At 65.1% G+C, this 51,953-nt stretch carries 56 protein-coding genes and 3 pseudogenes (1 of these 59 cut by a window edge); 34 read left to right on the forward strand and 25 right to left on the reverse strand.

The features are described 5' to 3' along the window. On the forward strand, positions 1 to 739 hold the 3' portion of the coding sequence (locus tag QP996_RS02650) for a DUF2189 domain-containing protein (protein WP_284871080.1). Its footprint begins 257 nt before the window's first position; the window shows 739 of its 996 coding nt (coding positions 258–996); its start codon lies beyond the left edge, outside the window; the stop codon is at positions 737 to 739. Here the strand turns inward: QP996_RS02650 and QP996_RS02655 are convergent. Further along, the gene (locus QP996_RS02655; protein ID WP_284871081.1) at positions 729 to 1,667 is read right to left on the reverse strand and encodes an acrylyl-CoA reductase family protein; all 939 of its coding nucleotides are present in this window, start codon (positions 1,665 to 1,667) and stop codon (positions 729 to 731) included. The genes QP996_RS02650 and QP996_RS02655 overlap by 11 nt on opposite strands. Positions 1,668 to 1,702: 35 nt before the next feature. On the opposite strand from QP996_RS02655, the gene QP996_RS02660 reads away from it, so the two are divergent. From QP996_RS02660 to QP996_RS02670, 3 genes are read left to right on the forward strand one after another with little or no spacing between them, the layout of a single operon-like run. Continuing rightward, positions 1,703 to 2,209: a VanZ family protein gene (locus QP996_RS02660; protein WP_284871082.1), complete on the forward strand. Its 507-nt coding sequence runs from the start codon at positions 1,703 to 1,705 to the stop codon at positions 2,207 to 2,209. Next, positions 2,206 to 2,571: a YidH family protein gene (locus QP996_RS02665; RefSeq protein ID WP_284871083.1), complete on the forward strand. Its 366-nt coding sequence runs from the start codon at positions 2,206 to 2,208 to the stop codon at positions 2,569 to 2,571. Before QP996_RS02660 ends, QP996_RS02665 begins: the two co-directional genes overlap by 4 nt. After that, the gene (locus tag QP996_RS02670; RefSeq protein ID WP_284871084.1) at positions 2,568 to 2,882 is read left to right on the forward strand and encodes a DUF202 domain-containing protein; all 315 of its coding nucleotides are present in this window, start codon (positions 2,568 to 2,570) and stop codon (positions 2,880 to 2,882) included. The genes QP996_RS02665 and QP996_RS02670 overlap by 4 nt, the downstream gene beginning before the upstream one ends. Positions 2,883 to 3,063: 181 nt before the next feature. Here the strand turns inward: QP996_RS02670 and QP996_RS02675 are convergent, their stop codons facing one another. The 5 genes from QP996_RS02675 to QP996_RS02695 form a co-directional block, all read right to left on the reverse strand. Next, a complete protein-coding gene (locus QP996_RS02675; protein WP_284871085.1) occupies positions 3,064 to 4,350 on the reverse strand; it encodes an IS1096 element passenger TnpR family protein in 1,287 nt (428 codons plus the stop codon). Between the two features lie 17 nt (positions 4,351 to 4,367). Further along, a complete protein-coding gene (gene dcuC, locus QP996_RS02680) occupies positions 4,368 to 5,792 on the reverse strand; it encodes a C4-dicarboxylate transporter DcuC (RefSeq protein ID WP_284871086.1) in 1,425 nt (474 codons plus the stop codon). Positions 5,793 to 5,877: 85 nt separating this feature from the next. Further along, a complete protein-coding gene (locus QP996_RS02685; protein WP_284871087.1) occupies positions 5,878 to 6,420 on the reverse strand; it encodes a pirin-like C-terminal cupin domain-containing protein in 543 nt (180 codons plus the stop codon). 10 nt (positions 6,421 to 6,430) lie between these two features. Further along, positions 6,431 to 7,033 (reverse strand): response regulator, encoded by a 603-nt coding sequence (locus tag QP996_RS02690; RefSeq protein ID WP_284871088.1) that lies wholly within the window; start codon positions 7,031 to 7,033, stop codon positions 6,431 to 6,433. Continuing rightward, the gene (locus QP996_RS02695) at positions 7,030 to 8,166 is read right to left on the reverse strand and encodes a sensor histidine kinase (protein ID WP_284871089.1); all 1,137 of its coding nucleotides are present in this window, start codon (positions 8,164 to 8,166) and stop codon (positions 7,030 to 7,032) included. Before QP996_RS02695 ends, QP996_RS02690 begins: the two co-directional genes overlap by 4 nt. A gap of 91 nt (positions 8,167 to 8,257) precedes the next feature. On the opposite strand from QP996_RS02695, the gene QP996_RS02700 reads away from it, so the two are divergent. Genes QP996_RS02700 through QP996_RS02710 form a run of 3 tightly spaced genes read left to right on the forward strand, consistent with a single transcriptional unit; the run spans position 8,258 to position 10,393 of the window. Then, a complete protein-coding gene (locus QP996_RS02700; protein WP_284871090.1) occupies positions 8,258 to 9,235 on the forward strand; it encodes an ABC transporter permease in 978 nt (325 codons plus the stop codon). Further along, positions 9,235 to 9,876: an ABC transporter ATP-binding protein gene (locus QP996_RS02705; protein WP_284871091.1), complete on the forward strand. Its 642-nt coding sequence runs from the start codon at positions 9,235 to 9,237 to the stop codon at positions 9,874 to 9,876. The genes QP996_RS02700 and QP996_RS02705 overlap by 1 nt, the downstream gene beginning before the upstream one ends. A gap of 10 nt (positions 9,877 to 9,886) precedes the next feature. Next, complete coding sequence (locus tag QP996_RS02710; protein ID WP_284871092.1) at positions 9,887 to 10,393, forward strand: hypothetical protein; 507 nt, start codon at positions 9,887 to 9,889, stop codon at positions 10,391 to 10,393. On the opposite strand, the gene QP996_RS02715 is transcribed toward QP996_RS02710, so the two are convergent. The 5 genes from QP996_RS02715 to QP996_RS02735 all read right to left on the reverse strand — a co-directional run bounded on the left by QP996_RS02715 (position 10,303) and on the right by QP996_RS02735 (position 16,464). Then, positions 10,303 to 11,415: an MFS transporter gene (locus tag QP996_RS02715; protein WP_284871093.1), complete on the reverse strand. Its 1,113-nt coding sequence runs from the start codon at positions 11,413 to 11,415 to the stop codon at positions 10,303 to 10,305. The genes QP996_RS02710 and QP996_RS02715 overlap by 91 nt on opposite strands. A 78-nt stretch (positions 11,416 to 11,493) precedes the next feature. Next, positions 11,494 to 12,402, reverse strand: a complete 909-nt coding sequence (locus QP996_RS02720; protein WP_284871094.1) for a hypothetical protein — start codon at positions 12,400 to 12,402, stop codon at positions 11,494 to 11,496. Between the two features lie 707 nt (positions 12,403 to 13,109). Next, a complete protein-coding gene (locus QP996_RS02725) occupies positions 13,110 to 14,066 on the reverse strand; it encodes an NAD(P)-binding domain-containing protein (RefSeq protein ID WP_284871095.1) in 957 nt (318 codons plus the stop codon). After that, positions 14,059 to 15,636, reverse strand: coding sequence for a bifunctional ADP-dependent NAD(P)H-hydrate dehydratase/NAD(P)H-hydrate epimerase (locus QP996_RS02730; RefSeq protein WP_284871096.1), 1,578 nt, complete (start codon positions 15,634 to 15,636; stop codon positions 14,059 to 14,061). The genes QP996_RS02725 and QP996_RS02730 overlap by 8 nt, the downstream gene beginning before the upstream one ends. A gap of 21 nt (positions 15,637 to 15,657) precedes the next feature. Continuing rightward, positions 15,658 to 16,464, reverse strand: a complete 807-nt coding sequence (locus QP996_RS02735; protein ID WP_284871097.1) for an Fpg/Nei family DNA glycosylase — start codon at positions 16,462 to 16,464, stop codon at positions 15,658 to 15,660. Between the two features lie 25 nt (positions 16,465 to 16,489). Here QP996_RS02735 and QP996_RS02740 point away from each other — a divergent pair, with 25 nt between their 5' ends. The 4 genes from QP996_RS02740 (at position 16,490) to trhO (ending at position 19,619) form a co-directional block, all read left to right on the forward strand. Further along, a complete protein-coding gene (locus QP996_RS02740) occupies positions 16,490 to 17,983 on the forward strand; it encodes a DUF1846 domain-containing protein (RefSeq protein ID WP_284871098.1) in 1,494 nt (497 codons plus the stop codon). Between the two features lie 54 nt (positions 17,984 to 18,037). Continuing rightward, entirely contained in the window at positions 18,038 to 18,373 is a 336-nt protein-coding gene (locus QP996_RS02745; protein ID WP_284871099.1) for a helix-turn-helix domain-containing protein, read from the forward strand. Between the two features lie 64 nt (positions 18,374 to 18,437). After that, positions 18,438 to 18,665, forward strand: a complete 228-nt coding sequence (locus QP996_RS11880; RefSeq protein WP_502870100.1) for a hypothetical protein — start codon at positions 18,438 to 18,440, stop codon at positions 18,663 to 18,665. A 45-nt stretch (positions 18,666 to 18,710) separates the two neighbouring features. Beyond that, positions 18,711 to 19,619: an oxygen-dependent tRNA uridine(34) hydroxylase TrhO gene (trhO, locus tag QP996_RS02755; protein ID WP_284871100.1), complete on the forward strand. Its 909-nt coding sequence runs from the start codon at positions 18,711 to 18,713 to the stop codon at positions 19,617 to 19,619. On the opposite strand, the gene QP996_RS02760 is transcribed toward trhO, so the two are convergent. The 3 genes from QP996_RS02760 to QP996_RS02770 all read right to left on the reverse strand — a co-directional run bounded on the left by QP996_RS02760 (position 19,591) and on the right by QP996_RS02770 (position 21,547). Beyond that, positions 19,591 to 20,049, reverse strand: a complete 459-nt coding sequence (locus tag QP996_RS02760; protein WP_284871101.1) for a hypothetical protein — start codon at positions 20,047 to 20,049, stop codon at positions 19,591 to 19,593. The genes trhO and QP996_RS02760 overlap by 29 nt on opposite strands. Before the next feature lie 10 nt (positions 20,050 to 20,059). Continuing rightward, positions 20,060 to 20,938 (reverse strand): universal stress protein, encoded by an 879-nt coding sequence (locus QP996_RS02765; protein WP_284871102.1) that lies wholly within the window; start codon positions 20,936 to 20,938, stop codon positions 20,060 to 20,062. Between the two features lie 177 nt (positions 20,939 to 21,115). Then, on the reverse strand, positions 21,116 to 21,547 hold the full coding sequence (locus tag QP996_RS02770) for a MarR family winged helix-turn-helix transcriptional regulator (RefSeq protein ID WP_502870101.1): 432 nt from the start codon (positions 21,545 to 21,547) through the stop codon (positions 21,116 to 21,118). A 101-nt stretch (positions 21,548 to 21,648) separates the two neighbouring features. Here QP996_RS02770 and QP996_RS02775 point away from each other — a divergent pair, with 101 nt between their 5' ends. The 10 genes from QP996_RS02775 (at position 21,649) to QP996_RS02820 (ending at position 30,187) form a co-directional block, all read left to right on the forward strand. Continuing rightward, positions 21,649 to 22,011, forward strand: coding sequence for a DUF5318 family protein (locus tag QP996_RS02775; RefSeq protein WP_284871104.1), 363 nt, complete (start codon positions 21,649 to 21,651; stop codon positions 22,009 to 22,011). 102 nt (positions 22,012 to 22,113) lie between these two features. Next, on the forward strand, positions 22,114 to 24,360 hold the full coding sequence (locus QP996_RS02780; protein WP_284871105.1) for a transglycosylase domain-containing protein: 2,247 nt from the start codon (positions 22,114 to 22,116) through the stop codon (positions 24,358 to 24,360). After that, positions 24,361 to 25,902 (forward strand): glycosyltransferase family 87 protein, encoded by a 1,542-nt coding sequence (locus QP996_RS02785; protein WP_284871106.1) that lies wholly within the window; start codon positions 24,361 to 24,363, stop codon positions 25,900 to 25,902. Between the two features lie 3 nt (positions 25,903 to 25,905). Then, the gene (locus tag QP996_RS02790) at positions 25,906 to 26,094 is read left to right on the forward strand and encodes a hypothetical protein (protein WP_284871107.1); all 189 of its coding nucleotides are present in this window, start codon (positions 25,906 to 25,908) and stop codon (positions 26,092 to 26,094) included. 180 nt (positions 26,095 to 26,274) lie between these two features. After that, positions 26,275 to 26,571 carry a 30S ribosomal protein S6 gene (gene rpsF / locus QP996_RS02795; protein WP_284871108.1) on the forward strand — a complete coding sequence of 99 codons (297 nt, stop codon included), beginning with the start codon at positions 26,275 to 26,277 and terminating at the stop codon, positions 26,569 to 26,571. A gap of 51 nt (positions 26,572 to 26,622) precedes the next feature. Then, entirely contained in the window at positions 26,623 to 27,270 is a 648-nt protein-coding gene (locus QP996_RS02800; RefSeq protein WP_284871109.1) for a single-stranded DNA-binding protein, read from the forward strand. A 48-nt stretch (positions 27,271 to 27,318) separates the two neighbouring features. Continuing rightward, the gene (gene rplI, locus QP996_RS02805) at positions 27,319 to 27,771 is read left to right on the forward strand and encodes a 50S ribosomal protein L9 (RefSeq protein ID WP_181889306.1); all 453 of its coding nucleotides are present in this window, start codon (positions 27,319 to 27,321) and stop codon (positions 27,769 to 27,771) included. Positions 27,772 to 27,898: 127 nt separating this feature from the next. Continuing rightward, complete coding sequence (locus QP996_RS02810; RefSeq protein WP_284871110.1) at positions 27,899 to 28,660, forward strand: chymotrypsin family serine protease; 762 nt, start codon at positions 27,899 to 27,901, stop codon at positions 28,658 to 28,660. A gap of 2 nt (positions 28,661 to 28,662) precedes the next feature. Next, positions 28,663 to 29,349, forward strand: a complete 687-nt coding sequence (locus QP996_RS02815; protein WP_284871111.1) for an AAA family ATPase — start codon at positions 28,663 to 28,665, stop codon at positions 29,347 to 29,349. A 163-nt stretch (positions 29,350 to 29,512) separates the two neighbouring features. Beyond that, positions 29,513 to 30,187 carry an AAA family ATPase gene (locus QP996_RS02820; RefSeq protein ID WP_284871112.1) on the forward strand — a complete coding sequence of 225 codons (675 nt, stop codon included), beginning with the start codon at positions 29,513 to 29,515 and terminating at the stop codon, positions 30,185 to 30,187. Here the strand turns inward: QP996_RS02820 and QP996_RS02825 are convergent, their stop codons facing one another. After that, the gene (locus QP996_RS02825) at positions 30,188 to 30,322 is read right to left on the reverse strand and encodes a hypothetical protein (RefSeq protein ID WP_255711440.1); all 135 of its coding nucleotides are present in this window, start codon (positions 30,320 to 30,322) and stop codon (positions 30,188 to 30,190) included. 60 nt (positions 30,323 to 30,382) lie between these two features. Here QP996_RS02825 and QP996_RS02830 point away from each other — a divergent pair. Then, positions 30,383 to 30,892 (forward strand): annotated as a pseudogene (locus tag QP996_RS02830) (DEAD/DEAH box helicase); the annotation flags it as partial. An 811-nt stretch (positions 30,893 to 31,703) separates the two neighbouring features. Here QP996_RS02830 and QP996_RS02835 read toward each other — a convergent pair. Continuing rightward, the gene (locus QP996_RS02835) at positions 31,704 to 31,805 is read right to left on the reverse strand and encodes a recombinase family protein (protein WP_371335889.1); all 102 of its coding nucleotides are present in this window, start codon (positions 31,803 to 31,805) and stop codon (positions 31,704 to 31,706) included. A gap of 247 nt (positions 31,806 to 32,052) precedes the next feature. On the opposite strand from QP996_RS02835, the gene QP996_RS02840 reads away from it, so the two are divergent. Next, complete coding sequence (locus QP996_RS02840) at positions 32,053 to 33,063, forward strand: DUF6414 family protein (RefSeq protein WP_284871113.1); 1,011 nt, start codon at positions 32,053 to 32,055, stop codon at positions 33,061 to 33,063. A gap of 236 nt (positions 33,064 to 33,299) precedes the next feature. Here QP996_RS02840 and QP996_RS02845 read toward each other — a convergent pair whose 3' ends face one another. After that, positions 33,300 to 34,010 carry an IS6 family transposase gene (locus QP996_RS02845; RefSeq protein WP_284871114.1) on the reverse strand — a complete coding sequence of 237 codons (711 nt, stop codon included), beginning with the start codon at positions 34,008 to 34,010 and terminating at the stop codon, positions 33,300 to 33,302. Between the two features lie 169 nt (positions 34,011 to 34,179). Between QP996_RS02845 and QP996_RS11845 the strand changes: the two genes are divergently transcribed. Both QP996_RS11845 and QP996_RS02850 read left to right on the forward strand, forming a co-directional pair. Continuing rightward, positions 34,180 to 34,560, forward strand: coding sequence for a replication initiation protein (locus QP996_RS11845; protein ID WP_083327893.1), 381 nt, complete (start codon positions 34,180 to 34,182; stop codon positions 34,558 to 34,560). Between the two features lie 290 nt (positions 34,561 to 34,850). Further along, complete coding sequence (locus tag QP996_RS02850; protein WP_284871115.1) at positions 34,851 to 36,131, forward strand: serine hydrolase; 1,281 nt, start codon at positions 34,851 to 34,853, stop codon at positions 36,129 to 36,131. A gap of 119 nt (positions 36,132 to 36,250) precedes the next feature. On the opposite strand, the pseudogene QP996_RS02855 reads toward QP996_RS02850, so the two are convergent. Then, positions 36,251 to 36,385 (reverse strand): annotated as a pseudogene (locus QP996_RS02855) (IS6 family transposase); the annotation flags it as partial. A 211-nt stretch (positions 36,386 to 36,596) separates the two neighbouring features. Next, positions 36,597 to 36,794: pseudogene (locus tag QP996_RS02860) on the reverse strand (replication initiation protein); the annotation flags it as partial. Positions 36,795 to 36,865: 71 nt separating this feature from the next. Between QP996_RS02860 and QP996_RS02865 the strand changes: the two are divergent. Together QP996_RS02865 and QP996_RS02870 are read left to right on the forward strand one after the other, a co-directional pair. Beyond that, positions 36,866 to 37,051 carry a hypothetical protein gene (locus QP996_RS02865; protein ID WP_070844522.1) on the forward strand — a complete coding sequence of 62 codons (186 nt, stop codon included), beginning with the start codon at positions 36,866 to 36,868 and terminating at the stop codon, positions 37,049 to 37,051. A gap of 43 nt (positions 37,052 to 37,094) precedes the next feature. Next, positions 37,095 to 39,155 (forward strand): RecQ family ATP-dependent DNA helicase, encoded by a 2,061-nt coding sequence (locus tag QP996_RS02870; RefSeq protein ID WP_284871116.1) that lies wholly within the window; start codon positions 37,095 to 37,097, stop codon positions 39,153 to 39,155. Here QP996_RS02870 and QP996_RS02875 read toward each other — a convergent pair. Next, the gene (locus QP996_RS02875) at positions 39,126 to 39,545 is read right to left on the reverse strand and encodes a hypothetical protein (protein ID WP_284871117.1); all 420 of its coding nucleotides are present in this window, start codon (positions 39,543 to 39,545) and stop codon (positions 39,126 to 39,128) included. The two genes, QP996_RS02870 and QP996_RS02875, sit on opposite strands and share 30 nt — an antisense overlap. A 383-nt stretch (positions 39,546 to 39,928) precedes the next feature. Between QP996_RS02875 and dnaB the strand changes: the two genes are divergently transcribed. Continuing rightward, positions 39,929 to 41,446: a replicative DNA helicase gene (gene dnaB / locus QP996_RS02880; protein WP_284871118.1), complete on the forward strand. Its 1,518-nt coding sequence runs from the start codon at positions 39,929 to 39,931 to the stop codon at positions 41,444 to 41,446. Positions 41,447 to 41,552: 106 nt separating this feature from the next. Then, positions 41,553 to 41,741 (forward strand): hypothetical protein, encoded by a 189-nt coding sequence (locus QP996_RS02885; RefSeq protein ID WP_070844554.1) that lies wholly within the window; start codon positions 41,553 to 41,555, stop codon positions 41,739 to 41,741. 18 nt (positions 41,742 to 41,759) lie between these two features. Here QP996_RS02885 and QP996_RS02890 read toward each other — a convergent pair whose 3' ends face one another. From QP996_RS02890 to QP996_RS02905, 4 genes are all read right to left on the reverse strand, one after another. Then, a complete protein-coding gene (locus QP996_RS02890) occupies positions 41,760 to 43,073 on the reverse strand; it encodes an MFS transporter (RefSeq protein ID WP_284871119.1) in 1,314 nt (437 codons plus the stop codon). 66 nt (positions 43,074 to 43,139) lie between these two features. After that, positions 43,140 to 45,395 carry a heavy metal translocating P-type ATPase gene (locus QP996_RS02895; protein WP_284871120.1) on the reverse strand — a complete coding sequence of 752 codons (2,256 nt, stop codon included), beginning with the start codon at positions 45,393 to 45,395 and terminating at the stop codon, positions 43,140 to 43,142. 21 nt (positions 45,396 to 45,416) lie between these two features. Beyond that, positions 45,417 to 45,617, reverse strand: a complete 201-nt coding sequence (locus tag QP996_RS02900; protein WP_070472157.1) for a heavy-metal-associated domain-containing protein — start codon at positions 45,615 to 45,617, stop codon at positions 45,417 to 45,419. Between the two features lie 12 nt (positions 45,618 to 45,629). Then, positions 45,630 to 45,890: a transporter gene (locus tag QP996_RS02905; protein ID WP_284871121.1), complete on the reverse strand. Its 261-nt coding sequence runs from the start codon at positions 45,888 to 45,890 to the stop codon at positions 45,630 to 45,632. A gap of 61 nt (positions 45,891 to 45,951) precedes the next feature. Here QP996_RS02905 and trxA point away from each other — a divergent pair, with 61 nt between their 5' ends. Together trxA and QP996_RS02915 are read left to right on the forward strand one after the other, a co-directional pair. Further along, entirely contained in the window at positions 45,952 to 46,323 is a 372-nt protein-coding gene (trxA, locus tag QP996_RS02910; RefSeq protein WP_194561128.1) for a thioredoxin, read from the forward strand. Between the two features lie 87 nt (positions 46,324 to 46,410). Continuing rightward, positions 46,411 to 47,352, forward strand: a complete 942-nt coding sequence (locus QP996_RS02915) for a PspA/IM30 family protein (protein WP_284871122.1) — start codon at positions 46,411 to 46,413, stop codon at positions 47,350 to 47,352. Between the two features lie 326 nt (positions 47,353 to 47,678). On the opposite strand, the gene QP996_RS02920 is transcribed toward QP996_RS02915, so the two are convergent. After that, positions 47,679 to 49,067: an NYN domain-containing protein gene (locus QP996_RS02920; RefSeq protein WP_284871123.1), complete on the reverse strand. Its 1,389-nt coding sequence runs from the start codon at positions 49,065 to 49,067 to the stop codon at positions 47,679 to 47,681. Positions 49,068 to 49,246: 179 nt separating this feature from the next. Here QP996_RS02920 and QP996_RS02925 point away from each other — a divergent pair, with 179 nt between their 5' ends. Genes QP996_RS02925 through QP996_RS02935 form a run of 3 tightly spaced genes read left to right on the forward strand, consistent with a single transcriptional unit; the run spans position 49,247 to position 51,374 of the window. Continuing rightward, the gene (locus tag QP996_RS02925) at positions 49,247 to 49,621 is read left to right on the forward strand and encodes a GntR family transcriptional regulator (RefSeq protein WP_284871124.1); all 375 of its coding nucleotides are present in this window, start codon (positions 49,247 to 49,249) and stop codon (positions 49,619 to 49,621) included. After that, positions 49,618 to 50,376 carry an ATP-binding cassette domain-containing protein gene (locus QP996_RS02930; protein WP_284871125.1) on the forward strand — a complete coding sequence of 253 codons (759 nt, stop codon included), beginning with the start codon at positions 49,618 to 49,620 and terminating at the stop codon, positions 50,374 to 50,376. The genes QP996_RS02925 and QP996_RS02930 overlap by 4 nt, the downstream gene beginning before the upstream one ends. Then, positions 50,376 to 51,374: a hypothetical protein gene (locus QP996_RS02935; RefSeq protein WP_284871126.1), complete on the forward strand. Its 999-nt coding sequence runs from the start codon at positions 50,376 to 50,378 to the stop codon at positions 51,372 to 51,374. Before QP996_RS02930 ends, QP996_RS02935 begins: the two co-directional genes overlap by 1 nt. Positions 51,375 to 51,953: the final 579 nt, after the last annotated feature.

A 51,953-nucleotide genomic window follows, 5' to 3' on the forward strand; every position in this document is an offset into this window, starting at 1 on the left:
CCACGTGAAGGGCAACGGCAAGCTCGATGTCATGGAGGCGCTGAGCTGGGGCGGCAAGGCTCTGTTCGCCAACGCCAAGCTGTGGATCCCGCTGGGCGTGGCCTACACGGTGCTCGCGGTACTGGGCCAGTTTTTGCCGGGCGCGGGGTCGATGATCGGCTCGATCGGCATGCTGCTGCTCGCCCCGTGGATGGTTGGCGTGGCGTTGCAGCAGACGCTGGTGAGGCAGTTCACGTACAACGAGGCGAAGGCGCCGGCGTACGGCAAGACGCTGGGCGTGACGGCGCTGCTCGGCGTGGTGGCCATGATTTTCTCTATGATCCTGATCATGGTGCTCGCGTTCGGCGCGCTGACCTCCATCGATCCGACCACGCTGCCGGATAACCCGGAAAACCTCAGCCCGGGGGAGATGTGGAATTTGCTGCGTCCGGTTCTGGGCGCGCTGGCTGTCACCGGCGTGATTGGACTGCTGGTGCTGCCGTTTTTCTCGTTCCAGACGTGGTACGCGGCGGATAATAACGGCTCGTTCGGCCATGCTATTTCCGCCGGTTTCAAGGCTGGTGCGTCGAATTACCTGAAGATTTTGGGCTTCGTGGTGCTCGCCGGGTTGATCAACCTCGTTGGTGGGGCGCTGTTTTTCGTCGGCCTAATTGTGACCCTGCCCGGCACGATGCTCGCCGCGGCGCACGCGTACCGCCAGATTTCCGGCGGTCCGGTGCCCAAGGAAGCTACAGCTTAACGACGGTGCGTCCGCTCCACCCACCATCGAGCAGCGCACGCCCAACTTCCGCCACGCCATCCAATCCGACTTCCTCGGTGCGGATGGCGTTGGTGTCTACGGACTCGTCGAGGAGCGACCACGCTTCGTCGCGAAGCTTGTTCGGCGCGTCGACGGAGTTGATTCCCACCAGTTGCACCCCGCGCAGGATGAACGGCAGGACGCTGGCGGGCAGGTCGTTGCCGGCGGCCATGCCGCAGGCGGTGGCCACGCCGCCCCACTGCAGCTGCGACAGCGCGTTGGCCAAAACGGTCGAGCCGACGGTGTCCACCACGCCCGCCAGGCGTGCCTTCTGCAGCGGCTTGCCGGCCTCGGCGAACTCGGCGCGGTCCACAACCTCGGCGGCGCCGAGTTCCTTCAGCCAGGCGCCATGCTTATCGACGCGCCCCGTCAACGCCCACACCTCATAGCCGCGGGCGGCCAAAAGCTGCACGGCAATGGAGCCGACGCCGCCGGTGGCGCCGGTGACGAGCACGGGGCCGTCGATAGGCGAAAGTGCGGCCCGCTCCAGGCCTGCGACCGAAAGTGCGGCGGTGTATCCCGCGGTGCCGATCGCGGCCGCATCCTCCGCGGTGAAGCGCTCCGGCACGCGGGTGATGTCTTTAGCGTCGATGCGCATTTGCGGGGTGTAGCCGCCGTGGCGGCGCTCGCCGATGCCGCGGCCGTTGACGGTGACGAGCGTGCCGTCCTCGAGGGTGCCCACCGCGTCGATGCCCGGCACCGTCGGCAGTTCGCGCAGGATGCCGCGGTTGCCCGAAAGCGCCATCGCGTCCTTGTAGTTCACCGAGGAGTGGCTCACGTTGATCAGGGTGTCGCCCTCGCCCGCGAATGCCGCCTGCGTTTCTACGATCTCCGGTCCATTTTCAGTGACAATCAAGCTGCGGTTCATGGTCGCCAGCATAGGCCGACACTACGGTGGGGCGGGTGAAATCAACGAGCAAAGCCAACACCACCGCCGCCCACCTCGCGGCGGTGGTCGTGACTGCCCTGGTCGTGCTCGCCTTCACGGTGGGCAAGGCGTTCGTGTCCATCCCGGGGCTGTGGTCGGCGGAGGCGCACCAGCTCAGCCAGGTGCGCCTGAACCCGCTGGAAACCTTCGAGTACGCGCGCGTGTGGTGGGGGCCGTGGCTGAACCTGTTCGGCAACATCGCGCTGTTCGCCCCGGTCGGCTTCATCGCCAACCGGGGTTCGGTGGCGCGCGCGGTGCTGGTCGGGCTGGTGTGCAGCCTGGGCATCGAGGTCGCGCAGTACCTCTTTTCCTGGGGCTACAGCGATACTGACGACGTGCTCTGCAACGTCGCCGGTGCTTGGATCGGTGCGGGGGTGGCCGCGGGGACGTCGAGAAGCAATCGCGCAACGGTGCTGTGGTGCATCGCCGCGGCGGGCGCGGTCGTGCTCATCGTGTGGGCGGCGCTAGGGTTGAGCGCATGAGCGAGCGCGGATGGTTTACCAGGCGGGTCTTCCCCACCGGCGGGGAGCCGGACCCGCGCTTCACGCTGGCCAACGAGCGCACCTTCCTCGCCTGGACCCGCACCGCGCTGGCGTTTCTCGCCGGCGGGATCGCTCTCGAGGCGTTCGAGCTGCCTGGCATCGAACCCGGCGTGCGCAAGATCGCGGCGGCTGCGGTCATCGTGATCGCCATGGCCATCTCCGCAGGTGCGGCGGTGCGCTGGGTGCGCATCGAGCGGGCCTTGCGTCACGACGAGCCCCTGCCCGCCCCCGCCATCATCCCCGTTCTGTGCGTGGTGGTGTTTGTCGCGGCGGTGGTTGTCGCGGTGAGCCTGCTCGCATGATCGCCGTCGCCGACCCCGGCCTGCAGCCGGAACGCACCGCCATGAGCTGGACGCGCACCGCGCTGGCCATGCTCGTCTGCGCGGCCACACTGCTGCGGTGGGCCGGTGCCTACCCGGCGCTGATCGTGGTGGCGTCGGTGGCGCTGGCGGCGGGCGCGCTGGTGATCGTGGCGCTGAACCGGCGAGCGTACCGCTTCGAAGCCTCCGCGCTTGCTAACGAGCGCAGCGCCCCCAACGCCGCCGCCGTGTTTCTGCTGACCGCGATGATGCTCGGCACCGGCGGGCTGGGGCTGTACCTGGTGGTGGTGTGAGCGGCTCGCTTCCGCCGCCCCGCCGCTGCCCCGCTCGGAATTTGTTCACTGCCCACCGGCCTGCGGGTGAACTAGTTTCCCTGGGAGGGGTGATTTGTTCACTTTCCCCAGGTCACGGAGACCGGTGTCGGGGATTAGTTCATGTGCTAGTGAACAAATTCCGCATGGGAGCCGGGGACGGCTAGCCGTTCCGGAAGCGCTTTGCGTCCCGGTAGATCTCCAGGTGCTTGAGCATCATCGTGCGGCCCTGGTCGGAGAGGCCGGAGTGGCCGGGGGAGATTTCCTCCACGACGCAGAAGGCGTAGAGCCAGGGGATGAGGAAGTCAAAAGGTTCGGGTGGTGTGGCACCCCCTTCGCCAACGAACCACTCGACAGTCGCTTCCCAAAAATCCCGTCCCACCAGCGCTTCGAACAGGCGGCGGGAGTGGTCGGCGAAGAAAGCGGAGCGGGAACCGCCAGCCAGGTACTTCTCGCCCGCCTTCGTGGGGGTGATGACGCCCTTGCGCTTTTTCAAAAACCCGGACTCGACAAGCACGTCCGAGACATCTTCGGGGTTTGGCAGCTCGGTGATCTCGACGATCTCGCGCGCGGCTTCGGGTGGCAGGACTCCCCTTTCCAACGTGACGCCGTCGGCGAACAGCTCCACCAGCTGCGCGACCACACCGGTGAGGGTCATCTGGGGTAGATCGTCGAAGGAGCTCGGCACCTCCACCCCGTCCAGCCCACCGAGCATGTCGCCGAAGAACTCGGTCACGGCGTTGATCATGGTGGGGTTGCGCTCCGGATGCGGGTCCATGTCGATGATCTGGAGCAGGTCCGGGCGGGACTGGAGGAAGTCGTCGAAGTGCTGGGCCAGGCCGGGTCCTTCGCTGCCTTCGTCGGCGGCTGCGACCTCGTCGAAGAACATTTCTTCGGCGACATTGCCGATGCGGGTGGCCACGGACACCGGGTCGGCTTGCGTCATGCGGTCGAGCATGCGCTCCGGCGGCATGACGGGCAGGTAGGAAAACATCAGGGTGATGGTCTCCAAGTCCGGCTCGATGCCCGCGGCCAACAGGCGCGCCTGGTGGCGGAAGGTGGTCATCAGCTCTGGCCCCGAGCAGGCTTCGACGACGTCGGGCCCGGCTGCGTCGATAAGCATGGGCGTAGGTCCCTCGATGTTGGAGGGGCCTAACACCTCGACGTGGATGTTCCAGTTGGCGGCGGGGTCGTAGACGTAGGTCATGGGCCGCATCTCGGCGACCGTGAGCTCGTCTTCCTGGTGCTCGCCGGGGCCGGGCGCGGCAGTAAAGACGGAGCGCTGCGCGCCCTCTTGGCTGACGTAGAGGTGGGTGGCGGCGCCGGTGAAACCGAGGGAGGCGTCGATGATCTGCGACAACTCGCCCAGCGTCATGGTCTCCTCGACGTTGACGCAGCGGGAAATTTCGGGCGAGGTGCCCTCCACGATCATGAGCACTGAAACGGTCATACCGGCAACCTTACGGCCTAAACCACGAACAGGAAGGCGCACACGACGGCAGTCAGCGCGCCCGCGGTCAGCGGCACGGCGGTGCGGCGGACCACGTCGATCGGGTTGACCTTTAGCGCACCCGCGACGATGAGCACTGCGGCGTTGACCGGGGAGGCCTGGCGCATGGTGTTGGAGGCGGCCCAGATGGAGGTGAGCATCTGCGGGGCGGACACGGCGGAGTCGGCGGCGATGCCGGGCACCATCTCGGAGAACGCGAAGTAGGGCGCCACACCGGAGCCGGTGAGCAGCGCCATCGTGGCGGTGGCCAGCACGAACACCAGCACCATCAGCACGGCGGCGCCGGAGGAGGCCTGCGCCAGGTTGGTCAGAGCCTCGATCACGCCCATCTGGGTGATGCCCTCCACCAGGATGGCGGCGGCGACGATGAGGGAGACCACGCCGGCGGCTCCCTCGCCGAGGCCCTTGAAGAACTCCTGGAGGGAGTCGGCGGCGTAGTTGACGTCGCGCAGCCGGATGGCCTCGATGATCATGGTGACCATCAGGGACACCACGGTCACGGGCAGGATGCCGGCCTCGAAGGAGACTACGCCGAGGCGGTTCAGCGCGGCGGAGACGATGATCAAAAGCAGCGGCAGAAGCGGCAGGACGGCGTAGAAGCCGGGCAGGCCTTCGGCGCGCTCCACGGCTTCGCGGATGCGGCGGTCGGACTCGCTGTCCTTGGCGGCTTCGAGCTCGGCCTCCGACGCGCCCGCGCCGGACTTGACCAGGTCTTTCTTATCGCAGCGGTGCTGCCACCACATGTGGGTAAACGCGATGACCACCAGGGCGGGGATGGTGGCTTTGGCCACGTTGCCGAAGGTGAACTCGGTCACCGTCATGCCGGTCAGTTCCGCGGCCTGGATCAGGCCCGCTTCCAGCGGCGACGGGGCGATGGTGGAGGCGGTGGCGACGATCGCGCCGACGGTCAGCGGCGTCAGCCCCGCGGCGATCAGCGCGGGCATCAGCGTGGCAACGAGCAGCAGCGACAACGCACTGGCAGAGGGCACGACGAAAGACAAAAGCGTGGCGACGGTAAACCCGATGGGCACGAGCCAGTAGGAGCCTTGGAAGCGGCGCAGCGGGCTGGACAGCGCCACCACCGTTTTCGCGTCGGCGCCGATGTGGCGCATGTAGCCGACGAAACCGAAAAGCACCATGATCGCCATGCCGGTGCCGGCGAAGCGGGACTTGAACAGGGACTCGATGATCAGCAGCTCGTCGTAGAACGCGTTGCCGGAGGACTCGATGTCCGCGGTGGAGTGGTCTATGCGCCCGGTAGCTGCGGCGATCATCAGCAGCAGCACGCCGACGGCGAAAATGGAGGAGGCCGCGTGGACCTTTTTGGCAATGAAGTAGCCGACGGCAATGACGGCGAGAATGGCAAAGAAAATGTAAAGCACGCAGCGATTATGCAGCGTCAAGCCGCACCCCGCAGGATGAATGCGCGGGGTGTGGCAAATCTCTCGGCGTTACCCGCCGTCAGAACTACGCCGGCTGGCCGCCCAGGATGAGTACGTGGGCGATTTCGTCGGAGCGGTTTTTCAGCCCCAGGGTGCGGTGGCCGGCGTCCAGCATGCCGGCGGAGCGCGGCGGCACCGGAGTGTTGTTCACGGTGATGTCGCCGTCGGGGGCGACCACGGCGTACTCGAACTCCTCGTAGACCGTGACCGCCAGCTCAGTCTCCGGCGCGATGGTCAGCTGGGCTGCCACGCAGGGCTCGTCGGTTTCCACGGCGCCGGTGCGGCCGAACATGCGCCCGGAGAAGACGAAGGCCTCGCCCGCGGATTCGGTGGTTACGCTGCGCAGGCCAAACGCGTCCGGTTGGGCGCGCTGGATCTTGTCGGGGACCGCTTCAGCGTCGATTAGCACCTGCACCTGCGCGCGCTCGAGCACGCCGCCGAGGCGTGCGGAGCCGTCGTGCCGCCAGGCGAAAGATTTGCAGCCCGCGGGAGTGTCGTCGGGTCCGCCGAGGCCCCTGAGGAATGCGACCCCGCGCCAGGGGCCAGCGTTCAGCTCAATGAATGACATGGCGGCCAGCTTATATGATCCGGCGTTGCCGGGCTTCCTCCACGGCCGCGGTGCGGTTGTCCACCCCGAGTTTGGCGTAGATGTGGATCAGGTGCGTCTTCACCGTCGCCTGCGAGATGAACAGCTGCTGGGCGATCTCCTTGTTGGAGGCGCCGGTTTGCAGCGCGCGCAGCAGCTCAATCTCGCGCGCGGACAGCGCCTCGGCGGGGTTGACCAGCCGGTCCGCCAGCACGTTCGCCACCTGCGGGGAGAGCACCCTTTTGCCTTGCGACGCGCTCCGCACCGCCTCGTACAGCTCATCTTCCGGCGCGTCCTTGAGCAGGTAACCCATGGCGCCGGCCTCCACCGCGGCGACCACGTCCGCTTGGGTGTCGTAGGTGGTCAGGATCAGCACAGGCGGCCCGCCGGCGGCGACCAGGCGGCGCGTCAGCTCGATGCCGTCCGCGCCGGGCATCTGGATGTCGGAGACCACCACGTCCACACCCTCGGGCACCTCCGCGTCGCCGTCGGCGGCCTCGGCGACGACTTCCACGCCGTCAAAGGAATTGAGCACCGCGCGCAGGCCGGCGCGGACGACCGGATGGTCGTCGATAAGCATGACGCGAAGTGTCATTTCTCCTCCACAGGCAGGGTTGCGGCGAGGACGTTGCCCTCCACCGTGAGCTCGCCGCCGGCCTCCTCCACGCGGCCGCGCAGGCCCTTCAGGCCGTAGCCCTCGGGCCCGGTGATGCCGCGGCCGTTGTCGAAGACGTCGATGGTTGCGGTCGCACCAAGCCTATCCACGGTCACCACCGCCGACGAGGCACCAGCGTGGCGCACGATGTTGCTCAAGCCCTCCCGCACGACGCGCTCCGCCACCGACGCGCACGGTTCCGGCAGGTCAACGGCCTGGACGCGGACTTCGAGCTGCTCGCCGAGTGCGCGCTGGCGGTCCTGGGCGTGACGCGCCAGGCGCTCCAGCCGCACGGGCAACGTCTCGCGCTTCGGGGTTTGCGTGGTGGCGGAGTTCTCCGCCACGAAGCGGCGCGCCTCCGCCAAGTTGTCGGAGGCGGTGGAGCGGATCACGCCCAGCGTCTCCCGCGCCGGGTCCCCTTGGGCGAGCTGTTTGTCCATCGCCCGGCCCAGCAACACGATGGAGCTCAAACCCTGCGCCATGGTGTCGTGCACCTCGCGCGCCAGGCGCGCCCGCTCCTCCGCCACACCCGCGGCGTGTTCGGCCTTCGCGGCCTCACGCTGGGCGGCCTTGAGGTCCTCGGCCATCTGCCGGTAGTGGTCCGCCTCCGCGCGCAGCGCCTGGTAGGCGTGCACGATGATCACCGCCAGCACGGTGCCGATGGTGGGGCCGATGATCGCGCCGGGCCCGCCGCCCGGTGCGGTGGCGGAAAGCGCTACGGCCAGAAACGCCGCGGTGGCTGCGAGCTCCCACCAGGTGGTCAGCAGCACGCACGCCAGCATGACCAGCGGGAACTCCAGCCACACGAACTCGCCGGACATCTGCACCAGCCCCACCCACAGCGCCGCCACTACCGCCAGCCAGGCGTAGGGCGCCCACGCCGGGTAGTCCTTGCCATGGAAGTGCCATACGGTGCCGGCCATGTACACGCAGGCGAACGCCAGGGGCAGGGCAAGCGCGGTCACGGGTGCGTCGCTACGCAACTGCCCCACGAGCCCCACCGCCAGCAGCACGGCGACGAGCACGTGCAGGCTCACGCGCAGAAAATCGAGCAGGCGGGTGGTGGACAACATGTGTCTGAGCGTAGATCAACCGATCGGTTGACCGGGATTTCAACCGCCCGCGCGATGTGCTGAGGTGCAGGTCAACGGCAGGATTAACACCATGTTCGTAGGAATCAGAGAAATCACGTCAGCCAAGGGGCGCTTCGGGCTGATCGCAGGCACCGTGGCGCTGATTACGCTGCTGGTGGTCGTGCTCACCGGACTGACCGCCGGCCTGGGCAAGCAAAACACGTCCGCGCTGGAGGCGCTGGACCCGCAATCGGTGGTCTTCCAGGACCCGGAAGACATCTCGTTCACCACCTCCCGCGTCGAGTCGCGCGACGGGCTCACCCCGCTCGGCGCCAGCCAGATGCTCTTGACCAAGGACAACGGCGAGGACGCGGCCGTGGCCATCCTGTCGCTGCCGAAGGGCACCGAGCTTCCCGGAGGGCAGCAGCTTTCCGACGAAGCCGTGGCCGCTCCCTCCCTCGAAGTGAGCGAGGGCGAGACCGTGACCGTCGCCGGCAACGACATCACCGTCGGCGCGACCGGCGAGGACCTGGCGTTCTCCCACTCCCCCGTCCTGTGGGTGCCCACCGAGTTCTGGCAGGCCGCCATGCACACCGACGCCGACGGCTCGGTGCTGCTGGCGGACCACGACGTCGACGGCGGGGTGAGCCTGAAAGAGGCCTTCGACGGCCTGCCGGCGTACTCCTCGGAGCAGGGTTCGCTGAAGCTCATCCAGGGCTTCCTCTACGCCATCGCCGCGCTGGTGATCATCGCCTTCCTCACCGTGTGGACGATGCAGCGCACCCGCGACCTGGCCATCCTGAAGGCCATCGGCGCGTCCAACTCCTACCTGCTCAAGGACGCCCTCGGCCAGGCCGCGGTCATCCTGGGCATCGGCGCGCTCATCGGCGGCGTCGCGGCGTTCGGCCTGGGCCTGCTCATGCAGAGCGGCGCACCGTTCTCGCTGACCGCGCTCACCGCGATCGCTCCCCCGGTTGTCATCTGGGCGCTGGGCATGGTCGGCGCCCTGATCGCCACCCGTTCCATCTCGAAAGTTAACCCTCAGGCGGCTCTTGGAGGTGTCGCATAATGCTCGAACTCAACGATGTCACCGTCGCATTCAAGGACGGCCAGGAAATGCGTACAGTGCTGGACCACCTGGAGTTCACCGCCAAGCCCGGCGAGATGACCTTCATCGTCGGCGAGTCCGGTTCCGGCAAGTCCACCCTGCTCTCCGTGGCCGCCGGCCTGATCACGCCGGACTCCGGCACCGCCAAGCTCAACGGCGAGACCGTGGACAACGATGTGCGCCGCGACAAGATCGGCATGATCTTCCAGCAGGCCAACCTCATCGCCGCGCTGAACGTGCGCGACCAGCTGCTGGTCACCGACCACATCCGGGGCATCAAACCCCGGAAGGAGAGGGCGGAGGAACTGCTGGCCACCGTCGGACTGGAGGGGCTGGGCGACCGCCGCATCGGCGAGATGTCCGGTGGCCAGCGCCAGCGCGTCGGCATCGCGCGTGCGCTCATGGGCGAGCCGTCGCTTCTGCTTGCGGACGAGCCCACCGCCGCCCTCGACGCCGACCGCTCCCAGGAGATCGTGACGCTGCTGCGCGAGCTCACCACCGAGCGAAACATCGCCTGCGGCTTTGTCACCCACGACCGCTCGCTGATCGAGAGCAGCGACGAAGTTTTCGAACTCGGCGTCAACGCCCCCGCCTACGCCTAAACTGGCGCGCGTGTTCTACTGCGCCCCCGGCCCCGCCCCGCTCGACCCCGCCCTGCTGGCCAGGGAGATCGAGCGCAGGGCGGGGCTTTCATCGTGCGGGCCCCAGGTGCGCGCTCTTCCGCAGGTGCCTGACGACGCCCTGGTGGCCGGCGATGGCTATTGGCTGGCGGGGCGGAGTGTCGTCGATAAGCTGCACGCTTTGGATCGCAACGTGGTCGCGTACGCGGTCGGCGAGGCGTTCATTGTGACCTCGCTGCAGGAGATGGGCGCGACGATGCTGAGGAGCCGCGACCTCGTGCGCGTCCCGCACGGCATCTTCCGCGTGCCCGAGTGGGGCCAGCGCACGTTCGTCGCCGGCGAGACCGCGGAGTTTCTGCGCGGCTACCTGGAGCTGGAGGCCGCCGGGCGGTTCGTGGAACCCGCGCGCTACCGCAGAAGGGACCGCGAGCGGGTGGCCATGACGGTAAACGCCAACGCGCCGAGCACAGCCGTGGACAGCAACGTGCCGCCCAAGTAACCCAAGTCCACCGTGGCCGCGCCCAACGCCGAGCCCGAGGCGATGCCCACCTGGAACGTGACCACGTACACCGAGCTGGCCAAATCCTGGTTGCGTTGGCCCGCGAAGAGGAAGATCGTGGTGGCCACCGTGGGCAGCGCGCCCGCGGCGATGCCGAAGACCACGATCACCGCGAACATGCCGGCACCCGTGTTGTAGTGCAGCGCCAAAAGGCCCGCGATGCCGGAGGCCACCAGCGTGGCCGTGGCAATGCCGTTGAGGCGGATCATGCGCGCATCCACCAGGCGGCCCGACAGGGTCACACCGACCAGGCCGGCGATGCCGTACAGCGCCACGCCGTAGGGCACGAAGCGGTGGCCGGCCGTGGCCTCGATGAGCAGCGCCAGGTAGGTGAAGGTGACAAAGATCGCCATGACAGCCAGCACTAGGTAGATGACCAAAGGCGGGATGGCCGACTTCGTCGCCTGCGCGCCGGTCTGCTGCGCCGGCGGCTTGGCGGGCAGGCTGGGCAGGGAAATCACCAGCATCACCAGGGCACCCACCACCGCGGCACCCAGCACCCAGGTGGAGGCGCGCCAGCCAATCGCAGAACCCAGCGCCGTAGTCAGCGGCGAGCCGATCACCATCGACAGCGTGGAGCCGAACGACACCGCGGCGACCGCCTTGCCCATCTGCCCCGGCGGCGCGATACGCGCCGCGACCGGGTTGACCAGCGACCAGAACAACCCGTGGGTAAACGCCGCCGTCACACGGCCCGCCACCAGCGTGGCGTAGCTCGTGGCCGTGGCCTGCAAGACAATGCCTCCCAGCAGAAACACCAAGGTGGCGATCAGGAGGTAGCGCCTGTTCGCTTTCCGCGTGACGTGCATCAGCGGGATAGTCACCACCGCGACCAGACCGGCGTAGACGCTCATGAGCAGGCCAATCTGGCCCTCAGAAACGTTGAGGTCCCGCGCCATCGGTGAGATCAGGCCGATGGCGAACATCTCGAACGTGACGTACACGAACGCAGCGAAGCTCATCGCCGTCAGCGGGACGACGGGGAACTTCGCTGTTTGCCGTGGAGATTGCTGGGAGTTGTGCACCGAGCCAAGATACGGCTACGGGTTGGACAGCGCAAACGCTGCACCAGCAGCGCCGAGGGCGAGCAGGATCGCCACGATCACGCCGATGATCACACCCGTGCTCGCGGACGAACCGCCGGACGCGGCTTCCATGGTCTGCTCAGCCCTGTGGGTGGTCTGGGAAACCGAGATGTTGGTCATCCTGCTGGTGGTCACCGAAGTGGTGACGTTGCCGTTGGTGACCGTGTGAGTCACAGAGTCATTGCTCTTGCCAGGCTGCTGAGTCGGGGCCGTGTAGGTGCCCGTTGCCGGCGTGGTGGACGGGGTGTCCGGGTTTGGGCCGTCGGTAGGCAAAAGTGCGTTGCCGCCACCTGCAGCGCAGGTCTTGCGGGCGTCCTCGAACGCCACCATCAACCTGGCTACACGACGAGCCTGCTGCACATCCGGAAGCTCTTCGTACGCGTCAACCCACGCCTCCACCTGGTCTTTCGGCATCGCCGGGTATTCGCGAGACTGCTGCTCAACCAACCCGTCACGCTCCGGGATCAGCGCAAACTCCGCGAAGCCGTCGCGGGCAGGCACGGTGATATCGCCGGTCTTCACCGCGTTGTCGATAATCTCCCAGTACTTGGTCATGTCGAACGCCTGGTGGTCACTGACCGCCACGGAGTTCCACACCTGAGTGAAGTACACACGGGAAGAATCGATGTCTGCGCCAGTATCCTCCGCGACCCGCTGCGCCCACATCTCAATGTTGGCGTCGAGGTTGCTGTTGAAGTAGGTCACGTAAGAACCGTGATACAACTCCATGAATGGCGCGACCGTTTCCGGAGCAGTCGGGTACAGCTTTTCAAACGCAGACGCCCACCGCGCCCGCTCATCCGTAGCGCCGACACCGACACTTCGGTCGAGCGAGTCGATGTACTTGCGTTCAGCGTCATTCACCTTCAGCGAGCACACGCCATCGCTGGGCTCCCCCACGGTAGCTGCACCGGCGGAAGGCACAACACATGCGGCCGCTGCAGTTGCGACTGCGCATGTGAGCGCTGCGATCCTCCGATTTTTAAACACACCGATAGCGTATCGCAGAGGGACAACAATTCAGCATCCGGAATAGGGGTGACGTGGCTCTCTTAAACGGCCCGGGCCGTTTAAATTCGGGGAACATGCAGGTTGCTGGAACGTTAACACAACTTTCTAAGCAAAATAAAAGGTTGACTGTGGGGTCAGGTAGGCCCTTTAAGGGGCATTTTCGCTCGTTACTGGGCTAAATGACACGAGTGTAATTTAAAGGTATTGACGTTTGTTATGCAGTTGGGGTGTTTGCTGGGGCGCTCTCCTCTACCGTTCTCTACCGTTCTCTACCGTTCTCGCGGTTCGCGCCAGGACGTCGGGGGCTGTACGGGCAGTTTCCAGCTACAAGGATCCAGCTATTCGGCGAAAAACGGCGATTCACGAGGTCTAGATAGCTGGATCCGTGGTTTTGGGGGCGGGTGGCTGCCTGATGGGGCGACGGCCGTGGCAGTGTTTTTGGTGTCAGCCCGAGCTTGCGGACTCCGCATTGCGGACAACTGGGGGCGACCAACTATTGGTTACGGACAAGCGATTGACGCGGGCCACGCGGGCCACGGGGGCAAGAACCGAAAAGCCGCCTAGACCTCGCCCGCGATGCGCCGGGCGATGTCGCGGGCGAAAGGGCTGACCCCGCCGATGGTTCCGGCGCCCGGGCCGTTGAGCGAGTCGAAGCCCAGAACGTACAGGCCGGGCGTGTCCAGGCCACGCTCCAGACCGCGGATGGGCGACAGGGCGGGACGGAAGCCGGTGGCCCAGATCAGCGCGTCGAAATCCGACAGCTCGTCCAACGACCCGACCATGGGTTCGGCGTCCAGCAGGTCGAGTGATCGGGCCCGGCGAACCTCGGGGACGACCACGATGTCGCCGCCGAAGTCGGCGCCTCCGGGGTCGTCCTCGCCGCGTGAGATGGCGACAAAGCGCTCGCGGTTGCGGCGGAAAAGCTGCTCGCCGTCGACATCCTCGGGCATGAACGCGGGCGGCCGGCGGGTGAACCATTGCACGTCCACTCCGCCGAGTGCGAGGTCGGCGACGATCTGCGCACCGGAGTTTCCGCCCCCGACGACAGCGACTCGCTGACCGGCGAAATCCTCCGGCCGCCGGTAGTGGGCGGAGTGCAGCTGCTGCCCCGCGAACGTCCCGGGCACGAACGGGACAAAGGGTGCGGACCAGATGCCGGTGGCCATCACAACGTTTCGTGCGGAGTGGCCGTTGAGGTGGAAGGCGGAGCCGTCATGAAGCACGTGTTTGACGCGCTCACCTCGGCGGATGGGCAGGTCGTAGCGCTGCTCGTAGTCGGACAAATACTTAACGACGTGGTCGCGCGGCGGGTACCCGTCGTAGTGGGGCATGGGCCAGCCGGGCAGGTTGGAAAACTCTGCGCGGGAGAACAGTGTGAGCGCGTCCCAGTAGTGCGGCCACGCCCCGCCGGGCTCGTCGGAGGCATCCAGCACAACAAACGAAGCGCCGTATTTGCGCAGGTAGTACGACACGGCCAGCCCGGATTGGCCGGCACCGACAACGACGGCGTCAAGCATGGGTCACCTGCGCTGTTGCGTCGCGGACGTACTCGGCGATGCGGCCCGCGGGCGCGGTGGCGGGGCCGTACGGGGTCTGCGCCGCCAGCCACGCGGCCACCGCGTGCACCGTCACAGCCCCGGTCACCGCACCGGGAACAGCGGCGTCAGCGGCACCAGGCACGGCGGCGCGCGCCGCGGAAAGCGCCAGGTGCGCGCCCATGATTCCGGCCAGCACATCCCCGGAGCCCGGCGTAGCGGCCCAGGAGTGCCCGGCGTCCACGGCGTAAACAAGGTGCGGGTCATCCTCCGGCGCGACTAGGGTGATGCGACCTTTGCGCACGATGGTGGCGCGCAGCGTCGCGGCCAGCTCCAGCGTCTCCTCGAACCGCGTGCCCTCGCGCACTCCGGCAGCCTCGCGCAGGCGGGAAAACTCCCCGTCGTGCGGGGTCAGCACCGTCGGTTCCTCCCGGGAGGCGACCGCCTGGCGCAGCTGCTCGTGTTGGGTGAGGAGGGTGAGGCCGTCGGCGTCGATAAGCAATGGCACCTGTTGTTCCAGCGCCCACGCAAGCTCGCGCGCCGCATCCTCCCCCGTTCCGGCGCCGGGTCCAAACACCCATGCTTGGACCCGGCCAGCATCTTCGAGCCTTTGCGTAACGACGACCTCCGGCCTCACCCGCACCACCCCATCCGCCTCCGGCCCGGCGTAGCGGACCATCGCGGGTGTGGCCATCACCGCACCGGAGACAGTGAGGACCGCCGCGCCCGGATAGCCGGCGCTGCCTGCGCGGATGCCGACTACTCCCCCGCTGTACTTATCGTCGGCAGGCCCCGGCGCGACGTCTTGGACAGGCGCGGCGGGCAGCGGCAACAGGGTGTCCGGCCACACCTGCGGATCGGCGACGGCGCGGTTGGCCAGCACCAGCGTCGGGCCGTCGTGGGCCCACTCGGGCATGGTGTCCAGCAGCTCCGTGTGCAAGGGGCGGCCGGGCAGGCCGATGTCGGCGAGCAGCTGCACCCCGCACTCCGGGGCGAGGGCGTGGGCGCGGCGCCACCCGCCGAAGGTGACGGTGGCGTCGGCGGTGATGCGCAGCTCGCCCGCTTCCCCGGTGTCGGCATCTACGCCGGAGGGCACGTCCACGGAGAGCACGCGAACCCGGCGCAGCCACCTCACCACGTCTGCCAGCTCCTCGCGCAGGCCCCCAGAGCCCCCGATGCCGGTGATGCCATCGATGGCCAGGGCGTATTCGGCTGAACTGTCCGGCAACGTTTCCAGTACCTGCCCGCCCGCGTTGGAAAAGGCGGCGAGTGCTCGCTGTTGGGCGCGGCCTGCGGTGAGCAGCGCGTCCACGCGGTGCCCGGCGAGTGCGAGCTCCGCGCCAGCGTACAGGGCGTCACCCCCGTTGCCGCCCGGCCCGGCAAGCACCAACACCCGCCCGGCTGGGCCGGCACAGCCAGCGAGCATCGCTTCGGCCGCCTCGAACACGGCGTGGGCGGCGGACTGCATCAGCTGGTCCGGGTGGGCCTGCGCGGCCAACAGCGGCGCTTCGGCGGCCCTGATTTGGTCTGCGGTGAAAGTACTGGCGTACATGTGCACCAGGGTACGCTCCACCTAAACTCCCTGGCAGGACGGGCAAAAGAACAGGTTGCGGCCTTCGAACTGTTGCTTTTCCACCGGGTGGCCGCACACGTGGCAGGGCTCGCCGGCGCGGCGGTAGACGTAGACCTCTCCCCCGTGGTCGTCCTCCCGCGGCGCGCGCTCCATCGCCTCGGGCAAGTGTTCGGGCCGCACTGTATCTATGCGCCCGGTTGCCACCCCGTCGGCCATCAGCGAAACCAGGTCGGACCAGATGGCGTCGAAACGCTCGCGCCCCAGTTCCTGGCCCGGGGTGAACGGGGAGATGCCCTGGCGAAACAGCGGCTCGGCGCGGTAGATGTTGCCCACACCGGCGAAGTAGGACTGGTCCATCATCAACGAGCCGATGGCGCGCCGGGAACGCCGCACCCGCTCGAACAGCGCGTCCGGGTCCGAAGCGGGAGAAAGCGGGTCTTCGCCGGCGGCGTCCAGAATGGCCTGCTGCTCCGCCGGGGTGATGTAGGCGCATGTCTGCGGGCCGCGCAGGTGGGCGGCTATCTCCCCCGCTCCCCCGTCCGGCACGAGCCGCAGCCGGATCTGGCCGCGCAGCGTTTCCGCCGGCTCGAAGGAGAACTTGCCAATCAGGCCCAAATGTACGTGCACGATCGCGTCCGTGAACTGCAAAAACAGGTGCTTTCCGTGTGCTGCAGCGTGGGTGAGCGCAGTGCCGTCGATAAGCGAAGGCTCGAAGCGCCCCTGCGGCGAACTCGCGGCGACCGGCGCGGGGCGGAAGTCCGCGTTGAAGCGGCGCGCAAGTCGGTGAATGACATGACCTTCAGGCACGATCGCTGACTGTACTATTGCACCCATGCCGTATGAGATCGGGTTCGACCGCGAAAAATACATCCAGATGCAATCCGAGCACATTCAGAAACGGCGCGCCGAGGTGGGCGGCAAGCTCTACCTGGAAATGGGCGGCAAGCTTTTCGACGACAACCACGCCTCCCGCGTCCTGCCCGGGTTCACCCCCGACAACAAGATCGCCATGCTGGACCGGATCAAGGACGAAGTGGAGATTGTCATCTGCTTCAACGCCGGCGACGTCGTGCGCCAGAAAATGCGCGCTGATCTGGGCATCACCTACGAAGACGACGTGCTGCGGCTGGTAGACGTGTTCCGCGACCGCGGCTTTTTGGTGGAAAACGTAGTGGTCACGCAGCTGGAGGGCCACAACCGGAACGTCGAGGCCTTCGTGGAGCGTCTTGCCCGGCTGGGCCTGAAGGTCTCGCGCCACTACATGATTGCGGGCTACCCCAACGACACCGAAAAGGTGGTCAGCGAGGAAGGCTTTGGCCGAAACGACTACGTGGAAACCTCCCGTGACCTGGTGGTGATGACGGCGCCGGGGCCGGGCTCCGGCAAGCTGGCCACCTGCCTTTCCCAGGTGTATCACGAGCACAAGCGCGGCATCGACGCAGGTTACGCCAAGTTTGAGACGTTCCCGATCTGGAACCTTCCGCTGTCGCACCCGGTGAACCTGGCGTACGAGGCGGCGACGGCGGACCTGGACGACATCAACGTCATCGACCAGTACCACCTCGAGGCCTACGGCGAAAAGGTGTCCTCCTACAACCGCGACATCGACGTCTTCCCGCTGCTGAAGACGCTGCTGCGGGAGGTCACCGGCTCGGATCCCTACCAGTCGCCGACGGACATGGGCGTGAACATGGCGGGCTACTGCATCTCCGACGACGCCGCGTGCCGCCACGCCGCCGAGCAGGAGATCATCCGCCGCTACTACGCCGCGCTTGTGGACGAGCGCCGCGCCGACGCCGACTCCACCGTCTCCGACCGCAACTTCAACGTCATGCGCAAGGCGGACCTTTCCGTGGAGGACCGCGTGGTGGTCTCGCCCGCGTTGGAGGTAGCGGAGCGCACCGGCAAGCCGGGCGCGGCGCTGGAGCTGCCGGACGGGCGCATCGTCACCGGCAAGACCTCCGACCTGCTCGGCCCGTCCGCCGCGGTGCTGCTCAACGCCCTGAAGTTGCTGGCGGGCATCGACGATGACGTGCACCTGCTGTCCCCCGACTCCATCGAGCCGATCCAGACGCTGAAGACCCGCCACTTGGGTTCGGTGAACCCCCGTCTGCACACGGACGAAGTGCTCATCGCCTTGTCAGTGTCGGCCTCCGGCAACCCGGACGCGGCGCTCGCACTGGAGCATCTGCGCAGTTTGCGCGGGTGCGACGCGCACATCACCACGATTCTGGGGTCCGTGGACGAGGGCATCTTCCGCAACCTGGGGGTGCTGGCCACCTCGGAGCCGAAGTACTGGCGCAAGGCGCTGTACCACAAACGTTAAGTTTTCCAACACTAACTATTGCGCTGGTTTCGATTGTGGTTTATTGTCGAGGCCATGCGGGAACAGCAATCTCCGGTGGAAGACGCATTAGCCGAGCTCAACAACAACCTCGCCGTCGCGCGCACGCAGGCGGAAGACCACGTCACGCTGCCGAAACAGACGGCCGTGTGGGTCCGCGACCTGCTCGAGGACCTCGCCGAAGGCCGGCTGGTGCGGCCGCCGGAACCGGACGAGGAGATGACCACCCAACAGGTGGCCAACCTGCTCGGCGTCTCTCGCCCGTTTGTGGTCAAGCTCATTGATGAGGGCAAGCTGCCCGGCCACAAGGTGGGCACCCACCGCCGCGTGTACACGCGCGACGCCCACGCGTTCAAGGAAAAGCGGGGCTAAGGTGCAAGAGCTTCTGCTTGACGACGGCGCACGCGTCCTCGCCGTCGTCGCCCACCCCGACGACATGGAGTACGGCGCCTCCGCCGCTGTTGCCAAATGGGCCGAAGACGGCGTCGAGGTGGCGTACCTGCTGCTCATGCACGGCGAGCACGGCATCGTCTCTGGACGCCCACGAGGCGTACTTCCAGGCGCTGCCCGAGCACCCCAGCGGCGCGGAGATCGTCGGCGGGGCAGCCAAGCAGGGCGGCGAAGCGCTGGGCGTTCCGTTGGCCATCGCGTTCAAAGCCTTTGACCTCTAACTTTCCCCGCTGGCCTGGGTGGACATAGACTGCCAGGCATGACCAGCAAGATCCTGCTCTACTACAAGTTCCAGCCCATCGCCGACCCGGACGCGGTGCGCCTGTGGCAGCGGGACCTGTGCGAAGGCCTTGGCCTGACCGGCCGGATCATCGTGTCCAAGGACGGCATCAACGGCACCGTCGGCGGCGACATCCGCGCCTGCAAGACCTACGCCAAGAAAACCCGCGAGTACTTCAAGGGCATCGAGTTCAAGTGGTCCGAGGGCGGGGCGGAAGACTTTCCCAAGCTCAGCGTCAAGGCCCGCGAAGAGATCGTCTCCTTCGGCGCGCCGGGCGAGCTCAAGGTGGACGAGAACGGCGTGGTCGGTGGGGGAGTGCACCTCAGCCCAGAACAGGTCAACCAGCTCGTGGCCGACAACCCAGACGCGGTATTCTTCGACGGCCGCAACGCACGCGAAGCCGAGATCGGCCGGTTCAAGGGTGCGGTCGTGCCGGACGTGGACACCACCCACGACTTCATCAAAGAGCTGGACTCCGGCAAGTACGACTGGATGAAGGACAAACCCGTCATCTCCTACTGCACCGGCGGGATCCGCTGCGAGGTGCTCTCCAGCCTCATGATCAACCGGGGATTCAAGGAGGTCTACCAAATCGACGGCGGCATCGTCCGCTACGGCGAGAAGTTCGGCAACTCCGGGCTGTGGGAGGGCTCGCTCTACGTCTTCGACGACCGCATGCACACCGAGTTCGGCGCCCCGGGGGACCCGGACTACGTCCAGCTCGGCCACTGCGTGCACTGCGGGGAGGCGACGAACCAGTTCTACAACTGCGCCAACGAGCCGGAGTGCCGCCGCCAGTACTTAAGCTGCGAGGACTGCCGGGAAAACAACCCGTACTGCGCGGAGTGCACCCAGCGCGCTACTGCGTCGCCAACATCCCCAGCGTGACAATCAGCCACGCCATGGTAAACGGCACCAGCGGGATCCAGAACACGCCGATCCACGGGACCCAGCGCTCGTAGCGGTTGAGCTTGCGCACGGTGATTACCGCGCAGCCAATTAGCCCCACCACCGGCGGGATCGAGGTGGCAACGGCCCACCACGTGCGCCAGGATTCGGTGCAGAGCCAGGCGGAGCTGGCGTCGCAAAGCGGGCCGCCCTGAGCCCGCGAAATCACCGCAAGAACGAACGCCAACAGCAGGGTAGTGGCCACCGTGCCCAGCGCAAACGTGATTGCCTGGCGGGTGGAACGGCGGTTTTTGCGGTCCACCTCCAGCGGATCCGGCTGGTCCGCGAGCTCGTCGAAGGAACGCGGCTCCGGCCGCATGCGCGAGAAACGGTCGGCGGGGGAGTGAAGGTCGTTCTCCGGGTGCTCCATAGAGCCCAACCTACTGCGCCTTCCCGGCATGCGGGCACACCACCACAGGCACCGAGGCGTAGCGGATGAACTCGCCCTCAAGCGTGCCCACAAACACGCTGGTGAACTGTGGCGACGGGTGGGTGCCCAAAAACATGATGTCGCCCTTTCTCCACTTCACCGAGTCGATGGCACGCTTCCAGCTCTTCGCAGCGGAGACCGCACTGGTCACGTCGAAGGTGTCGCAGACCTCCGGCGCGAACTCGGCAGCCAACGCCCACGCCCGGTCTCGGGCGTGGTCCAGCATGCCCAGCGTCTGCTCGTTCCAGGTGGAGGTGCGCTTCTCGTACGCGGTGGGGGAAAACGCGATGATGCGAAGCGGCAACCCCAGCTTGCAGGCCAGCGCGGTGGCGTAGTCCAGGCCGGAAAAATCCGGCTCAAGTGGGTCGTCCCCCATCACAATTGCGTAGGTCACGCGGGTGATGCCCTTCTTGGACAGCTTCACTCCGCGCGGGGCCAGGCCGAGCGGGACGGGGCAGGAACGCATCATCTCGTCCGCCACACTGGAGGGGCGGAACCTGCCCTTCGGCGTCTTCGCGCGCGAGCCCAGCAGGATCAGATCCGCGTCGAAGTCCTTGGCGGTCTCATGCAGGGAGCGCACGGTGTCCTTGCTGTCCACGAGGCGGGAGACGTCCTTGGACCACTGCGGCCGCGGGATGTGTTCCTTCAGCGCCTTTTCTACGCGCGAGTCGAAGGTGGCCTGCGCTTCCTTCATGCGCTTCTTGCGGCCCTTCGAGGCCTTGGGCAGGGACTTTGACCACTTGGACTGCGCGCTGGACATCACCTGCACAGTTACCGGCAGCGAGCGGCCGAGCCAGGCAGCGAACTCCACCGCTTCGGTGTTTGCCACGTCCCACCCCACGAGTACCCGCACGGGCAACGCGATGTTGGGAAGATTGGCGCTCTCAGCGCCGGGCGAGCTGCTCAGGGGCCTGCCTCCTTGGCACGTGTCCGCGTATGCGAGTTTTCAGGTAATGCACACATCATAAACATGTGCCCCAGCCATGGAAAAGCGGTTAGTCTGCGGCTAGTCTGCGGACCCTGTTGCGTAAGCGCGGGCGAGATCGTTGAGCACCCCCGTCAGAGAATCCAACTTTTCCAGCGCTTCCGCATCGAGCGCGCTGAGCATCTGGGCGAGTGAACGGGTGCGCTCGGCGCCGACGCGCTCCAGTTCCTCGCGGCCGAAATCGGTCAGCTCCACCGACACCCCGCGCCGGTCGTCCACCGAGCGCACGCGGCGCACCAGCTCGCGTTTTTCCAGCTGGTTGACGGTGTTGGAGGCGGTGGGCAGGCGCACGCCCTCCTCTGCGGCCAGCTTGCTAATACGCGTGGGGCCGCTGAAACCAAGCCTGTGCAGCACGGACAGCTGTGGGCCTGTGAGGTCGGAGTTTTCCGCGTTGCGGAAGTACGCGACGTACAGGCTGGTCATTGCGGGGCGGATGTCCGCCGCGATCCGCATGGCCTCCGCGGAGGGTTCGTCGTGCGCCACCTCTGTGCACCTCTTTCTTTCAAGTACTTTTTCAAAATCTAGCAGTAAAGACTGTGGTTATGATGGCCAGGATGTTCACGTACGAGCACGAGGTGTCCCACGAGTGGCAGCGCCGCCAGACGCTGCGCGAGTTCAAGCGGGGGCGTGTGCCTATCGACGATGTGTGCGACGCCGATTTCTTGCTCCGCGCCGCCGCGCAGCATCACGGGGAAGATTCCGCCCGGCCCTGCCCGGTATGCGGCGAAGGGATGCGCGACGTGCGCTGGGTGTACTCCGAAAAACTGGGCAGGCGCACAGGCACAGCGCGCAATGAGGGGGAGATTGACCGGCTCGTGGCCGAGGTGGGGCCACTGACTGTCCACGTGGTCGAGGTCTGCCCGTCGTGCAAATGGAACCATCTGTTACAAGAAGTCACAGCAGTACCAGTAGTGTGAATCCGAACTGGGCAGGTAGGGTGTCCGGTAGGAATTTGGTAGGTAGCTCGCCCGTTTGCCCTCCCCGCGGGCGCGGCGGGTGCAATTGTGCAGGAAAAACGTGTGACTGAAAAGAGCGCTGAAAAGGCGAAATCCACCGGCGGCACTACAGCGGTGAAGAAAAAGAAGAAGTCCCGCGCGTGGCAGTGGGTGCTTGCATTCTTGCTGTTCCTTCTCCTACTCGCGTTGATCCCCGTCGGCTGGTTTATGTGGAAGTACTCCAAGGCCGAGATCCCGGGCCCCGGCGAGATTGAGACGGCGCAGATCTCATCGATCTACTTCAACGACGGCGAGAACGAACTCGCCCGCCTGGTGCCGCCGGAGGGCAACCGCGAGCAGGTCGCCCTCGACGCCGTGCCGGTGGAGGTCCAGGATGCCGTGCTGGCCGCGGAGGACCGCGACTTCTGGACGAACTCCGGCTTCTCACCCACAGGCTTCGCCCGCGCAGCGCTGGGGCAGATCACCGGCGACACTAGCGCCGGCGGCGGCTCCACCATCACCCAGCAGTACGTGAAAAACGCGCTGGTGGGCAACGAGCACTCCTACCAACGCAAGGCCAACGAGCTCGTCTACTCCGTGAAGATGACCAACCAGTGGTCGAAGGAGGACATCCTCCGCGCCTACCTGAACACCGTGTACTTCGGCCGCAACGCATACGGCGTTGAGGCGGCTGCGCACGCTTTCTTTGACAAGCCGGCGTCCCAGCTCACCGTCGAGGAGGGTGGTGTGCTGGCTGCCTCCATCCAGCTGCCCAGCGAGCTGGACCCCTGGACGAACCGTCAGGCAGCCGAGCAGCGTTGGAACTACGTCATGGACGGCTTGGTGGAGATGGGCAAGCTCTCCCCGGAGCAGCGCGCCGGGATGGTGTACCCGGAAACGCGCGACCCGGCTTCTTACTCCGCCTACACCGAGGCCACCGGCCCGAACGGCCTGATTAAGAACCAGGTGATCAAGGAACTCGAGGCCCTCGGCATCACCGAAAGCGACCTGACCAACCGTGGTCTGCAGATCACCACCACTATCGACGCCGCGTCACAGGCCAACATGGAGCGCATTGCACGCGAGCGCCTGGCCAACCTGCAGGAGGATGCGCGTACTGGTGCGGTGGCCGTGGATCCGTCGACAGGCGCAGTGCGCGCCTACTACGGCGGCGACGACCCGTCTGGCTGGGACTACGCCAACGCCGGGCTGCAAACGGGCTCGACGTTCAAGATCTTCGCGCTCGCCGCGGCCCTGCAGCAGGGCATCCCGCTCACGTCCACGTTCGACTCGTCGCCGGTGCGCCTGCCCGGCAACATCACCGTGACCAACTGGGACGGCGGCGGAGGCGGCATGCTGTCCATGACCGAGGCCACCCGCGTGTCCTCCAACACCGCCTACATGCGCATCCAGGACGAGCTGGACAACACCACGCAGGACACCGCCGACATGGCGCACGCCCTGGGTGTGGCCAAGTCCATCCCCGGCATCCCGGTGACCCTGCGCGAAAACGGTGGCCAGCCGTATGAGGGCATCGTGCTGGGCCAGTACCAGTCGCGCGTGCTGGACATGGCCACTGCCATGGCAACCCTGACCAACCGCGGCCTGATGCACCCGACCCACTTCGTGGAAAAGATTGAGGACGCCACCGGCGAGGTCCTCTACCAGGTGGACAAGGACTACACCGAGCGCCGAGTGGCCGAGCAGGTCGCCGACAACACACTGCAGGCCATGCAGGGCGTGGCCGGCTACTCCAACGCCGTCCTCGCAGGCGGCCGTCAGTCCGCGTCCAAGACCGGCACGGCCCAAATGGGCGACACCGGCAACAACAAGGACGCATGGATGGTTGGCTCCACCCCGCAGCTCGCCGTGGCCGTGTGGGTGGGCACCGCCGACAACACCTCGCCAATCTTCAACGAGTGGGGCGGCAACATGTTCGGCTCCAACACCCCGGCCCAGATCTGGAAGGAGTTCCTGGACACTGAGCTGGAAGGCCAGGAGTTTATGAGCTTCCCCAACGCCAACCCCGTCTACTGGGGCGTGAACCCGTACTCCGGCGGCGTCGGCCTGGGCGGCTACTACTCCAACCCGGCGCCGAGCTACAGCGGAAACACCTCTCAGGCGCCGGCCGCCGAGACTCCCGCAGCGCCGGAGGACCCGGCGAACCCGGCGGATCCGGCCGCGCCGGAAGCACCTGGCGAGGCGCCCGCACCGGCACCTGCGCCCGCCCCTGCACCGGCTCCCGCGCCGGCGCCGGCGCCGGCCCCTGCACCGAACATCAGCGACACGATCAACGACGTCATCGACCAGTTCCAGGGAGCGTTCCAGTAAATGTCCGAGTCGACGCAGACACAGCAGGTCACTTGGCCGGACCCGGCAGACCGCGTCCAGCCCGGCCGCACTGAGCCGCTCGCGCGCGGCTGGGTGGACTTCCTCGGCGGACCGATGGGGCGCTTCGCCCAGATCGGCCGCGCCCGCTTCTGGACGCCACTGCGCTCCATCCTCGCCGTCGCCTACATCTTCCTGTCTTTCGGCCTGCTGCAGAAGGCGCACTGCGCCGGCGGCAAAGCCGACGACAACGGCATTATCCAGCTCAACTGGGATGGCAACCGCCAGTACACCGCGGCCTGCTACAACGACATCATTCCGCTCTACGGCGCCCGCGGCCTGGACCAGGGCGGCTTTGTCTACGACTACTCGTGGGTGGAAGACGGACTGACCCGCTACATGGAGTACCCGGTGCTCGCCGGCCTGTTCCAGCAGCTGTCCGCCTGGTTGTCGCGCAGCACCTACTTCCTGGTGGACAACTTCGTGCCGGACTCCGGCTGGTACTTCTACGTCACCGCGCTGTTGATGTCCATCATCTGGGTGATCACTATCCGCATGGTCGCCGAGCTTGCGGGCAACCGCATCTGGGACACCCTGCTCGTCGCAGGTTCGCCGCTTTTGATCGTTCACGCGTTCACCAACTGGGACATCCCGTCGATCTTCTTCGCAGTGGCCGCGATGCTGGCTGCGCGCAACCGGAAGTTCTGGCTCGCTGGCGTGCTCATCGGCCTGGGCACCGCGTTCAAGCTGTGGCCGATCTTCCTGCTCGGCGCCTACCTGACGGTGGCGCTGCGTAAGCGCGACCTCGCCCCGTTTGGCAAGATGCTCGCCGCGATGGTGGTGTCCTGGCTCGTGGTGAACGTGCCGGTTTACCTGCGCAACCCGGACGCCTGGGGCGAGTTCAACCGCCTCAACACGGACCGCGGCTGGGAGTGGACCACCATCTACGCGGTGATCTCCCGAATGACCGGCTGGACCGGCTTCGACTCAGGCGAGGGCGCCCCGGTGATCCTCAATGCCGTAACGCTGATCCTGTTCCTGCTGGGCTGCCTGGGCGTGCTCATCCTGGGCCTGAAGGCGCCGCAGACCCCGCGCATCGCGGAGCTGGTGTGCCTGATCGTCGGCCTGTTCCTCATCTTCAACAAGGTGTGGAGCCCGCAGTACTCCCTCTGGTTCGTCGTCCCGGCGGTGCTCGCGCTGCCGTACTGGCGCCTCCTGTTGACCTGGATGGTCGTGGACATGGCCGTGTGGCCGGTGCTGATGTGGCACATGATGGGCGCGGACAACCTTGGCGTGCCGGGCTGGTTCCTCAACATGGTGATCATTTCCCGCGACGCCTTCATCATCGCCATCATGGTGCTGGTGGTGCAGCAGATCCTGGGCAAGCGCCGCGACAAGGTCCGCGACGCCCACAACGGCCACGACCCACTGATGTCGCTGCCGTACCAGTGGAAGGAGCCCTTGCCTATCGACGCCCCTCCGGCCGACCCCGCGACCGACCCCGCCGACGCCGAGCCGGCCGGCTCCACGGCTGTGAAGGTCTAGCCGATGAACGCCACCACAATCCTGGGCATCGCCTCCATCGTGGTGGCGTTTTTCCTGTTTAGTGCTTCGTTCTACTTTGCGGTGAAGGGGCGGAAGCAAGCGTCGATAGGCTTCGGCTTGGTCGCCTTCCTCTTCATGACCGTCATCCCAGTCTCCCTCGCCCTCTTCGCGGCAGTGCCCAACCCGCACTAGGCGGATGTTGTAGAACTCGGCATCGCTGGCGGTTCAGGCGGAGTCCACCCGAGCGCGCCGGAAACCCAAGGTTTTGAGCTGGTCAAACCGTGGGGTAGTCTGTTCGGGTTGCTTGACGCAACGACCCTCCTGCCATGACCACAAGGGTGATGGCCGAAACAACCAAGACCATAGGAGGTGATGAGGTCCGTGCGTCACTACGAAGTAATGATCATCCTCGATCCGCAGCAGGATGAGCGCACCGTTGCCCCGTCCCTGGATAAGTTCCTGGAGACCGTCCGCAAGGACAACGGCAAGGTGGAGAACGTTGATGTGTGGGGCAAGAAGCGTCTTGCTTACCCGATCAACAAGAAGGAAGAGGGCATCTACGCCGTTGTCAACCTCGAGTGCGAGGCAGACACGGTCAAGGAGCTCGACCGCGTGCTGAACCTGAACGAGAACGTCGTTCGCACCAAGGTTCTGCGTACCGACAAGTAAGAACCGGTAGGCTCAGAAACCACACGATCAGCAGGTAGGAAGGTTTAGGACATGGCTCAAGGCGATACCCCGATTACCGTTGTCGGCAACTTGGTTGCGGACCCGGAGCTGCGCTTCATCCCGAGCGGCGCTGCCGTTGCGAATTTCCGCATCGCGTCCACGCCCCGCACCTTTAACCGGGAGACGAACCAGTGGGAAGACGGCGAAGCCCTGTTCCTGACCTGTAACTGCTGGCGCCAGATGGCGGAGAACGTCGCGGAGTCCCTGACCAAGGGCATGCGCGTTGTTGTCACCGGCAAGCTGCGTCAGCGTTCCTACCAGACCAAAGAGGGCGAAAACCGCACCGTGTTCGAGGTCGAGGTCGACGAGGTCGGCCCGTCCCTGAAGTACGCCAGCGCGTCTGTCACCCGCAACCCGCGTGAGGGCGGTGCGGGCGGCTACGGCGGCGGCAACCAGGGTGGCCAGCGCGGCGGTTTCGGTGGAAACCAGGGCGGTTTCGACCAGGGTCAGAATCAGGGCCAGAATCAGGGCCAGGGCGGCTACAACCCGGCGAACGGCGGCTTCGGCGGCCAGAGCCAGGGTGGCCAGAACCAGGGCCAGGGCACCCCGAACCAGTCCCAGCCTCAACATGATCCGTGGGGTTCCGCTCCTGAGGCCGGCGGTTTTTCCGGCGGCGCGGGCGATGAGCCACCGTTCTAAACGACAACCACACATCAAGCATTTTTCACCATAAGGAAGGTTAGGATTATGAAGCTGATCCTCACCGCTGCCGTCGAGAAGCTTGGCGAGCCTGGAGAGGTCGTCGAGGTCAAGGACGGTTACGGACGCAACTTCCTGCTCCCGCGCGGCCTGGCTATCCCGGCTACCCGCGGCGCAGAGAAGCAGATTGAAGACATTAAGCGCGCCCAGGCTGAGCGCCAGGTCCGCGACCTGGATCACGCGAAGGAACTGCGTGACCAGCTCGACCAGCTCAAGGGCGTCAAGGTTGCTGTGCGCACCGCTAACAACGGCAAGCTGTTCGGCTCTGTGAAGGCCGGCGACATCGCCGACGCTGTGAAGGCCGCTGGCGGCCCGAACTTGGATAAGCGCCGCATCAACGTGCCGAAGGGCCTTGTTACCAAGACCGGTGGCTACCAGGTCAAGGTCAACCTCCACGACGACGTGGAGGGCAAGGTGAACTTCGAGGTCGTAAGCGCATAACGCTTATCGACGACTGCTCCGCCTGAGAACGGAAAACTGCAGTCCAACGACAACAGCATTTAAAAGCGCGGGTCCCACTTGTGAGGAGTGGGGCCCGCGCTTTTAGTGTGCCGATACAATACCGCCCATGACGTTTTCCGTGGCGCGCCGCGTGCGCACTTTGGCTGTGTCCCTCCTGCTCGCGGCGGCTGCTGCGGCCGGGTTCGCCATGCCGGCGCAGGCCGTGGCGATGTACGCCGGCGACAGTATCCGCGTCGCGTACAGCGACGGTTCCCGTTACGGCTGTTCGCTGAATACGGTGGCGCACCGCGACGGGCAGGCTTACGGCGTGACGGCGGGCCACTGCCTGGCGCCGATTGGTGGTGCGGTGCCGGTGGCGGTGTACGCGGCGGATGGCCGCACGAAGATCTCCGGCGACCTGCGGGAGTCCGGCTACGAGATGCGCGGCGACAACAAGTTGGGCAGCCCGCTTCGAGACGTCGCCTGGTTCCCGCTCGCCGGCGACGCCACCAACGCTGCGGCAGTCCGCGGCGGGGCGGTGGACATCCCGGTCATCGGCGCGGTCAATCCGCTGTCGGACGCGGTCCAGCGCATCAACCCCACCCGCCGGGTGGCGGGCTACCATCCGGTGACGGCGGTGAAGCCGGGCCAGATTGTGTGCAAGGACGGCGCGCGCACCTCGCGCACCTGCGGCCCGGTGCTGAAGGTGAACCCGGACACCGGCGAGCTGGCAGTGCTGATCTTGGCGTTGCACGGCGATTCCGGCGGGCCGGTCTACACCGTCAACCCGGATGGCAGCGCGAACATCATCGGCGTGGTCTCCGGCACGGCGTTCGGCGTGCTGCTCGCGGTGGACGGACTGCTGCCGCTGCCCGCCGGATTGCGGTAGCGATGTTCGTCACCCAGGTCCGCATCGACGTGCCGGTGGAGGGCTACGCCGGCGACCTGCCGGTGGTGCGTCGCTTGGCTGAAAAGCCCCTGGAGCTCGCGCAAACCACGATCCTCACCGGCGACAACGGCTCGGGTAAGTCCACGCTGGTGGAGGCCGTCGCTGTGGCCGCCGGCGCCAACGCCGCGGGCGGATCTCGCCACGCCCAGTTCCAGGCCGCGGACCATTCCCGGCTCCACGCCTCGCTTACGCTGACCCGTCGCGAGAACCCAAGCGACGTGTACTTCCTGCGCGGCGAAACAGACCTCGACCTGGCTGAATACCATGAAAGCCTCGGAATCGAAGACCCGTTGCAAGACCTCACTCGCCGCAGCCACGGCCAAGGCATCATGCGCATGGGCCGCGAACGCTTCGGCCCGGACTCCCTGATCATCCTGGACGAGCCCGAAGACGGCCTCTCGGTCTTCTCCCAACTCGAACTGCTCGGCCTGCTCGCGGTGCTGACCCGCCGCGGCGCGCAGGTGCTCATGGCTACGCACTCGCCGGTGCTGCTCGCCGTCCCCGACGCCCGCATCCTCGCCGTGCCCGCCCTGGAGCACATGCCTTTCGAGGACTGCGAGCCCGTCACCGCCACCCGAGAGTTCATCGACGACCCGGCCGGCACGGCGAGATTCCTGGTGGACGGCTAGGGAGCCTGCCCCTGAGCGCCCATGTCGATATCTCGAGGTCGATAGTCGCTGGTTACAGCGTTTTCGGATTTTGGAGCCCCGGCAGGCCAAGAGGCGCTGACCTGCAACTATCGACATGGGGCTATCGACCTCAACGTATCGATCCCGCCGTAGGATGACCCCCATGTTCATCCAGCACGTCTCCGTCGACGCGTCGAAGGCCCCGCCGTGGGCCCTCGACGCGCCGGCGGTTGAGCACGTCGCGGAGTTCGGCTTCCCGCTGACACACCCGGTCACGCTGATCACCGGCGGCAACGGCGTGGGAAAGTCCACGCTGTTGGAGGGGATTGCCCGCGCGTGGGGGTTTCAGGTCGAGGGCGGGCCGTGGGGCGTCGATAAGCCTGGCGCCCGTGACCCGATGTTTGGAGCGCTGCGGCTTCGGACCGGGGCGCGCGCGAAGGTCGGGTATTTCATGCGCGGCGAGACGCACACGCGCGTAACCGAGTTCGGTGAACGGTCGCACGGGGAGTCCGTGTTGGAACTGACCTCGCGGTTTGCCCAAGATGCGCTGTACTTGCTGGACGAGCCCGAATCGGGGCTGTCTCCCGTCGCGCAGATGGCGCTGGTGGCGCAGCTGCACGCAATCGGGGAACAAGGCGCGCAGGTGATCGCGGTGACGCACTCGCCGATCGTGCTCGGGATCCCTGGCGCGGAGATCGTGGAGGTTGGCGAGCACGGCGTGGACCGCGGCCTGGCGGTGGAAGACACACTCGCGTTCCGGGCGATGCGCGACTTTCTGGCGGACCCGCACGGCATCGCCGAGTACATGGCGGACTGGGCGGAGGACGAGCTGGGCTAGCTAGGACTCTGCGAGTCGTCGCATGAGTTCTTTCCGTTGCGCATAAATCCGGTCAAGTTCCGCCTCTGCGTCGTGGCGCGTGTACTCGAAGTCCTCGGTCTTCTGCGGCGGTTCTTCGGGTTCTTTGTCAGGCATGTTGCGGACGGTACCACTGTTCGAACACCCGTGTCGGGGCCGTGGTATATGGTGTGCGCCATGACTGCGACACGCGAACAAGCGGACGAACTTCTCAAGGGCATCGCGGGGCCCCACGCCGCCCTGCGCGACGACCAGTGGACGGCCGTCGATTCCCTCGTTAACCAGCGCAAACGCATGCTAGTGGTGCAGCGCACGGGCTGGGGAAAATCGGCGGTGTACTTTATCGCCGCGAAGCTGTTGCGCGAGGCGGGCGAAGGTCCGTCGATTATCGTCTCGCCGCTGCTCGCGCTCATGCGCAACCAGGTCGAAGCGGCCGCACGCGCCGGCATCCGGGCGGCCACGATCAACTCCGCGAACATGACGCAGTGGGAGGAGATCCAGGCAGACGTCGACAAGCTGGACCTGCTCCTGATCAGCCCGGAGCGCCTCAACGCGCCGGGCTTTCGCGAGGAAGTGCTGCCACAGCTCGCGCGGTCCGTCGGCATGCTGGTTGTGGACGAGGCCCACTGCATCTCCGACTGGGGGCACGATTTCAGGCCGGACTACCGCCGCATTGCCCTGCTTATCGACGACTGCTCCGCCTGAGAACGGAATATAGGCAGTCCAACGAAAACAGCATTAAAGCGCGGGCCCCACTTGTGAGGAGTGGGGCCCGCGCTTTTGCGTGCGGATACAATACTGCCCATAACGTTAACCGTGGCGTGTCGTGCGCTCACTTTGGCTGTGTCCCTCCTGCTCGCGGCGGCTACCGCGGTTGGGTTTGTCGCCCCTGCGCAGGCTTACGGTGTGACTGCGGGTACTGCCTCGCGACGATTGGCGGCGCGGTCTCGGTGGCGGTGTACGCGGCGGATAACCGCACGAAGATCTCCGGCGGCCTGCGGGACTCGGGGTCCCCCTCGCCGTCAGCGTCAACAACGCAGCGGCGGCGCGGTGGATCTGCCGATCGTCGGTTCGGTGAATCCGCTGTCGGATGCGGTCCAGCGCATCAACCCCACTCGCTCAGTGGCGGGCTACCACCCGGTGCCTGCAGTCAAGTCAGGGCAGATCGTGTGCAAGGACGGCGCGCGCACCTCTCGCCCCTGCGGCCCGGTGCCGAAGGTGAACCCGGATACCGGCGGGTTCGCGACACACCTCCGGCCACCCGATGCCGGGCCTGGGTCCCCGGCATCGGCGAGTACCTTCATGCGGACTTCGTAGACACCGTGGGCTTTTATCCGGGCTTTCTTGCGACGTTCTCGAGCTCGCCAAACGTCCCCCTTGGCCAAACGCACCCAACCTGCTGCGCGTGTATCCACATGGCACTGTGGGCCATGCCCCCTTGTTCCGAGTACACCTCCTCCAACTGGTGACGGTGCCGGGTGGAGCCACTGATCTTCTCCTAATATATCTGCGAGCCCCCCGCCGCACGGAGTTGATCGAGTTGGCGATCCAGGTTCTGCTCCAAAGAACTCACCCGAGCGTACCCGGCTTTCTGCCCCACAACGACGTCCTGGTGTTCGTCGAACTCTAAAGGTAGTAACGGTTCTGTTCTGTTAGACTTGCTCTAACCCTACCGAACAGGGAGAAGTTGTAATTCAAAGCTGTCTATTTAGGGTGTACGCAGTAAGACATTTTGACAAGCCTGATGATCTTCATTGTCAGACCCCAGGGGCGAGTGAATTAGGGAACGGTTTCTGCCCTCACTCCGTTTCTAAAAAGCAGGCCTTCCCATGTGATAGGACTAGTGCATGGATAGTCATCCCCCGCATCCCACCCCCTCCCTCCCAACTGTGGTCATTTACCAAAACGCAGATTTCGTCTCTGGCATCATCCAAGAGATTTACAAAGCAGGGCTACTGGAAGCTACCGAGTTCGAAAACAATTCGACCACGGGGAAAGACGACGGATCCGAGAAACAGGCCGCAATTGCCGCAAAAGCTAACGTGTTTCCCTGGTTAACCAACCTCGGTGCACAAGGGAGCTATACACACTCTCAATCAAATAGTGAGGAAGTCGCTACAACCCGCCACCAAAAATTCGTTTATTCCCAAGAATTTTTTCTAGACCAAGCCCGATCCGAACTTCGACGGCAGGAGCTAATAACTCGGGTAGAAAACTCAGAAAGCGCCTCGGAACTCCAAGTGGGAGATTTTATTGAATTTGAGGCTAGCTTTGAAGCTAACGAGGCTAACGCCATCCTCGATATCCTTACCCCTGAGTTAACTGCGGCTATAACTCGATATATCCACCGCTCCAAAGGGCTTGAAAAGATAGACACCCTTAGAGAGCAAGCTTCTAATGCAGATACCCTGATCCCAGTAGAGAAAATCAGCGGTATCAGAGAAATCTATGACGCTAGGGCGGAGAACCAGGCGGCACTTGCAGCAGCCATTACCTCTGCTATAAGGATGGATTTCCGTGGTTCCGAAACTAAAGAATTCTATGCCTTAATCGGGACGGGCCAACACTCGCTGACTGCTGTTACCGTCTGCGAAAAGGAGTATTTCAAATCCAAAGATTTTGATCGGCTACTAGATGGAAGATTTTCCGTTCTGGGCAAAGTCGTTTCCCCTATTCGAGAGAATGTCCCAATCCTGGAGAGAAACAAACTGCTTAGCCGACTGCAGGTGGAAGCTCTAGATGAAATCCTTCGCCCTTTAGCCGAAGAGGCAGACACCCACCGACTGGTGGATCTCGATTTTAAGACAAGTGTAGAAGGACCTTCAATCACCGTATTGCCTATCGCTATCTATGTATAACCCCCCGAGCGTCTCATTTAAATCCCCGTCAAACTAGATGATTAACCTTTTATAAGACGCGCATAGTTGTCAAACAGAATCTCTTGGCGTTGGCGCTCCGTGGTGAGCTTTCGCCCAGCCCCCATTGCCTTATCCACCTCACGATCCAGAGCATCGTGGGTGCTGTTGCAAAGTTGGGCGGAGAGCCGAGACGACCCAGTTTCTCATCTCCTGATGGCCGCTGCGTGCCGGCGTTCTCAGGCCGTCTCGAAGACCCGGTTGACGATCACCGCGTCCGGATTGGGGTGCCCATAAGCAAACATCGTGCCCTGGCCTTTCCGTAATGAATGCATCGCTTCCATCCCTTTCAACGTCCGGTAGGCAGACGTCCGATTTTTGAACGTCCCCTTCGGTCCCAGGATTCGTTTCAACCGGCCATGATCTCCCTCGAGAACGTTGTTCAGGTATTTCACCTGACGGTGCTCCACCGTCTGAGGGCAGATTCCCTCCGCCTTCAGCTCGGAGATCGCCTTGGCCAGGGAGGGTGCCTTATCTGTATTAATTACCCGCGGGGACCCGGCTGTCGTAGTCGATCGCAGGGTCTTGGCCAGGAAACGCTTGGCCGCAGCCACATTCTGTTTTGGTGAGAGGTAGAAGTCTAAGGTCTGCCCACCGGCGGTAATAGCCCGGTAGAGATAGCACCACGTGCCGCCGACCCGAATATAGGTCTCATCCACCCGCCAGGACCGGGCCTGCCAGTCGGGCACCTGCCGGTACCACCGAGTGTGCTTATCCAGATCAGGGGCGTATTTCTGCACCCAGCGGTAGATCGTGGTGTGATCGACTGGCACACCCCGCTCGGTCATCATCTCTTCGAGGTCGCGGTAGCTCACGCCGTAGCGGCAGTACCACCGCACCGCCCCCAGGATGATGTCACGGGGGAAGTGACGACCGGAGAAGATGCCCATGGCCGTGATTATTTCACGTCAATCTTCCTACTGCCCCAACTTTGCAACAGCACCCGCCCGACCAATGGCGTGAGCGTTACTTGTCTCGGTATCCGCTTGCGACCGATGACCTCGATCTGGGCGTGTGGCGTGAGCGCCGGGAACGCGCTCTCACACGACAGTACGTCGAATCCAGCCCGCGCGCCCTCGTAGCTCCGTAGTGATCGACGTAGACCGGCCAGACACCGTTCTGAGGGCCTTTGAGCGCCCAAGCGAACACCCAATGCCGTCTTGGGTCGTGGAGGGCAACAAGGGGCACGGGCACGTCGGGTGGTGGCTCAACGCCCCGGTCTGCCGGACGGACGCTGGTCGAGTCGATCCGCTGCGTTATCTCGCCCGAGTGACTGAGGGGCTGCGCCGGTCCCTCGACGGAGACCCGGCGTACACCGGACTGTTGACCCGGAACCCTCTGCACGAAGATGCTGACGTTATCTGGGGTACAGATCGCGCGTACGGACTGCGCGAGTTGGGAACGATCCAGCGGTCTAGGTCGCAACTGCGCGATGTTTGATGCTGCGCATCGGGAGGTCTATGGCCTACATGATCCCGCTATACCGATGGACGATTGGCACCGGATCGTCGTTCAGCACTGCCACCAAGTGCACCGTTCCTTTGACGATGCCCTCGGGGGCCATTGCCGTTCTCCGAGGTGCAGTCCACGGCGTCATCCATCGCACGTTGGACTCGCAGGAACTTCATTAGCAAGTCCGAGTACCAAGCAAAACGGGGTAGAATAGGCGGGATCAAGTCGGGCGAGAAGCGCCGACAGGCGCGCGAGGCCCAGATAACGGAGGTATTCGGATGAGTGCTCGGGACCCCCGGCCACGCTTCGACAAGAATGGCCGGCCACTTACCGCCGCCGAGGCAGCGGAGCTGCTGGGCATGTCCGCGCGAAACGTCCGGCGCCTACGAGCAGAACCGCGCAGTGCGGTGATCGAGCGAGAGGCCGCTTGCAGGGAGCGCGCGGCCGCCCTCCGAGCCGAGGGCAAGTCCTACCGAGAGATAGCCGACGAAATGGGCGTGAGCACGGGCACCGTCGGTCACCTCTTGCATGAGCACCGCAAACAGTCTGAAGCGCCGAGGAAGTGCTCAAGCTCGCCGCTTCAGACTGTTTATGGTGACGACGCCCTCGCCGCACAAGTGCTGGAGCTTCTGCCCACCAGAGGCGTCCACGCCCTGGGGATCGCTTCGGTGACACGGAGCGGTTCTCGAATCGCGACCGTCGGCGCCCCGCTGGCCGCGACATTTGAAATTGGATCAATCAATAAGGGCATCACGGGGATGCTCTATCTCGATGCCATCGAACGCGAAGAGGTTCTTCCGACAACGACGCTCGGTGAACTGTTCGAGCTGCAGGGCTTCGGCGCGGCAGGCATCACGTTAGAAGAGTTGTCCCAGCACAGGTCAGGCCTGCCAGCACAACCGATGGGGATGACAGATATAGCTCGCATCATCATCAGGACGATCCAGGCAAGGAATCCCTTCGACGGGAGGACCCTCGTCCACCTTGTTGAAGATCTGCGCCGTGTGCCGATCGGAGCGAAGGAGCCTGCTTACTCAAATCTGGGGTTTGCGGCCCTCGGCCACGCGCTCGCTGCCGCTGCCGGAATGGACTATGCCGAACTGCTGCGGGAGCGCATTGCGAGACCCCTCGAGCTGGGACGCTTCTACATACCAGCAGAGGGCCAAGCGGCACTGGATGAGCAAGCCGTACAGGGCAAAGACAAAAACGGGCGGCCGCAGCAGGCATGGACCGATCTGCAATATGCGCCTGCCGGTGGTATTCGAACTGACGTGAAGAGCATGGCGAAAGTTGCGCGGGCGCTGTTGACCGGTCTCGCACCGGGCGCCGCCGCTCTTAACCCAGTCGCTGCCTTCTCGACTGACGGGGCAGACCGCGTGGGCGCGGGATGGATGACCTCTCGAATCGAGGGACAAACCATCACCTGGCATAACGGACGTACCGGAGGATTCTCGAGCTGGATCGGCTTTGATCGCGAGCAAGATCACGCGCTCTTCCTCGTCGGAGCCACAACCCTCGCCCTCGACGAGATCGGCGAGACATTGTTGCTGAGCAGCTGACGTGTTCGCACATACACGGTACTGCCGGGGCCTCGGTAGTGCAGTGGGTGCTGTTGCAAAGTTGGGCTAGGGTCGAAAAGCCCAACCTCAAGACATTAGTTGTCCTTGCTCCGGGGTGCTTAAGCTGTCTCGAATATCCGGCTGACGATCACCGCGTCTGGGTTCGGGTGCCCGTAGGCAAACATCGTGCCCTGGCCTTTCCGTAATGAATGCATCGCTTCCATCCCTTTCAACGTCCGGTAGGCAGACGTCCGAGTGTTTCGACCACGTGTTTAGTAACGGTGTGGTGAGTATCGGGTAACGCCCGGGTGGGTATCGAGTAACACCCGGGCGGCCCCGCCCGGGCTCCCCTGGAGAACTCCTGGCGGGGGAGACGTGTTGGGGCTCGTCGGCTACCTCGCGCACCTCCCTGATGAAGTCGGACAACCGGTCAATACGGTGATGCTGCCGGTACCAGATATAGCGATCCGGGCTATCACCCGTGTAGAAGGGGCTGCGGCTGAACCGGTGGGCGAAGTTCGGGTCGTGGTCCAAAAACCCGCCCAGGGTCCGGCTTGTCGCCGCCAGAAGCGCCGTGTTGGGCGATTTCCCGTCCTTGTCCGCGTAGACAGGTTCAATCAGCCAAAAACACTGCGCTTTGCCGCTTAAGCGGTTGATGCCCACCCAGGCCGGCCCGAGACTGCGGGTGACGAGCTGGAAGAGTTTGCCCCGTAACTCCTCGGACAGGTTGATGGGTGGCCTCCCTGACTGCCGGGCTGGGGATACCGGTTGCGGAGATAATAGAGATCAGCGAGCACGGCATGGAGCGCCACCTGATGGTGGAGGACACCCTCGCGTTCCGGGCCATGCGCGACTTCCTGGCGGATCCGCACGGGATCGCGGAGTACATGGCGGACTGGGCGGAAGGGGAGCTAGTGTAGCGTTCGAACGTTCGTGTCGGGGTGGTGTTATACGGTGTGCGCCATGACAGCGACACGCGAACAAGCGGACGAACTTCTCAAGGGCATCGCGGGGCCCCTCGCCTCGCTGCGCGACGACCAGTGGACGGCCATCGATTCCCTTGTCAACCAGCGCAAACGCACGCTCGTGGTGCAACGCACGGGTTGGGGGAAATCGGCGGTGTACTTCATCGCCGCGAAGCTGTTGCGCGAGGCGGGCGAAGGCCCATCCATTATCGTCTCGCCCCTGCTCGCGCTGATGCGCAACCAGGTCGAAGCGGCCGCACGCGCCGGCATCCGGGCGGCCACGATCAACTCCGCGAACATGACGCAGTGGGAGGAGATCCAGGCGGGTGTCGACGACCTGGACCTGCTCCTGATCAGCCCGGAACGCCTCAACGCCCCGGGTTTCCGCGAGGAGGTGCTGCCGCAGCTCGCGCGGTCCGTGGGCATGCTGGTTGTGGACGAGGCCCACTGCATCTCCGACTGGGGGCACGATTTCAGGCCGGATTACCGGCGCATTGCGTTGCTTATCAGCGACCTGCCGGCGAACACCCCCGTCCTCGCCACCACCGCGACGGCGAACGACCGCGTGGTGGCCGACGTGGTCGCTCAGCTCGGGGAGGGCACCGGCGTGCTCCGCGGCGGGCTGGACCGCGAATCCCTGTCACTGAACGTGGTGCGTTTGAGTGACCCCACCCAGCGCGCCGCTTGGATCGCGCAGTACCTGGCGCAGGTTGAAGGCTCCGGCATCATTTACTGCCTCACCGTGGCCGCCGCGCACGACCTGGCGGAGGCGCTGGAGACCGCCGGTTGGAACGTGGCCGCCTACACCGGCCGTACCGAGGCGGAGGAACGCGAGCGCCTCGAGCAGGCGCTGATTAACAACGAGTTGAAAGCCCTGGTGGCCACCTCGGCGCTCGGCATGGGGTTTGACAAGCCGGACCTCGGTTTCGTGGTGCACCTAGGTGCGCCGAGCTCGCCGGTGAGCTACTACCAGCAGATCGGCCGCGCCGGGCGCGCCACCGACCACGCCGAGGTGGTGCTGTTGCCCGGCCCGGAAGACCAGCGCGTGTGGGAGTACTTCGCGTCCGTGTCCATGCCGGAGGAGCCAGTGGTTAAGCAGCTGCTGGGGGCGCTCGGTGACGAGCCGGTGTCCACCCCGAAGCTGGAAAACGCCGTGGATTTGTCGCGCTCGCGCATCGATCAGGCGCTGAAGGTGCTCGACGTCGACGGTGCGGTGCGCCGCGTCAAAGGCGGCTGGGTTGTCACTGGCGAGCCCTGGGCCTATGACCACAAGCGCTACGACGGCCTGGCGGACGCCCGCGGGCGCGAACAGAACCTCATGCTGGCCTACGAGACCACGGACGCCTGCCGCATGGTGTTTTTGCGCAGCGAGCTGGACGATCCAACGATCGGGCAGGGGGAGCGCTGCGGGCGCTGCGACAACTGCACAGGCAACCACCTACCCACGGACGTGGATCCGGCGCTCGCCGAGCGCATAGACGCCCGCCTGAAAGCCCCCGGTGTGCCACTCAGCCAGCGCAAGATGTGGCCGACGGGCTCCGCCCGACGCGGCAAAATCAAAGGCGTTCAGGCGGGCAAGGCGCTCGGCCGGCTCAACGACGTCGCCCGCGGCCCCGCCCTGGCTCAGCTTCTGCGCGACAACGCCTACCGTCCCGCCACGAACTGGCGCGACGACCAGTGGCTCACCCGCTTCGTGGCGGTGCTGGCGGACTGGGACTGGGACACACGCCCTGCGACGGTGATCGCGCTCGGGTCGGCGGATCCGGCGAGGGCGGAGATGGTCGCCTCCACCGCGGAGGCGCTCGCCCGCGTCGGACAGATGTCCTACGGCGGGGCAGTGCGCGCCGGGGAGACCGAGGTTCAGGCGCGTAACTCCGCCTTCCGCGTCAATGCGCTGGACCGGTACTTCGACTACTCGGGGCTCGACGTGGGCGAGGGCCCGGTGTTGCTGCTTGCCGGCGAGGTGGATTCCGGTTGGTCGGTCACCGTTGCCGCAGCCGATATCGCCGAGCGATTCGGTGTGGAGGTGCTACCGCTGACGTTCGCCTCGCGCGCGTGACGTCCTCGCTGCTGTCTGCGCAACGGCCGAGCCGAGCAGGATGAGTAAGCCGAGAGGGATGAGGTACAGAAACAGGTTGATGACCGGCAGCGACATGCCCGCCTGGTACTCCTCCCAAAAGACGTGGCCGGTGGAGCCCAGGCCCACAAGTAGGCAGGCAGTGGCGATCCAGACGGCCACGGTGGTACCGCGCTGCGCGCGGGTTGCGCGGGTGTATGCGGCCGCCCAGCCGACAGAGCCCACGCTTGTCAGAACGACAACGCCGATCCCGATGAGGCATGTTGTGGCGTGGGTGAGCCTGTCACCGGCGAGTCCGATCCCCGCGACAAACGCGCCCGGCACGGCTACCACGGAAGCGAGATACGCCCAGAGAATGCTTCGAGGAGACATGGTGAAGAGCATAGGAAAGTGCTCTGGAGGCGTGCTGACGGAAGACGTAAAGCAGTGTGGATAAGTGGTCAGTTATACAGCCTGGGTAGGGGCTACATTGTCCACTCGAGTGTACATTTCGTGGTTGTCAAACGTCGTGGTCAACCGAGTTATCCACCTATATCGTCACTATCTGAGAGTGTGAAAATATACAGCCTAACCAGGGGTAACGGGTTCTTGTCTAGGGGGTCAAGAAGGCGAATCCACACAAATTCCACACCACAAACCCCAACCCTGTGGAAAACTCACCCGCACATTTCCCAATTGTTCACAGCCCCTGTGGATAACTCGGTTTGCGGTTTGCGTTACGGGGTAGTCTCATACACACAGCGAAAGGGGAGACCATGGGTGCAGACGACAGCTTCGACGACTACGTGCCGCCGCCGGAACCGGCCACAGACTACGGAGATTTCAGCGACTCCGACTTTGAGGCGTTCCAAGGCAACAATGGCAGCTCGAAGGGGCGCGGCGGGCGGGGCGGCAGCTCGTCGAGAAGCAACCGCTACTCCAACTTCAACCGCGGCAACAACGAGCTGCAGGAGTACCGCACCCCGCCGCACGACGAGCTGGCGGAGCGCTCCGTCATCGGCGCGATGCTGCTCAACCCGGACGTCATCTTGGATGTGGCGGAAAGCCTGCGCCCGGACGACTTCTACTTCCCGGCGCATCAGTTGATCTACCAGGCGGTGCTGGACCTATTCGCGCAGGGCAGCAACATCGACGTGCTGATCGTCGCCGGCCGCTTAGACCGCATCAACGAGCTCGAGCGCGTCGGCGGCGCGCCGTACCTGCACACGCTGATCTCTGAGGTGCCCACGGCGGCGAACGCCCGCTACTACGCGGAGATTGTGGAGGAGAAGTCGATCCTGCGCCAGCTGGTCAACGCCGGCACGCAGGTGGTGCAGCTCGGCTACGAGGGCGAAGAGGGCATGGAGGTCGACGCCATCGTCGACCATGCCCAGCAGAAGGTCTTCAACATCACCCGCAACCAGTCGGGCGAGGATTACCGCCCGCTGTCGGACCTGCTCAAGCCGACAATCGACGAGCTGACCATGATCGCCTCGGGCGGCGCGCTCGAGGCGGGCGTGCCCACCGGGTTCATCGACCTGGACAAGCTCACCAACGGCCTGCACGCCGGCCAAATGATCATCATCGCGGCGCGACCGGGTGTGGGTAAGTCCACGCTCGCGCTGGACTTCATGCGCTCGTGCTCCATCCACCAGAACAAGACGTCCGTGATCTTCTCTCTGGAGATGAGCGCCTCCGAGATCATCATGCGCATGCTGTCCGCGGAGACGGAGATCAAGCTCTCGGCGATGCGCTCGGGCCAGATGGAGGAGCGTGATTGGGAGAAGCTCACCCACCGCCTCACCGAGATTCAGGACGCGCCGCTGTTTATCGACGACTCGCCGAACCTCACCATGATGGAAATCCGCTCCAAGGCGCGCCGCCTGAAGCAGCAGCACGGCCTGGACCTGATTGTGGTGGACTACCTGCAGCTGATGAGCTCCGGCAAGAAGGTCGAGTCGCGCCAGCAGGAGGTCTCGGAGTTCTCCCGCCACCTGAAGCTGCTCGCCAAAGAGCTCGAGGTGCCGGTGATCGCCATCTCTCAGCTCAACCGTGGCCCGGAGGCCCGCACCGACAAGCGCCCGCAGCTGGCTGACCTGCGTGAGTCAGGCTCGCTGGAGCAGGACGCCGACATGGTGTTTCTGCTCTACCGCCCGGACTCGCAGGACCGCGACGACGAGCGCGCGGGCGAGGCCGACATCATCGTGGCGAAGCACCGCGGCGGCCCGATCGACACCATTCCGGTGGCGCACCAGCTGCACTACTCGCGCTTCGTCAACATGGCGCACGGCTAGTTAACCTGCCCTATGAACAGTTAGGCATGGCTTTCCAACGGTGACACGCTGCGGAAACGCGTTTATGCTTCAACAGCACAACGCAAAAGCTGCAAAGGAGAAAGCCATGACCGTGCGTTCCATGAACGGCCCCGCCGCCTGCGCGAGCACGGTGGCCAAGCTCGACCCGAGCATTACCGTCGCCAAGACGGGGGAGAACACGCTCCTGCTCAACCTGCCGCGCAACATCGAGGAGATCGACAAGGCGACGGAGGACAAGTCGCTGCTGTCGCGCATCACGCGCTTCTTTGCTTAGCGACGGGCTCCGCCTGAACTACGCAATCGCCACCCCACGCTGCTCAGGCAGCGTAAACGCCGCCGCGCAGGCCAGCGCGAAGGCGGCGGCGAACACGCCGAACACCGCCGTCGAGCCGCCGAAGGCGAGCACCGGCGGAACCACCAGCGGCGCGAGAATTGAGCCGATGCGGCCGAACGCCGCGCCCGCGCCCGTGCCGGTTGCGCGGATAGCGGTGGGGTAGAGCTCCGGGCCGATCGCGTACAGCGCACCCCACGCCCCAAGGTTGAAGAAGCTGAGCAGGCAACCCGCAGCGATGATCTGCCACTCCGTGCTGGCCATGCCGTACGCGAACGCAGCAATCGCCGAGCCCGCGAGGAAACTCGCCAGCGTGGTGCGGCGGCCCCACCGCTCGATGAGCCAGGCGGCCGCGGCGTAGCCGGGCAGCTGCGCCAGGGTGATGATCAGCGTGAAGGTGAACGAGCGAACCAGGGAGAAACCCTGCTCCACCAGCAGGGACGGGATCCAGATGAACGCGCCGTAGTAGGACAGCGACACGCAGAACCAGATAGCCCAAAATGCGGCGGTGCGCCCGCGCAGCTCCGGGCCCCAGATACCGCCATCGACGGGGTGTTCCTGGGCTGGCGCGGCGGTGTCGTACTGCGCGGGGTCAGCCTCGGCCTCGAACTCGCGGACGATCCGTTCGGCTTCGTCGTGCCGCCCCGCTGACTCGAGGAAGCGAACGGATTCCGGCAGTCCCATGCGCACGTAGATGGCGTACATCGCTGGCACCGCGCCGAGCGCGAAGCCCCAGCGCCAGCCGTTGTCGCTCTGCGCGACCACGAAGGTGCCGATCACGGCTGCCATGATCCAGCCCACGGCCCAGAACGCCTCCAGCAGCACGACCATGCGGCCGCGCACCTTGCGCGGGGAGAACTCGCTGACCAGCGTGGACGCTACCGGCAGTTCCGCGCCGAGGCCGAGGCCCACAAGGAAACGAAACACCATCAGCGACGCCACGGACCACGCTAGCGCTGAGGCGCCTGTGGCCAGCCCGTAGAGCAGAAGTGTGGCGGCGAAGACCTGGCGGCGGCCGATCTTGTCCGCCAGCAGGCCACCCAAGCTCGCGCCGATTGCCATGCCGACGAAACCGATCGAGGCGATCCAGCTGGTCGTGGTGTTGTCCAAGTTCCACTGCACTGCTAGCGCGGCGAGGATGAAAGACACGAGGCCGATATCCATCGCATCCAGAGCCCAGCCGATGCCGGAGCCGACCAGCAAGCGTTTGTGTTTTGGGGTGACCGGCAGGCGGTCGAGGCGCTCGGTGCGGGTGAGCTGATCGGGAGAGTTCATGCGGGGGAGTGTAGAGCGCGCCGCACCGCCCTTCACCCGTTAATATTCACGGCCGCCCGCCCGTGCCTATCCCGCCACAGAGTTAAACGCCCGCAGGCGCAGCGAGTTCGACACCACGAACACGGAGCTGAACGCCATGGCGATACCCGCGAGCATCGGGTTGAGGAAACCGAGCGCGGCCACGGGGATGAGGATGACGTTGTAGGCGAACGCCCAGAACAGGTTGCCCTTGATCGTCTTCAGGGTCTTGCGCGACAACCTGATCGCGTCGGCCGCGGAGGTCAGGGAGTTGCGCATCAGCGCGATGTCCGCGGCCTCGATGGCCACGTCCGTGCCCGCGCCCATGGCCAAACCCAGGTCCGCTTGGGCGAGAGCGGCGGCGTCGTTGACGCCGTCGCCGACCATGGCCACGTGCTTGCCCTCGGCCTGGAGGCGCTTGACCACGTCCACCTTGTCCTCCGGCAGGACCCCGGCGGTGACGTTGGCGGGGTCGATGCCCACCTCAGCCGCGACGGCCTGGGCTGCGCCGGCGTTGTCGCCGGTGAGCAAGTGGGGCGTCAGCCCCAGCTCGCGCAGCTGCGCAACGGCGTTGGCGGAATCCTCCTTCACGGTGTCGCGCACCGCCACGAGCCCGGCCAGAGCGCCGTCCACTTCGACCGCTACCGGGGTCGCCCCGGCACGCTCGGCGTCCTCGAAGGCGCTGGCCAGCCCGCCAAGCGGCACGGAGGGGCGGCCGACGCGGACCGGGTGGCCGTCGATACGCGCGGACGCTCCCTTGCCCACCTCATTTTGGAAGTCCTCCGAGGCCGGCACCTCGCTGGCCGCCTCCACGATCGCTCGGGCGATAGGGTGCTCGGAGCCGGCCTCCACGCCGGCGGCAAGCCGCAGCACCTCGTCGGCGTCGAAGCCGTCAGCCGCCACGACGTCCGCGACCCCCATCTCGCCCGACGTGATCGTGCCGGTCTTATCCATGACCACCGTGTCCACCTGGCGGGTGGATTCGAGCACTTCAGGGCCCTTGATCAACAGCCCCAGCTGGGCGCCGCGGCCGGTGCCCACCAGGATCGCGGTCGGGGTGGCAAGGCCCAGCGCGCACGGGCAGGCGATAATCAGCACAGCCACCGCCGCGGTAAACGCGTGGGCGACGCCGTGGCCCACGAGCAGGTGCCCGGCCAGCGTCACCAGCGCAACCAGCACCACCACGGGCACGAAGACCTGCGAGATCTTGTCCACCAGCCGCTCCACCGGCGCCTTGCCGGCTTGCGCGTCGCGCACGAGCTTGCCCATCTGCGCGAGCGTGGTCTCGGCGCCGACGCGGGTTGCCTCCACCACCAGGCGGCCCGAGGTGTTCAGCGTCGCGCCGGTGACCGCGGAGCCTTCCGAGACTTCCACGGGCACGGACTCGCCGGTGAGCATCGATTCGTCCACCGCCGAGTGCCCGGACACCACGCGCCCGTCCGTGGCGACCTTCTCGCCCGGCCGCACGATGAACCTGTCGCCCACCGCCACCTGGGCAATCGGCACACGCACTTCCTTGCCGCCCCGGATCACCGCGGCGTCCTTGGCACCCATGTCCAACAGCTCGCGCAGCGCCTCGGAGGACTGCCCCTTCGCCCGCGTCTCAAACCACCTGCCTAGCAGCAGGAACGTGATCACCACACACACGGACTCGAGGTAGATCTCGTCCATGCCCGCGTGTGACGGGAAGATCGACATCTCCATGACCATCCCCGGCTCGCCCGCGTTGCCGAAAAACAGCGCCCACACGGACCACAGGTACGCCGCGGACGTGCCCAGCGTGATCAGCGTGTCCATCGTCGCCGCGCCGTGCTTCAGGTTCACCCAGGTCGCGCGGTGAAACACGCTGCCCGCGGCGAAAAACACCAGCGTCGCCGCCGCGAACGCCGCCCACTGCCAGTTGGTGAACTGCAGCGCCGGCACCATGCTCACCAGCATCACCGGCAGCGACACCAGCGCCGCCCAAATCGTGGTGCGTTTCAGCTTTTCGGCTTCCTCCAGGCGCGCGCCTTCGAGCTTCTCGCTTGTCGACGCCCCTCCGGCCCCCGCCGCCTCACCCCCTACGGCGTCATCAGTCATTTCGAACGCGTCGTACCCGGCGGAGCGCACTTCGTCGATAAGCAACTGCGACGACGCCTTCGCCGGATCGAAATCGACGGCGGCGGTCTCGGTGGAGTAGTTCACCGAGGCGTCCACGCCATCGAGCTTGTTAAGTTTGCGCTGCACACGCGAAGAGCACGACGAGCAGGTCATCCCCGTCACGCCCAGCTCGACGTGCTGCAATGCTATGGGGGTTTCAGTCATAACCCCCAGCCTAGGCCTGGTTTAGGCCAGTGTGTAACCGGCTTCCTTCACCGCGGCCGCGATGTCGTCGGTGGAGAAACCGTCACCCTCGACAGTGACCGTTCCGGTGGTGTGGTCCGCCTTCACAGCGGTCACGCCCGCGACCTCAGAGATCTCCTCCTGCACGCTCATCTCGCAGTGCCCGCAGGTCATGCCTTCAACGTTGAACTCGCGTCCGGCCATGGTGTGTCCTCCTTAAATCTCGATTACGTAGCCGGCGTTTTTCGCCGCCTGCACTATATCTTCGTCGGCGAAGATGAAGCCGACAACTGTGAGGTGCCCGGCCTCGAGGTCCAAATCCACCTCGTGGGTGCCGTCCACCAGCGACAGCTCGTCTTTGAGCGAATCGACCGCGACTTCGTCCTTCGGGCCCGAGATCCGGTACGTCTTCGTCATGGCTGCTGCACGCCTCCTGGTTTCCACTCGTTCCAGCCCGGCCTGGAATAGCTCGGACATTGTTAAGGTTGTACCCGTTGCAATCCCTACAACAATAACCAAAAGCTTTAAGGAGTGTACTTTGAGCACGATCGATGTAACCGAGGACACTTTCCAGGAGACCGTCACCCAAGACGGCATTGTGTTTGTGGACGCATGGGCAGACTGGTGCGGCCCCTGCAAGCAGTTCGCGCCGACGTACGAGAAGGCCTCCGAAAAGCACACCGACGTCACGTTTGCCAAGCTTGACACCGAGGCCAACCAGCAGCTCGCTTCCGCCCTGGAGATTCAGGCGATCCCGACGCTGATGGCGTTCCGCGACGGCATCCTGATCTTCCAGAACGCAGGGGCCTTGCCTCCGGCCGCGTTCGACGACCTTGTCCAGCAGGTCAAGGACTTGGACATGGACGACGTTCGCCGCCAGATCGCCGAGCAGAACGCCTCCGAGCAGTAAGTTTTTTATTCAGCGCCCGCAAGACGGGCGCTTTTTTCATGCGTACACTTGCCTCACGACGAACCCCACCACCGGAAGGACACTCCAATGGCGAACCCGTTTAGCAAGGGCTGGAAGTACCTCATGCAGTCGTTCGACACCAAGATCGACCAAAATGCAGACCCGAAGGTGCAGATCCAGCAGGCCGTCGCAGCCGCGAAGGAGCAGCACAAGGCAGTCTCCGCGCACGCAGCCAACATCATCGGCAACCGCAACCAGCTGCAGATGAAGATGGAGCGCCTGATCAAGTCCCAGGAGGACCTGCAGAACAAGGCCCGCACCGCCCTGCAGGCCGCGCAAAAGGCGGAAGCTGCTGGCGACGCCGAGAAGGCGCAGCAGTTCAACAACGCCGCCGAGGTCATCGCCACCCAGCTGGTGTCCGTGGAGCAGGAGCTCGAGCAGACCAAGCAGGCCTACGCCTCTGCCGACCACGCCGCCAAGGAAGCCCAGGCGAAGCAGCAGCAGTCCGAGGCGAACCTGAAGGAGCAGCTCTCCCAGGTGAGCCAGCTCGAGTCCCAGCTCAACCAGGCCCGCATGCAGGAGCAGACGGCCAAGACCATGGACTCGATGAACCAGTTCAACGACGACAACGTGCCCACCCTCGATGGCGTGCGCGACAAGATCGAACGCCGCTACGCCAACGCGCTGGGCCAGCAGGAGTTGATGAAGGACTCCATGACCGACCGAATGGCCGAAATCGAGTCCGGCTCCACCGACGTGGCAGCCGCCAGCCGCCTGGACCAGATCCGTGCATCCATGTCCGGCGAGCTCGAGTCCGGCTCCGGTGCGGGCGCGGATGCCGCTGACCGCCAGCTCGAGGCGGGCTCTGGTGAGGGCTCGCAGGGTGAGGCCGCTGACCCGGCCGCCGACGCCGCCGAGAAGCGGTCCGGCAGCTCCCGCCGCGTCGTCGCCGATGCCTCTAGCACCGACGCCTCTAGCACCGACGACATCCTCGCCGACGCCGAGAAGTACATGCGCGACGAGGACTAACCGCCTCCAACTAGCAGATCACAAACGGTCGCCTGACAGATTACGGCGGCCGTTTGTGCTGACCTGGGGGTCTGGGGGCCGCCTGACAGATTCCGCCGCGAAGTGTCGGCGCCTTCCGCCAGATTTGTTCACTCGCCCTGGCCCGCACAGTGAACAGATGCCCATTTGGACGAGTGATTAATTCACTCTGCCCAGGTCGCCGACCCCCGGGTTGGAATCTATTCACTCGCCGGGTGAACAAATCCGCGTAGAGCATCCGGATCGCACAACGAAGCGGCGCCCCGAAGGCCGAAAACCCCGGGGCGCCGCGAAAGCCGGAAACCGCTTTAGTTCTCCCGGTGGATGTTGATGAGTACGCCGCGGATGCCGGAGTGGAACCCGTCGCGAAGATTCACGCGCTGGGTTTCGGACAGGGTGTACTCGTGCAGGGTTTCGCAGGCGAACTGCAGCAGTGGCCTATCGATCTCCGGGGGCAGGCCGCCGCCGGACAGGAGGTGGGCGTTGTCGCGCTGTTCGCTGGAGGCGGCGTTTTCGAACCACCAGTTGGCGTACTGCTGTCCCACGTCGTAGGGGGTTTGGAAGCCGGCGGAGGTCCACACTTCCTCGGGAAGCGGCACGTAGCGGGAGCGCAGCTTGCGGCGCGGGGCCATCATCGACGGCTTCGGCGCAGGTTTGGGCCCCGGCTTCGGCGCACTTGCAGACGCGTCCGAGTTGGCGCCGGAGAGCGACGCAGGCGACGGCTTCGCGCCTTCGGCGGGGGCCGATGGAGCCGGTGTCGACGGGCGGTCCGGTTCGCTGGAGACGTTCTGGTTGCCGGGCTTGTTCGACTCGTTGTTGGCCTCCACCTGCGCCTCGGACGGCTCGTCCATCTCCGGTTCGTCCGGGCGGTGGGTGCGCTGCTGCGAGGTCGGGGTGCCCACGATGTCGGACGGCTTCGGCGCTGCAGGAGTGGCAGCAGGTGCTGGCCCCGGCTTCGGGGCGGACTGAGCGGGCTCCCCGTCCGAATCCGAGCCGTCCCCCGAAGCCCCCGACGCCCCAGCAGCCTCGGACACCGCGTCCGGCCCGAGCGGGTCCGGGCCCAGCCCTGGAACCGCGGTGGGGCCGTCCGCCTCTTCGAGCGGAGCAGCGTCGTTAAGCGGGCGCTCCCTGATGCTCGGCGGGAGCGGGCCCTCGAGCACCTGGAGGCGCATGGCGTCTGCGAAGTCTTCGCGCGGGTCGAGGATGGTGGTGCTGTCGCAGGCGTGGCGCAGGGCGGAGGACATGGAGTCCCAGCCGAAGCCGTAGAGGTGCATGCGCGCGCCGCGGCTGGTCACTTCCTCGACGCCGGGGATCATGTCCGCGTCGCCGGAGACCAGCACGAAGTCGGTGAACTTCTCGCTCACGCCGTTGACCACTAGGTCGGCGACGAGGCGGGTGTCCACGCCTTTTTGGGTGCGGCGTTCGCCCCATTCGATGAGCTGGCCGGTGCGCAGTTGCACGCCGTCGCAGGTGCGAAGGGCGCGCTGGTAGCGGTGCGGGCCGGAGTCGGGGATGCCGTCGTACCAGAACTGGCGGTGGATGGGTTGGTTGAGTTGGTTGGTGATCATTTTGCCGAGGGTTGCCACAACCTCCGGCAGGTCAATTTCTAACTGTGCGCGGGCGCCGATTTCCCACGAGTTGTAAAAGCTCGCGAGCAGGTATGACGTGTCGACGAACACAAGTGTGCGTTCAAGCATGGCTCCTAAATTCCGATTCTTTTTCGTTACTAAGTTGAGTTACACGCACCATCTTGCCTGAAAAGCCTCAGTCATTCCACGTCGTTATGGTCACGGTTTCCTGCGAACCCGTTGCGCTCGACAGATCGCCGTGATAGTTAGTTACTCGAGTAACTAACTAATCAACTGGAGGGCAGGGCATGAACACTGATGCAGAGCCGCTCTTCGTGCAGATCGCCAGTTTCGTCGCCGACCTCATTGTCGACGGCACCCTGAAGCCCGGCGAGCAAGCACCGTCGACGAATCAGCTCGCCCAGTTCCACGAAATCAATCCCGCGACGGCGCGCAAGGGGCTCGCATTGCTTGTCGACGATCACGTGCTGGAAAAGCGCCGCGGCCTGGGCATGTTCGTCACCGACGGGGCCCGTGACCGGATCCTGGCCAAGCGCCGCGAAGATTTCGCTGGCAACTACATCGCTCCGCTCATCGACGAAGCCGTCCACCTGGGATATACCCGCTCCACCCTTCACGAACTTATCGACCGCGTCGCAGAAAGCAGAGGCATGTACCAATGACAATCCACACCCGCGACCTCACACGCAGCTTCGGCTACAAGATTGTGCTCGCCGGCGTCGACCTGGATCTCGGCCCCGGCATCCACGGCCTGCTCGGCCGCAACGGCGTGGGAAAATCCACGCTGCTGCGCATCCTGTCCGGTCAACTCAAACCGACCTCCGGCACCGTCGAGGTGTTCGGCGTGCGCCCCTTCGACAACGCCTTTGTCATGGACAACACCTGCCTGACCGGTGTTGATACCGCCTACCCGGGCTCGTGGTCCGGCGCGGACGTAATCAAGGGTGCGCGGTTGCGCTACCGCACCTGGGACCAGCAGCTTGCCGACGCGCTGACCGCCGACTTCGCCATGGATCAGGCATTGGAAACCCGCTACGGGAAGCTCTCCCGCGGCCAGCGTGCCATGATCGCCATCGTTATCGGGCTTGCTTCCGGCACCGATCTTCTGCTCCTCGACGAGCCCTACGTCGGCCTAGACACCCACAACACCGAGGTGTTCTACCGCCACCTGCTGGATCAGGCGGACACCGGCCGCACCATCATCATGGCCACCCACCACATCGAGGACGCGGCGAAGGTACTGGATACGGCGGTGATTCTGGGGCGTGAGGGGGTCGTCGTCAAGCAATGTGCTCCCGAAGCCGCCGACGACTTCGCGGTTGTAGGAGGGGAGCTTTTGCCTATCGACGACGCTCCGCGCCGCGCCCGCCCCGCCCGCTTCGACGACCTCATCGAGCACTACCTGGAGGTGTACTGATGAACACGACCTTGCCCGGATTCTTCCGCCACCAGTTCGTCGCGCCCTCGCTGTACAGGTTGCTGTGGATGGTGCCGCTGGCGGCGATGTTCGCACTCGGCGCGACGATTACGGACCACCCGCTTACTGCGGTGATGACGCCTTCATTTGTGACCCTCTTTGTGATCGGTGCGCTCTCGACGGAAGAGACGGCCTACGCGGCCTACGGTATACCGCGGGATCGGCGGCTACGACTGGCCGCGATGGCAGTGGTGCCGGCGGTGGTGATTGGCGCGGCCGTCGCGTTGCTGCTGCGGACTGATTGGGTTGGAGTTGTGGGCGCCTTGGGGGCGCTCGCAATGGGGCTGCTCATGGGGCAGCGGTTTGTCGCCGGAGAGGTGCCGGAAGGGCGCGAGCGCGTCCGCGGGCGGCTGGGGTCTGGTGGCTTCCTTGTCGAACTGGTGTGGAAACCGCAGCTGCTGTGGGCTTTGGGTATCGCGGCGGCGCATTACGTGACGCTGTACCTGGCCAGCTTCATCGGTTCTGAACCGCTCGGAGCGTGGATCGGGGCCTTGCCGTTGTTGGTTTGGTACGGCGTGTATTGCATGCACGGCTCGGGGATCGCCGGCCCGGACGTCGGCGCGAGCTACGGGGTACCACGGCGGCGTTGGCTCGCGGTCTCGTTCGCGGCATCAGTCGTGTCGGTACTGCTCTACACAGTCGTTGTTGGTGTTGTCTCAAGTTTGAGCTGGGCCGCGGTGGTGGTCGGGGCGGCAGGTGCCTTTGCCTGCGCTGTGCTGGGGTCGGCCATAAAAGTCCGGCGCAGTGATATGGGGCTGTTGCCGGCGATGTTCTTGGCCATCCCCATCTCGCGCGCGGCGGAAGAGGCGTTCTTTATGGACGGGTATGTCGTGTATTGCCTGGGCGTATCGGGGCTGTTGCTGCTCATCGGCGTTGGCATGCACTGCGCGTATTTGGGTGGCTATATGAACCCAAAGCGGGCGCATAAGAACATATAAAAATGGTATCTGTGCTGCGGGTTTGTGTTGTGTGTGGGGTGTGTGTAACTTATATCGAGTCAGCGAGACCGACAACGCCCCGCTGGAGAGACTGATTGCAGGTTCTCTGGTTTGTGTGGCGGGCAGGAAAACAATCGCTGGCGGATTCCAAAGTCACTTGAGGCTGGCTCACTGTGTGTGGGTTGGTTTGGGTGTGCTGGTGTTGTTTGAGAACTCGATAGTGTGCCAATGTACTTTTGTTGCGTGGGTGTGTTTGCCTGCCTCGTTTTGTGCACTGTGTGGTGCGTGCCGTTGGGTGTGTGCCGGTGGTGGCGTGGTTGAATTCCAATGATGGATCGCGTCATCGTTTTGGTTCAGTGTGCGTGGGGTGTGGTTGAACATGTTTCACGTATTTTTGGCCGACCCCTGGTTATGACCCCGTCGGGTTGGGGGTTGGTTGTTGAACCTTTGTAATTTTTGGATTTTGCCAGTCACTGATGCTCATGTTTGTGGGTGTTGGTGTTTGGTTTGTTTTTGGTTGGGTTTGGGCTTTTCACGGCCTGTTTCTTTCTGAAACGTTTTTGTGGAGAGTTTGATCCT

This window comes from Corynebacterium sp. MSK008 (assembly GCF_030232585.1).
Lineage (GTDB): Bacteria > Actinomycetota > Actinomycetes > Mycobacteriales > Mycobacteriaceae > Corynebacterium.

Excerpts from the sequence above, each read along its gene's own strand:
- QP996_RS02655 (WP_284871081.1), bottom strand. The coding sequence starts at position 1,667 with ATGAACCGCAGCTTGATTGTCACTGAAAATGGACCGGAGATCGTAGAA.
- QP996_RS02665 (WP_284871083.1), top strand. The coding sequence starts at position 2,206 with ATGAGCGAGCGCGGATGGTTTACCAGGCGGGTCTTCCCCACCGGCGGG.
- QP996_RS02670 (WP_284871084.1), top strand. The coding sequence starts at position 2,568 with ATGATCGCCGTCGCCGACCCCGGCCTGCAGCCGGAACGCACCGCCATG.
- QP996_RS02675 (WP_284871085.1), bottom strand. The coding sequence starts at position 4,350 with ATGACCGTTTCAGTGCTCATGATCGTGGAGGGCACCTCGCCCGAAATT.
- QP996_RS02685 (WP_284871087.1), bottom strand. The coding sequence starts at position 6,420 with ATGTCATTCATTGAGCTGAACGCTGGCCCCTGGCGCGGGGTCGCATTC.
- QP996_RS02690 (WP_284871088.1), bottom strand. The coding sequence starts at position 7,033 with ATGACACTTCGCGTCATGCTTATCGACGACCATCCGGTCGTCCGCGCC.
- QP996_RS02695 (WP_284871089.1), bottom strand. The coding sequence starts at position 8,166 with ATGTTGTCCACCACCCGCCTGCTCGATTTTCTGCGCGTGAGCCTGCAC.
- QP996_RS02700 (WP_284871090.1), top strand. The coding sequence starts at position 8,258 with ATGTTCGTAGGAATCAGAGAAATCACGTCAGCCAAGGGGCGCTTCGGG.
- QP996_RS02705 (WP_284871091.1), top strand. The coding sequence starts at position 9,235 with ATGCTCGAACTCAACGATGTCACCGTCGCATTCAAGGACGGCCAGGAA.
- QP996_RS02715 (WP_284871093.1), bottom strand. The coding sequence starts at position 11,415 with ATGAGCTTCGCTGCGTTCGTGTACGTCACGTTCGAGATGTTCGCCATC.
- QP996_RS02725 (WP_284871095.1), bottom strand. The coding sequence starts at position 14,066 with ATGCTTGACGCCGTCGTTGTCGGTGCCGGCCAATCCGGGCTGGCCGTG.
- QP996_RS02730 (WP_284871096.1), bottom strand. The coding sequence starts at position 15,636 with ATGTACGCCAGTACTTTCACCGCAGACCAAATCAGGGCCGCCGAAGCG.
- QP996_RS02740 (WP_284871098.1), top strand. The coding sequence starts at position 16,490 with ATGCCGTATGAGATCGGGTTCGACCGCGAAAAATACATCCAGATGCAA.
- QP996_RS02745 (WP_284871099.1), top strand. The coding sequence starts at position 18,038 with ATGCGGGAACAGCAATCTCCGGTGGAAGACGCATTAGCCGAGCTCAAC.
- QP996_RS11880 (WP_502870100.1), top strand. The coding sequence starts at position 18,438 with ATGGAGTACGGCGCCTCCGCCGCTGTTGCCAAATGGGCCGAAGACGGC.
- trhO (WP_284871100.1), top strand. The coding sequence starts at position 18,711 with ATGACCAGCAAGATCCTGCTCTACTACAAGTTCCAGCCCATCGCCGAC.
- QP996_RS02760 (WP_284871101.1), bottom strand. The coding sequence starts at position 20,049 with ATGGAGCACCCGGAGAACGACCTTCACTCCCCCGCCGACCGTTTCTCG.
- QP996_RS02770 (WP_502870101.1), bottom strand. The coding sequence starts at position 21,547 with ATGCGGATCGCGGCGGACATCCGCCCCGCAATGACCAGCCTGTACGTC.
- QP996_RS02775 (WP_284871104.1), top strand. The coding sequence starts at position 21,649 with ATGTTCACGTACGAGCACGAGGTGTCCCACGAGTGGCAGCGCCGCCAG.
- QP996_RS02785 (WP_284871106.1), top strand. The coding sequence starts at position 24,361 with ATGTCCGAGTCGACGCAGACACAGCAGGTCACTTGGCCGGACCCGGCA.
- QP996_RS02790 (WP_284871107.1), top strand. The coding sequence starts at position 25,906 with ATGAACGCCACCACAATCCTGGGCATCGCCTCCATCGTGGTGGCGTTT.
- rpsF (WP_284871108.1), top strand. The coding sequence starts at position 26,275 with ATGAGGTCCGTGCGTCACTACGAAGTAATGATCATCCTCGATCCGCAG.
- QP996_RS02800 (WP_284871109.1), top strand. The coding sequence starts at position 26,623 with ATGGCTCAAGGCGATACCCCGATTACCGTTGTCGGCAACTTGGTTGCG.
- rplI (WP_181889306.1), top strand. The coding sequence starts at position 27,319 with ATGAAGCTGATCCTCACCGCTGCCGTCGAGAAGCTTGGCGAGCCTGGA.
- QP996_RS02810 (WP_284871110.1), top strand. The coding sequence starts at position 27,899 with ATGACGTTTTCCGTGGCGCGCCGCGTGCGCACTTTGGCTGTGTCCCTC.
- QP996_RS02815 (WP_284871111.1), top strand. The coding sequence starts at position 28,663 with ATGTTCGTCACCCAGGTCCGCATCGACGTGCCGGTGGAGGGCTACGCC.
- QP996_RS02820 (WP_284871112.1), top strand. The coding sequence starts at position 29,513 with ATGTTCATCCAGCACGTCTCCGTCGACGCGTCGAAGGCCCCGCCGTGG.
- QP996_RS02825 (WP_255711440.1), bottom strand. The coding sequence starts at position 30,322 with ATGCCTGACAAAGAACCCGAAGAACCGCCGCAGAAGACCGAGGACTTC.
- QP996_RS02840 (WP_284871113.1), top strand. The coding sequence starts at position 32,053 with ATGGATAGTCATCCCCCGCATCCCACCCCCTCCCTCCCAACTGTGGTC.
- QP996_RS02845 (WP_284871114.1), bottom strand. The coding sequence starts at position 34,010 with ATGGGCATCTTCTCCGGTCGTCACTTCCCCCGTGACATCATCCTGGGG.
- QP996_RS02850 (WP_284871115.1), top strand. The coding sequence starts at position 34,851 with ATGAGTGCTCGGGACCCCCGGCCACGCTTCGACAAGAATGGCCGGCCA.
- QP996_RS02870 (WP_284871116.1), top strand. The coding sequence starts at position 37,095 with ATGACAGCGACACGCGAACAAGCGGACGAACTTCTCAAGGGCATCGCG.
- QP996_RS02875 (WP_284871117.1), bottom strand. The coding sequence starts at position 39,545 with ATGTCTCCTCGAAGCATTCTCTGGGCGTATCTCGCTTCCGTGGTAGCC.
- dnaB (WP_284871118.1), top strand. The coding sequence starts at position 39,929 with ATGGGTGCAGACGACAGCTTCGACGACTACGTGCCGCCGCCGGAACCG.
- QP996_RS02885 (WP_070844554.1), top strand. The coding sequence starts at position 41,553 with ATGACCGTGCGTTCCATGAACGGCCCCGCCGCCTGCGCGAGCACGGTG.
- QP996_RS02890 (WP_284871119.1), bottom strand. The coding sequence starts at position 43,073 with ATGAACTCTCCCGATCAGCTCACCCGCACCGAGCGCCTCGACCGCCTG.
- QP996_RS02895 (WP_284871120.1), bottom strand. The coding sequence starts at position 45,395 with ATGACTGAAACCCCCATAGCATTGCAGCACGTCGAGCTGGGCGTGACG.
- QP996_RS02900 (WP_070472157.1), bottom strand. The coding sequence starts at position 45,617 with ATGGCCGGACGCGAGTTCAACGTTGAAGGCATGACCTGCGGGCACTGC.
- QP996_RS02905 (WP_284871121.1), bottom strand. The coding sequence starts at position 45,890 with ATGTCCGAGCTATTCCAGGCCGGGCTGGAACGAGTGGAAACCAGGAGG.
- QP996_RS02915 (WP_284871122.1), top strand. The coding sequence starts at position 46,411 with ATGGCGAACCCGTTTAGCAAGGGCTGGAAGTACCTCATGCAGTCGTTC.
- QP996_RS02920 (WP_284871123.1), bottom strand. The coding sequence starts at position 49,067 with ATGCTTGAACGCACACTTGTGTTCGTCGACACGTCATACCTGCTCGCG.
- QP996_RS02925 (WP_284871124.1), top strand. The coding sequence starts at position 49,247 with ATGAACACTGATGCAGAGCCGCTCTTCGTGCAGATCGCCAGTTTCGTC.
- QP996_RS02930 (WP_284871125.1), top strand. The coding sequence starts at position 49,618 with ATGACAATCCACACCCGCGACCTCACACGCAGCTTCGGCTACAAGATT.
- QP996_RS02935 (WP_284871126.1), top strand. The coding sequence starts at position 50,376 with ATGAACACGACCTTGCCCGGATTCTTCCGCCACCAGTTCGTCGCGCCC.